52 protein-coding genes (2 of these 52 only partly in view) are annotated in these 57,671 nt (G+C 66.5%); 33 read left to right on the top strand and 19 right to left on the bottom strand.

Translation table 11 applies throughout. The features are described 5' to 3' along the window. From HV798_RS16075 to HV798_RS16060, 4 genes are all read left to right on the top strand, one after another. On the top strand, nt 1-445 hold the 3' portion of the coding sequence (locus tag HV798_RS16075) for a CbbQ/NirQ/NorQ/GpvN family protein (protein ID WP_175193655.1). 362 nt of this gene lie to the left of the window's left edge; 445 of the gene's 807 nt are visible here — the last part of the coding sequence; its start codon lies beyond the left edge, outside the window; it ends in the stop codon at nt 443-445. Between the two features lie 2 nt (nt 446-447). Further along, nucleotides 448-2,145, top strand: a complete 1,698-nt coding sequence (locus HV798_RS16070) for a nitric oxide reductase activation protein NorD (RefSeq protein WP_246288855.1) — start codon at nt 448-450, stop codon at nt 2,143-2,145. 93 nt (nt 2,146-2,238) lie between these two features. Then, nucleotides 2,239-3,393 carry a transporter substrate-binding domain-containing protein gene (locus HV798_RS16065; protein ID WP_025139758.1) on the top strand — a complete coding sequence of 385 codons (1,155 nt, stop codon included), beginning with the start codon at nt 2,239-2,241 and terminating at the stop codon, nt 3,391-3,393. 29 nt (nt 3,394-3,422) lie between these two features. Beyond that, a complete protein-coding gene (locus HV798_RS16060; protein WP_051593685.1) occupies nt 3,423-4,022 on the top strand; it encodes an ANTAR domain-containing response regulator in 600 nt (199 codons plus the stop codon). Nucleotides 4,023-4,025: 3 nt separating this feature from the next. Here HV798_RS16060 and HV798_RS16055 read toward each other — a convergent pair whose 3' ends face one another. Further along, nucleotides 4,026-4,787: a maleate cis-trans isomerase family protein gene (locus HV798_RS16055; protein WP_025139756.1), complete on the bottom strand. Its 762-nt coding sequence runs from the start codon at nt 4,785-4,787 to the stop codon at nt 4,026-4,028. Between the two features lie 122 nt (nt 4,788-4,909). Here HV798_RS16055 and HV798_RS16050 point away from each other — a divergent pair, with 122 nt between their 5' ends. From HV798_RS16050 to HV798_RS16030, 5 genes are all read left to right on the top strand, one after another. Beyond that, the gene (locus HV798_RS16050; RefSeq protein ID WP_175193653.1) at nt 4,910-5,800 is read left to right on the top strand and encodes a LysR substrate-binding domain-containing protein; all 891 of its coding nucleotides are present in this window, start codon (nt 4,910-4,912) and stop codon (nt 5,798-5,800) included. A gap of 216 nt (nt 5,801-6,016) precedes the next feature. Next, nucleotides 6,017-6,985 (top strand): Bug family tripartite tricarboxylate transporter substrate binding protein, encoded by a 969-nt coding sequence (locus HV798_RS16045; protein ID WP_175193652.1) that lies wholly within the window; start codon nt 6,017-6,019, stop codon nt 6,983-6,985. After that, nucleotides 6,986-7,651: a 3-oxoacid CoA-transferase subunit A gene (locus HV798_RS16040; protein WP_025139753.1), complete on the top strand. Its 666-nt coding sequence runs from the start codon at nt 6,986-6,988 to the stop codon at nt 7,649-7,651. A 1-nt stretch (nt 7,652) separates the two neighbouring features. Further along, nucleotides 7,653-8,345, top strand: coding sequence for a 3-oxoacid CoA-transferase subunit B (locus HV798_RS16035; RefSeq protein WP_175193651.1), 693 nt, complete (start codon nt 7,653-7,655; stop codon nt 8,343-8,345). A 103-nt stretch (nt 8,346-8,448) separates the two neighbouring features. Continuing rightward, the gene (locus HV798_RS16030) at nt 8,449-9,420 is read left to right on the top strand and encodes a tripartite tricarboxylate transporter substrate binding protein (protein ID WP_175193650.1); all 972 of its coding nucleotides are present in this window, start codon (nt 8,449-8,451) and stop codon (nt 9,418-9,420) included. A gap of 460 nt (nt 9,421-9,880) precedes the next feature. Here the strand turns inward: HV798_RS16030 and HV798_RS16025 are convergent, their stop codons facing one another. Beyond that, nucleotides 9,881-11,662 carry a M61 family metallopeptidase gene (locus tag HV798_RS16025; RefSeq protein ID WP_175193649.1) on the bottom strand — a complete coding sequence of 594 codons (1,782 nt, stop codon included), beginning with the start codon at nt 11,660-11,662 and terminating at the stop codon, nt 9,881-9,883. 32 nt (nt 11,663-11,694) lie between these two features. Here HV798_RS16025 and HV798_RS16020 point away from each other — a divergent pair, with 32 nt between their 5' ends. The 16 genes from HV798_RS16020 (at nt 11,695) to HV798_RS15945 (ending at nt 29,856) form a co-directional block, all read left to right on the top strand. Next, complete coding sequence (locus tag HV798_RS16020; protein WP_025139749.1) at nt 11,695-12,471, top strand: enoyl-CoA hydratase; 777 nt, start codon at nt 11,695-11,697, stop codon at nt 12,469-12,471. A 257-nt stretch (nt 12,472-12,728) separates the two neighbouring features. Further along, nucleotides 12,729-14,279 (top strand): DUF1254 domain-containing protein, encoded by a 1,551-nt coding sequence (locus HV798_RS16015; protein WP_175193648.1) that lies wholly within the window; start codon nt 12,729-12,731, stop codon nt 14,277-14,279. Between the two features lie 616 nt (nt 14,280-14,895). Further along, nucleotides 14,896-15,309, top strand: coding sequence for an ATP synthase subunit I (locus HV798_RS16010; protein ID WP_175193693.1), 414 nt, complete (start codon nt 14,896-14,898; stop codon nt 15,307-15,309). Between the two features lie 85 nt (nt 15,310-15,394). Continuing rightward, nucleotides 15,395-16,276: a F0F1 ATP synthase subunit A gene (gene atpB / locus HV798_RS16005; RefSeq protein WP_025139746.1), complete on the top strand. Its 882-nt coding sequence runs from the start codon at nt 15,395-15,397 to the stop codon at nt 16,274-16,276. A gap of 117 nt (nt 16,277-16,393) precedes the next feature. After that, on the top strand, nt 16,394-16,636 hold the full coding sequence (gene atpE / locus HV798_RS16000; protein ID WP_003815363.1) for a F0F1 ATP synthase subunit C: 243 nt from the start codon (nt 16,394-16,396) through the stop codon (nt 16,634-16,636). A 142-nt stretch (nt 16,637-16,778) separates the two neighbouring features. Beyond that, a complete protein-coding gene (locus tag HV798_RS15995; protein WP_006227275.1) occupies nt 16,779-17,249 on the top strand; it encodes a F0F1 ATP synthase subunit B in 471 nt (156 codons plus the stop codon). Between the two features lie 12 nt (nt 17,250-17,261). After that, nucleotides 17,262-17,801 (top strand): F0F1 ATP synthase subunit delta, encoded by a 540-nt coding sequence (locus tag HV798_RS15990; protein ID WP_025139745.1) that lies wholly within the window; start codon nt 17,262-17,264, stop codon nt 17,799-17,801. 28 nt (nt 17,802-17,829) lie between these two features. After that, entirely contained in the window at nt 17,830-19,371 is a 1,542-nt protein-coding gene (gene atpA / locus HV798_RS15985; RefSeq protein WP_175193647.1) for a F0F1 ATP synthase subunit alpha, read from the top strand. 98 nt (nt 19,372-19,469) lie between these two features. Further along, nucleotides 19,470-20,375: a F0F1 ATP synthase subunit gamma gene (gene atpG / locus HV798_RS15980; protein WP_175193646.1), complete on the top strand. Its 906-nt coding sequence runs from the start codon at nt 19,470-19,472 to the stop codon at nt 20,373-20,375. Between the two features lie 42 nt (nt 20,376-20,417). Next, nucleotides 20,418-21,821 carry a F0F1 ATP synthase subunit beta gene (atpD, locus tag HV798_RS15975; protein WP_175193645.1) on the top strand — a complete coding sequence of 468 codons (1,404 nt, stop codon included), beginning with the start codon at nt 20,418-20,420 and terminating at the stop codon, nt 21,819-21,821. A gap of 9 nt (nt 21,822-21,830) precedes the next feature. Continuing rightward, nucleotides 21,831-22,256, top strand: a complete 426-nt coding sequence (locus HV798_RS15970; protein ID WP_006392535.1) for a F0F1 ATP synthase subunit epsilon — start codon at nt 21,831-21,833, stop codon at nt 22,254-22,256. A 186-nt stretch (nt 22,257-22,442) separates the two neighbouring features. Beyond that, nucleotides 22,443-23,234, top strand: a complete 792-nt coding sequence (locus tag HV798_RS15965; protein ID WP_246288850.1) for a hypothetical protein — start codon at nt 22,443-22,445, stop codon at nt 23,232-23,234. A 120-nt stretch (nt 23,235-23,354) separates the two neighbouring features. Further along, entirely contained in the window at nt 23,355-24,428 is a 1,074-nt protein-coding gene (gene hemE / locus HV798_RS15960; protein WP_175193644.1) for a uroporphyrinogen decarboxylase, read from the top strand. A 294-nt stretch (nt 24,429-24,722) separates the two neighbouring features. Next, entirely contained in the window at nt 24,723-26,828 is a 2,106-nt protein-coding gene (locus HV798_RS15955; RefSeq protein WP_175193643.1) for a primosomal protein N', read from the top strand. A 64-nt stretch (nt 26,829-26,892) separates the two neighbouring features. Further along, nucleotides 26,893-28,956, top strand: a complete 2,064-nt coding sequence (locus HV798_RS15950; RefSeq protein WP_175193642.1) for a UvrD-helicase domain-containing protein — start codon at nt 26,893-26,895, stop codon at nt 28,954-28,956. A gap of 72 nt (nt 28,957-29,028) precedes the next feature. Then, complete coding sequence (locus HV798_RS15945) at nt 29,029-29,856, top strand: AraC family transcriptional regulator (RefSeq protein ID WP_175193641.1); 828 nt, start codon at nt 29,029-29,031, stop codon at nt 29,854-29,856. Between the two features lie 15 nt (nt 29,857-29,871). Here the strand turns inward: HV798_RS15945 and HV798_RS15940 are convergent, their stop codons facing one another. Next, the gene (locus HV798_RS15940) at nt 29,872-30,930 is read right to left on the bottom strand and encodes a threonine aldolase family protein (protein ID WP_175193640.1); all 1,059 of its coding nucleotides are present in this window, start codon (nt 30,928-30,930) and stop codon (nt 29,872-29,874) included. A 138-nt stretch (nt 30,931-31,068) separates the two neighbouring features. Here HV798_RS15940 and HV798_RS15935 point away from each other — a divergent pair, with 138 nt between their 5' ends. Continuing rightward, entirely contained in the window at nt 31,069-31,968 is a 900-nt protein-coding gene (locus tag HV798_RS15935; RefSeq protein WP_025139735.1) for a class II glutamine amidotransferase, read from the top strand. Here the strand turns inward: HV798_RS15935 and HV798_RS15930 are convergent. Further along, nucleotides 31,935-32,771, bottom strand: a complete 837-nt coding sequence (locus HV798_RS15930) for an SDR family NAD(P)-dependent oxidoreductase (RefSeq protein ID WP_175193639.1) — start codon at nt 32,769-32,771, stop codon at nt 31,935-31,937. The two genes, HV798_RS15935 and HV798_RS15930, sit on opposite strands and share 34 nt — an antisense overlap. A gap of 162 nt (nt 32,772-32,933) precedes the next feature. Here HV798_RS15930 and HV798_RS15925 point away from each other — a divergent pair, with 162 nt between their 5' ends. Continuing rightward, the gene (locus HV798_RS15925) at nt 32,934-33,866 is read left to right on the top strand and encodes a GlxA family transcriptional regulator (protein WP_175193638.1); all 933 of its coding nucleotides are present in this window, start codon (nt 32,934-32,936) and stop codon (nt 33,864-33,866) included. Nucleotides 33,867-34,001: 135 nt separating this feature from the next. After that, a complete protein-coding gene (locus tag HV798_RS15920; protein ID WP_175193637.1) occupies nt 34,002-34,628 on the top strand; it encodes a hypothetical protein in 627 nt (208 codons plus the stop codon). Nucleotides 34,629-34,739: 111 nt separating this feature from the next. Here the strand turns inward: HV798_RS15920 and dapD are convergent, their stop codons facing one another. From dapD to HV798_RS15870, 10 genes are all read right to left on the bottom strand, one after another. Further along, nucleotides 34,740-35,720, bottom strand: coding sequence for a 2,3,4,5-tetrahydropyridine-2,6-dicarboxylate N-succinyltransferase (gene dapD / locus HV798_RS15915; protein WP_175193636.1), 981 nt, complete (start codon nt 35,718-35,720; stop codon nt 34,740-34,742). A gap of 989 nt (nt 35,721-36,709) precedes the next feature. Then, on the bottom strand, nt 36,710-37,837 hold the full coding sequence (locus HV798_RS15910) for a M20 family metallopeptidase (RefSeq protein ID WP_025139730.1): 1,128 nt from the start codon (nt 37,835-37,837) through the stop codon (nt 36,710-36,712). Nucleotides 37,838-37,879: 42 nt separating this feature from the next. Further along, entirely contained in the window at nt 37,880-38,785 is a 906-nt protein-coding gene (locus HV798_RS15905) for an alpha/beta hydrolase family protein (RefSeq protein WP_175193635.1), read from the bottom strand. Between the two features lie 5 nt (nt 38,786-38,790). Further along, nucleotides 38,791-39,801, bottom strand: coding sequence for an ABC transporter ATP-binding protein (locus tag HV798_RS15900; protein ID WP_175193634.1), 1,011 nt, complete (start codon nt 39,799-39,801; stop codon nt 38,791-38,793). Continuing rightward, a complete protein-coding gene (locus HV798_RS15895) occupies nt 39,798-40,781 on the bottom strand; it encodes an ABC transporter ATP-binding protein (RefSeq protein ID WP_175193633.1) in 984 nt (327 codons plus the stop codon). The genes HV798_RS15900 and HV798_RS15895 overlap by 4 nt, the downstream gene beginning before the upstream one ends. After that, the gene (locus HV798_RS15890; RefSeq protein WP_025139726.1) at nt 40,778-41,695 is read right to left on the bottom strand and encodes an ABC transporter permease; all 918 of its coding nucleotides are present in this window, start codon (nt 41,693-41,695) and stop codon (nt 40,778-40,780) included. Before HV798_RS15890 ends, HV798_RS15895 begins: the two co-directional genes overlap by 4 nt. Nucleotides 41,696-41,700: 5 nt before the next feature. Next, a complete protein-coding gene (locus HV798_RS15885) occupies nt 41,701-42,678 on the bottom strand; it encodes an ABC transporter permease (RefSeq protein ID WP_025139725.1) in 978 nt (325 codons plus the stop codon). 48 nt (nt 42,679-42,726) lie between these two features. Continuing rightward, entirely contained in the window at nt 42,727-44,370 is a 1,644-nt protein-coding gene (locus HV798_RS15880) for an ABC transporter substrate-binding protein (protein WP_175193632.1), read from the bottom strand. Nucleotides 44,371-44,433: 63 nt separating this feature from the next. Further along, nucleotides 44,434-45,405, bottom strand: a complete 972-nt coding sequence (locus HV798_RS15875; RefSeq protein WP_175193631.1) for a M14 family metallopeptidase — start codon at nt 45,403-45,405, stop codon at nt 44,434-44,436. A gap of 64 nt (nt 45,406-45,469) precedes the next feature. Next, nucleotides 45,470-46,906: a M20 family metallopeptidase gene (locus tag HV798_RS15870; protein WP_175193630.1), complete on the bottom strand. Its 1,437-nt coding sequence runs from the start codon at nt 46,904-46,906 to the stop codon at nt 45,470-45,472. A 162-nt stretch (nt 46,907-47,068) separates the two neighbouring features. Between HV798_RS15870 and HV798_RS15865 the strand changes: the two genes are divergently transcribed. After that, nucleotides 47,069-47,983 carry a LysR family transcriptional regulator gene (locus HV798_RS15865; protein WP_175193629.1) on the top strand — a complete coding sequence of 305 codons (915 nt, stop codon included), beginning with the start codon at nt 47,069-47,071 and terminating at the stop codon, nt 47,981-47,983. 66 nt (nt 47,984-48,049) lie between these two features. Here the strand turns inward: HV798_RS15865 and HV798_RS15860 are convergent, their stop codons facing one another. From HV798_RS15860 to HV798_RS15850, 3 genes are all read right to left on the bottom strand, one after another. Beyond that, nucleotides 48,050-49,663 (bottom strand): ABC transporter substrate-binding protein, encoded by a 1,614-nt coding sequence (locus HV798_RS15860; protein WP_025139720.1) that lies wholly within the window; start codon nt 49,661-49,663, stop codon nt 48,050-48,052. Between the two features lie 504 nt (nt 49,664-50,167). Next, nucleotides 50,168-50,401: a hypothetical protein gene (locus HV798_RS15855; RefSeq protein ID WP_006392557.1), complete on the bottom strand. Its 234-nt coding sequence runs from the start codon at nt 50,399-50,401 to the stop codon at nt 50,168-50,170. A 142-nt stretch (nt 50,402-50,543) separates the two neighbouring features. After that, nucleotides 50,544-51,404 carry an NAD(P)H-hydrate dehydratase gene (locus HV798_RS15850; RefSeq protein ID WP_175216472.1) on the bottom strand — a complete coding sequence of 287 codons (861 nt, stop codon included), beginning with the start codon at nt 51,402-51,404 and terminating at the stop codon, nt 50,544-50,546. Nucleotides 51,405-51,504: 100 nt separating this feature from the next. Between HV798_RS15850 and HV798_RS15845 the strand changes: the two genes are divergently transcribed. After that, nucleotides 51,505-52,338, top strand: coding sequence for an enoyl-CoA hydratase/isomerase family protein (locus tag HV798_RS15845; RefSeq protein WP_025139718.1), 834 nt, complete (start codon nt 51,505-51,507; stop codon nt 52,336-52,338). A 3-nt stretch (nt 52,339-52,341) separates the two neighbouring features. On the opposite strand, the gene HV798_RS15840 is transcribed toward HV798_RS15845, so the two are convergent. Then, on the bottom strand, nt 52,342-53,082 hold the full coding sequence (locus tag HV798_RS15840) for an enoyl-CoA hydratase-related protein (protein ID WP_175193626.1): 741 nt from the start codon (nt 53,080-53,082) through the stop codon (nt 52,342-52,344). Beyond that, nucleotides 53,079-54,050, bottom strand: coding sequence for an NAD(P)H-dependent flavin oxidoreductase (locus HV798_RS15835; RefSeq protein ID WP_175193625.1), 972 nt, complete (start codon nt 54,048-54,050; stop codon nt 53,079-53,081). Before HV798_RS15835 ends, HV798_RS15840 begins: the two co-directional genes overlap by 4 nt. Nucleotides 54,051-54,248: 198 nt before the next feature. Between HV798_RS15835 and HV798_RS15830 the strand changes: the two genes are divergently transcribed. From HV798_RS15830 to HV798_RS15820, 3 genes are all read left to right on the top strand, one after another. Then, nucleotides 54,249-54,872, top strand: coding sequence for a TetR/AcrR family transcriptional regulator (locus tag HV798_RS15830; protein ID WP_175193624.1), 624 nt, complete (start codon nt 54,249-54,251; stop codon nt 54,870-54,872). Nucleotides 54,873-54,906: 34 nt separating this feature from the next. Beyond that, nucleotides 54,907-56,055: an acyl-CoA dehydrogenase family protein gene (locus HV798_RS15825; RefSeq protein WP_175193623.1), complete on the top strand. Its 1,149-nt coding sequence runs from the start codon at nt 54,907-54,909 to the stop codon at nt 56,053-56,055. A 1,076-nt stretch (nt 56,056-57,131) separates the two neighbouring features. Next, nucleotides 57,132-57,671 carry the start of a CaiB/BaiF CoA transferase family protein gene (locus HV798_RS15820; protein ID WP_175193622.1) on the top strand. 690 nt of this gene lie beyond the right edge of the window, so 540 of the gene's 1,230 nt are visible here — the first part of the coding sequence; the start codon lies at nt 57,132-57,134; its stop codon lies off the right edge, out of view.

Raw genomic sequence — 57,671 nt, 5'->3', positions numbered from 1 at the left:
GTTGACCGACGCACGCCGCATCCTGCCGCTGGACAAGAAGGGCGAGGTGGTCCACGCGCATCCAGACTTCCAGCTGGTGGTGTCGTACAACCCTGGCTACCAGAGCAGCGCCAAGGATCTGAAGCCATCGACGCGCCAGCGTTTCGTGGCGCTGGATTTCGACTATCCCGACGCCGACCATGAAGCGGCGATCGTTGCGCACGAGGCCGGCATCGACGCCAGCCTGGCGCGCCGGCTGGTGCGCATCGCGCAGGGTTCGCGCGAGCTCAAGCACCATGGCCTGGACGAAGGCGTGTCGACGCGCATGCTGATCTATGCCGGCGTGCTGATCCGCGACGGCGTCAGCCCGGCCGAGAGCTGCGACATGACCATGATGCGCGCCCTGACCGACGATCCCGACATGGCGGCGGCGTTACGGGCGCTGATCGACGCCAACCTGGAATGACGATGCGCGCGCTTGCGGCGTTCGGAACCGGGGAGGGCGCTGCCGCGCGCGTGCGCACGGCGACGCCGGACAAGGTCCGGCCGGGCCTCTCGTGGTTGTTGTGCGGCCTGTCCGGGCGTGCCATGACGGTGGAGCCGACGGATTCCGAGGCGGCCGACAGCCCGACGCGGCCGGTGCTGACGTCGACGCATCTGCTGGTGCCGGACAACGCCGAGCCCGTGGGCGCCGCGTCCAGCGTCGCCGCAAGGGATCACGCCGCCGTCGCACATGCGGCGGCCCACCTGCTGTATTCACCCGCCGCCCAGCCCGTCGCCAGTCTCAAGCCGATGGGCCTGGCGGTGGTGTCCGCCATCGAGGACGCGCGGGTGGAACGGGTGCTGGTGGCCCGTTACCCCGGCGTGCGCCGCTGGTTTCATTCATTCGTGCCGTCGCTGCCCGATCCGGCCGACCTCAGTTTTTCCGCGTTGATGCAACGCCTGTGCCGCCTGTTGATGGATGCCACGCTGCGCGATGACAACCACTGGGTCAACAAAGGGCGCGATCTATTCGAAGCGCAGGCCGCCATCGACCTGGCCGATATTGCCGCGTTCCGCCGGCTGGGTTCGTTGCTGGCCAATGACCTGGGCCAGATGCGGGTGCGCTTCAATCCGCTGCAGTACGTGGTGCCGGTGGCCTATCGCGACGACAACAGCTATCTGTGGGATTATGGCGATGCCGCCGAGCCGCCGCCCGCGCTGGCCCTGGGAAGCCAGGGCGCGGCGCCGCAGCCGCGCGAGGCCGCGCCGGGCGATGCCCAGGCGGCGTCGGACGAAGACACCGAACTGGGGCGTTACCTCTATCCCGAATGGGACTACCGGCTGGCGCGCAGCCGGCCGGATTGGTGCACCGTGATCGAACGCCTGCCGGGCTGGCGTGCCGAGGCACCGCTGTTGGCGGGGCTGCGCCAGCCCCGGCTGGCACTGCCGCGTTCGCGTCGTCTGGACCGGGCGCGGCGGCTGCGGCGCCAATGGGAGGGGGATGACATCGACCTGAATGCCGCCATCGAAGTCATGATCGACCGCCGCCTGGATCTGGCGCCGGACGCGCGCTTTTTCCAGCGGCCGGGCAGCCAGCCCGGCGTTTGCAGCACGCTGGTGCTGCTGGACCTGTCCGCCTCGGCCAATGACCCCGCACAGGACGGCGCCACCGTGCTTGACCTGGAAAAGCGCGCCGCGGCGCTGCTGGTGGGCGCGGTGGCTGGAAGCGGTGACCGCATCGCGGTGCACGGCTTTTGTTCCGACACGCGTGCCGCGGTGCACTATTACCGCCTGTTGGACGCGGGCGTGGCGCCGGTGGACGCAGCGCTGGGCCGCATCGCAGCGGCACGCGCCCGCTATTCGACGCGCCTGGGCGCGGCGCTGCGCCATGCCGGCGAGCTGGCGCTGCGGATGCCCGGCGAGCGGCGTGCCCTCATCGTCGTCACCGATGGGGCGCCTTCAGACATCGACGTGCACGATCCGCGCTACCTGGTGGACGATGCGCACGAAGCGGTTCTGGCGCTGCGCCGCGGCGGCCTGCGGGTGCAATGCGTGGCGCTGGATGGCCGCGCGGAACCCCAGCTGCGGGCGATGTTCGGATTCCGCGGGTATCGGATCGTGCTGAACGCGGCGGCGTTGCCTGCCGCGCTGGCCCATGGCTACGGCCGCGCCACGCTCGGCTGAGCCCCCCAGGAATCCACGTGTTGACGCGGCCCGTGCCTATGTTGAAACTGATCACCTGGACCGATTGACCTCTGTGCTTCGACTCCTCAGACCATGGCAAACAAAGATCCTATCCGTGTGGGCGTGTTGTTCTCTGAAACGGGGGCCACATCTACGATCGGCCGCTCGCAGCTGCAAGGCACGCTGCTGGCCATCGATGAGATCAACGAGGCCGGCGGCGTCGATGGACGCGAGGTCGTGCCGGTGCGCTATGACCCGCGCTCGGATCCCGCTATCTACAGCGTGTTGGCTGAAAAGCTGATCACCGAAGATCGCGTCAACGTCATCTTCGGCTGCTATATGTCCAGCAGCCGCAAGGCCGTGCTGCCGGTGGTCGAGAAATGGAACCGGCTGCTGTTCTACCCGACGCTGTACGAAGGTTTCGAGTTCTCCAACAACATCATCTACACGGGGGCCGCGCCCAACCAGAACAGCGTGCAGCTGGCCGAATTCATGACCGCCAACTTCGGCGCCCGCGTCTACCTGATCGGTTCGGACTACATCTATCCGTACGAGTCCAATCGCATCATGCGCGAGCTGGTACTGCAACGCCAGGACAGCGCCAAGCTGGGAGAGCGCTACGTGCCGCTGACGGCGACCGAACGCGACTACCGCGAAATTCTCGACGACATCCGCAACAAGCGCCCGGACTTCATCTTCTCGACGGTGGTGGGAAATTCCACGGCCTGCCTTTACCGCGCCTATGCCGATGCCGGCTTCGATCCCAAGACCATGCCGATCGCCAGCCTGACCACGTCAGAGGCCGAGATCTCGCAGATGGAACCCGAGGTGGCCGCAGGGCATTTCACCTCGGCGCCGTATTTCCAGTCGATCGATTCCGAGGTCAATCATCGCTGCCTGGAACGGTTGCGGCGGCGCTTCGGCGCGGACTGCGTGCCCAATCTGTGCTGGGAAGCGGCCTACTTCCAGATGCACATCTTTGCCAATGCCTACCGCGACACCGGCACCGACGAGATCGCGCAGATCCTGCCGCGGGTGCTGCAAAGCGAATTCGATGCGCCGCAGGGCCGCGTGCGCATCGACCCCGCCAATCACCACACCTGCCTGTATCCGCGGGTGGGGCGGGTCAACGGCAAGGGGCAGTTCACCATCGTGCGCGAGGCCACCCGGCCGGTGCATCCCGATCCGTACCTCGTCACCCACTCGCTGGGCGACTGGACGGCGACCTTGAGTTCGCTGGAGATCTGACGGTGGAGCCGGCAAGCCGCCTGCGCGTGATGCGCGCGACGCCATCGCTGCTGAAAGACCTGCGCACCCTGCGCGTCGTCGTCTACCATCCGGACGACGCCGACGGCAGGCAGCTGACGCAACAGCTGCAACGCATCGGCTGTCAGGTACAGACCTTCTGGCCGCCGGCGCCGACCTTGCCGGAGGGGCTGGATGTGGTGTTTCTGGCTGTGCGGCCGGACGTCATCGACCTGGGCTTCGAGTGGGCCAAGAGCGACGAGGCGCCGATGGTCATCGCCATCGTCACCTACGAGAATCCCACCATTGTCGAAGCGGTGCTGCGCATCGGGGCCAAGGCGGTGCTGCCGTCGCCGGTGCGTTCGTTCGGCCTGCTGTCGACGCTGGTGGTGGCACGGCAGGTCTGCGACGACATCAAGTCGCACGCGCGCCGCCTGCGCAAGCTCGAAGGCAAGCTGCTGGGCGCGCGCCGCATCTCGGAAGCCAAGAGCATCCTGATGCGTACCCGCAACGTGACGGAAGGGCAGGCCTACGACCTGATTCGCGAACAGGCCATGAACAAGCGCGTCACGACCGAGGACATCGCTGCCGCCATCGTCAACGCCAACGAGGTCCTGTCGTTCGGCAAATAGCGTTCAATACTTGCCGGTCAGCAGCGCGCCGGCATCGGGCACGCGGGTTTCCAGGCCCAGCACCTTGAGCATGCGGTACACGGTGGCCGCGGCCGCGGTCACCACCGGCAGACCCAGGCGGTCCTGCACCGGCTGGATCGAGGCCAGCGACGGCATCTGCACGCAGGCCGACAGCACCACGGCATCCACGCCGCGCGTGTCCAGGCGGTTGACGTGGCTGGCCGGCGCCAGCGGGTCCTGCGCGCCCACCTTCAGGTTGTCGGCGATCTCCAGCGACAGGCTGTCGTGCACTTCGATGCCTTCGTTTTCGATGTAGTCCACCACCATCTTGGTCAGCGGCTTCATGTAGGGCGTCAGGATGGCGACCTTGCGCGCGCCGATGGCGTGCAGGCCTTCCACCAGCGCGCCCGCGCTGGAAATGACGGGTGCCGGCGCGCCGTTGTCGACGGTCGCCTGGTGCAGCCGCTCCTGCGATACGCGGTGGTAGCCCAGGCCTTGCGCCATGATGGCCACCAGGCAGGCGTAGCCCAGCACGTCCACGCGGGCGTCGGACAGCTCTTGCGCGCAGCGGTCGGACTCGCGGTCCATCGAGGCCAGCTCGGCCGCGGTGACCTGCTTCATGCGCATGCGGCTGGAATGGAAGGTGAAACGCTCGGGTGCGATGGTCTCGCGCAGCCGCAGCATGGCCGGGATCTCCGTTTCCATGGTGGTGTTGGAACTGGGAACGATCTGGCCGATGCGCAGAGCGCGGGGCGGCGTGGTCATGGCGGGGCCTCCGGGAGAAATGGCTGCGCCCGATCGGCGCCAAACAATTCTGCTCGCCGCGAACGATAGTTTCCAATATAGTTTTTGTCTGGTTTCATATCTTTCGCAAATCACTGGCCACCATGGAACTCCGCCAACTTCGCTATTTCGCCGTGCTGGCCGAAGAACTGAACTTCACTCGTGCGGCTGCCCGGCTGCATATTTCGCAGCCGCCGCTCAGCCTGCAGATCGCGCAGCTTGAACGCGAGCTCGACGTCAAGCTGTTCGACCGCAACAATCGCCGGGTGGCGCTGACCGAGGCCGGCGCGGCCTTCCTGAACGACGTGCGCGCCACGCTGGCCGGCCTGAAGGACGCCACCGTGCGAGCCCGCGAAGTCGACCAGGGCAGGGCGGGGCGTATCGAGATCGGCCTGTCCGGATCGCACTTCCTGGGCCCGGTGCCGGCGCTGATCGCGCGCCACGCCGCTACCCATCCGCAGGTGTCCGTGCTGCTCAACGAGATGAACCCGGCCGCGCAGCTGGACGCGCTGCGCGGGCAACGCATCGACGTCAGCATCTCGCGCACCGCGGTCGATGACGACGAGTTGCAATCGCTGGCGCTGTGGCCCGATCCCGTAGTTGCCGCCTTGCCCGCCGGCCACCGGCTGGCCGCCAGGAAACGTCTGGCGCTGGCCGACCTGGCGCAGGATGCCTTCGTGATGCTGCGCCCGGACACCTCGGGCTTTGCCCGCGGCCTGGCCGACGCCTGCGCCCGCGCCGGCATCGCGCACACCGTGGCCCAGCGCGTGGCCGAAGTGCCCGCCCAATTGGCGTTGGTGGCGGCCGGGTTGGGCGTCGCACTGGTGCCCCAATCCGCCTGCGGCCATTTCGGCGATCGCATTGCGGTCTGCGCGTTGCCGGCCGAACTGTCGCGTGGCACCGTCTACGCCGTCACCCGGCGCCTGGGCCGCAACCGCGCCCTGCAGGCCTTTCTGCAGACGGCCGGCAAGATGGCGATGCGGCCTGGGCGCTGACCGGGCGCCGACCGGGCGTCATGCGGCGGCGCGGTTTTGACGCCGTCTTGAATCCGCGCGGATATCCGCGCCGACGCCTTCGTGACGCGCCGCAACGGCGGCTCTTCGGCACAGGCGAAGCCGCTCCTCCACATTCCGGAATAGGCATTTCCGCCTGCCGCGCACACACTCTCCCGCACAAGTTGATCCGTTCGATGATCACGTAGGGAGACAAGCATGTTGCACCCGCAACGCTGGCTGGCCGCCAGCGCGCTGGCGATCGCCCTGGCAGGCCCCGCGCAGGCGGCCTGGCCCGAGCGACCCATCACCCTCATCATCCCGGCCTCGCCCGGCGGCACCACCGACATCGCCGCACGCCTCATCGCGGACAAACTGGCCGCCAGGCTGGGCCAGCAGGTCATCGTGGAAAATCGCGCCGGCGCAGCCGGCATCATCGGCGCCCAGGCCCTGGCGCGCGCCAAGCCCGACGGCTACACGCTGCTGATGGGCAACATCGGCCCCAACGCCATCAACTACGCGCTCTACAGGACGCTGCCCTACCAGGCCGCCGACTTCGCACCCGTCACCCGCGTCATCTCGGTGCCCAACGTGCTGGTCGTCAACGCCGCGTCGCCCGTGCGCAACGTCGCTGACCTGCTGGCCGACGCGCGGCGCGAGCCGGGCAAGATCTCGTTCGGCAGTTCCGGGTCCGGCCAGTCGCCGCACCTGTCCGCCGAACTCTTCAAGCAGCGCGCCGGCATCCAGGGCACCCACGTGCCCTACAAGGGCGCCGGCCCCGCCGTGGCTGCACTGCTGGGCCAGCAGTTCACCTTCATGATCGACAACCTGCCCAGCTCCATGCCGTACATCCAGTCAGGCAAGCTGCGCGCGCTGGCCGTCACCAGCGACCAGCGCCTGGCCGAACTGCCCGACGTGCCCACCATGGCCGAGGCCGGCGTCAAGAACATGGTCGTCACTGCCTGGTTCGGCCTGGTCGCGCCCGCCGGCACCCCGCGCCCGATCATCGACACCCTCTATGCCGCCACCCGCGACGTGGTCCGCAGCCCGGACATCAGCGCGCGGTTCCGCGCCATGGGCGGGCAGGCCGGCGGCGACACGCCGGCCGAGTTCGCCGCTTTCATCGACCAGGAACGCGCGCGCTGGCAACAGATCGTGGCCGCCGCGGGCATCGCGCAGGAGCAATAAGTGATCGACAAGATTCAGGCGTCCATGGCCGAGGCCGTGGCCATCATTCCCGACGGCGCCTCCGTGCTGGTCGGCGGCTTCGGCGAAGCCGGCGTGCCCTTCGAACTGCTGCACTGTCTGGCCGAACTGGGTCGCCGCGACCTCACCGTGATTGCCAACAACGCCGGCACCTGGGACCGCGGCATTGCTGCGCTGCTCAACCGCAAGCAGGTCAGGAAAATCATCTGCTCGCACCCGCGGCCCCCCAACTCCGAAGCCTTTGCGCGCGCCTTCCGAGCCGGTGAAGTCGAACTGGAATGCGTGCCCCAAGGCACCCTGGCCGAACGCCTGCGCGCGGCCGGTGCCGGCCTGGGGCCGTTCTACACCCCCACCGGCTATGGCACCGAACTGGCGCAGGGCCGCCACCAGGAAGTCATCGACGGCGTCGGCTACGTGCTCGAACAGCCGTTGCGCGGCGACTACGCCCTGATCCGCGCCCACCAGGGCGATCGCTGGGGCAACCTCATGTACCGCCACGCCGCCCGCAACTTCAACCCCGTCATGTGCATGGCCGCCGGCCACGCCATCGCCCAGGTCGACGACGTCGTGCCGCTGGGCACCTTCGTGCCGGAGCAGATCATGACCCAAGGCCTTTTCGTCAAAGCCGTCGTCCGGGTGGAGACCTGACATGCAGACCCCCCTGACCCGCCAACAAGTCGCCCAACTGCTCGCCAACGATATCCCCGACGGCGCCATCGTCAACCTCGGCATTGGCATGCCCACCCTGGTCGGCGACTACCTGCCGCCCGACAAGGACATCCTGCTGCAAAGCGAAAACGGCATCCTCGGCATGGGCCCCGCCGCCGTGGGCGACGCCATCGACCCCGACCTCATCAACGCCAGCCGCCTGCCCATCACGCTCTTGCCCGGCGCGTCCGTCACCGAGCACACCATCTCGTTCGCCATGATGCGCGGCGGCCACCTCGACTACGCCGTGCTCGGCGCCTTCCAGGTCTCCGAAAGCGGCGACCTCGCCAACTGGAAAACCGACGCCGCCGATGCCATCCCCGCGGTCGGTGGCGCCATGGATCTGGCCGTCGGCGCCAAGCAGGTCCTGGCCATCATGGAACATCGCGGCCGCGACGGCGCACCCAAGATCCTGCGCCGATGCCGCTATCCGCTCACCGGCGCCGGCGTCGTCACCCGTATCTACACCGACCTGGCCGTCATCGACGTCACCCCCGACGGCCTGCGCGTCCATGCCGTGCTGCAAGGCATCAGCCCCGACTTCCTGCAGTCCGTCACCGAAGCCCCGCTGCAGTTCCCCGACCCGCTGCGCACCATCCAGCTCGACCCCGCCGGCACCCCGCGCTACGTGTGACCTTGCGCGCTGGTGCGCTGGCTGGCGCAGCAGCAGGGCGCAAAAGCAGGACACGCCAGCCGCATCCGCGCAGACCTCTCGTCCGAAACCCAGGAGCCTCGCCATGCCCCGTTCCTTCCTCGCTGCCCTGGCCGCCGCCACGGTGACTCTGCTTGCGGCCTTCCCGGCACAGGCCGCCGGCCCGTATCCCGACAAACCCATCACCCTGCTGATCCCTTACCCGCCGGGCGGCAGCGCCGACATCCTCGCCCGCCCGCTGGGCGCGGCCCTGCAAAAGAAGTGGGGCCAGCCCGTCGTCCTGGAATACAAACCCGGCGCAGGCGGCGCCATCGCGTCCTCGCAACTGGCCCGCGCCAAACCCGACGGCTACACCCTGCTCATGGTCCTGGCCGCCCACGCCATCAACCCCAGCCTTTACCCCTCGCTACCCTACGACACCCGCCGCGACTTCGCCCCGGTCTCCCTCGTCGCCACCTTGCCCATGCTCGTCTCGGCCCCGCTCGCCACCCCCGCCGACAACATCCCCGACCTCATCGCCTACGCCAAGTCCCACCCCGGCAAACTCAGCTTCGCCTCCGCCGGCAACGGCAACACCAGCCACCTCGCCGCCGAAATGTTCAAGGCCCGCACTGGCACCGACATGATGCACGTCCCCTACAAAGGCAGCGGCCCCGCCGTCGTCGCCCTGCTGGGCGGCGAAGTCTCCCTGATGTTCGACAGCATCTCCACCTCGCTCCCCCAAGTCCAATCCGGCAAACTCAAAGCCCTGGCCGTCACCGGCGACCACCGCTCCCCCTTGCTCCCCAACGTCCCCACCGTCGCCGAATCCGTCCCAGGCTTCGTCGTCAACGGCTGGTACGGCATCCTGGCCCCCGCCAACACCCCACCCCCCATCCTGGACACCCTGAGCACCGCCATCGCCACCGCCATCCAGACCCCCGACCTGAAGGCCCAACTGAACAGCTACGGCTACGAAACCGTAGGCTCCACCCCCCAAGCCTTCGCCGACCACATAGAAAAAGAACTCGCCACCTGGAAAAACGCGGTAGAAGTCTCAGGCGCAAAACTGAACTGAGCAACGCAACGACAAGTCGCCAACACCCCCCCGCCGAAATCACAGCACCCCCGCCGCAAGCGCGCAGCGTCATCACGCGACGCAAGACACCGCGTAAGCCTCGTAAGGCCGCCCGCGCGGCCGCCACGAGGCGGGCACCGACCCACCCCGCCAACCCCCTCCGATGTTGGCTAGCATGCCAAGCACACTGACCGCCCCAACGGCCGGCAGTAAGGCACATCAAGAGCGCGTGACGGGGCAGGCGGGTGAGGGCGGGGCGTGTAGATGCGCCCGAGGGAATCCGTAGGGAGCCGAAGGCGGACGAGGATGACAACGGGGCAGTCCGGAGCGAAGGCTCCGGACCGCAATCGTAGCCCCGCCCTCACCCGCCTGCCCCGTCACGCGCGGCTAAAGAACCCCACCCCAAAAAGCAAAGGGCCCTTCCAAAGAAGAGCCCTTAACCAAAACCATAAAAAAAACTTCACCCAACAGTCAACACACAATCCAACGCCTCAGGCCCACTCAACCGAACCGTAAACACCCTCAACTCATCCCGCCGAAACACATGCACATCCACCCGATCCCCCACCCGATACTGCCCGAGCAACACCTCAACCCCCGCAGCCCCCTCAACCTTCAACCCATCAATAGCCACCAACAGATCCCCCGCCGACAACCCCCCCTTATGCCCAGCCCCGCCTTCCAACACGGTAGCCAGCACCAGTGAGTCCCCCTGCTTGCGCGTACGCACATCCAGCGAAGGAATATTCGCCGACACCTTCCACTGCACCTTGATTCCATGCGGCGCCAGCAGTTCGGCCAGCGGCACATCCGCCACGCCATAGGCATAGCGGGCGATGAAGCGCCGCGCATCCACCCCGGTCGCTTCCTTGATCACCCCAGGCAGCCCATCTTCCGGCAACCCTTGCGGCTTGCCTTGATAGAAATCCCGCCCATAACGCTGCCACAGCAGCCGCATCACATCATCCAGCGAATACGCCCCGGCGGATTCCTGTCGGATCAGCAGATCCAGCCCCAGCGCCACCAGCGCACCCTTCGTGTAATAGCTGACCAGCGCGTTCGGCGAATTCTCATCCTGCTTGTAATAGCGCGTCCAGGCATCGAACGAGCTTTCCGCCACCGACTGCTTGTGCCGTCCCGGCGTACGCGCCACGCTCGTGATCGTCTTGGCCAGCAGCCGCAGATAATCGCTCTGCGTGATCGCAGTCGAACGCAGCAGCAGCAGATCGTCGTAGTAAGACGTGAACCCCTCGAACACCCATAGCAGCCGCGACAGATCCGGCTGCGACAGGTCATACGGCACGAACGCCTGCGGCTTGATCCGCTTCACGTTCCAGGTGTGAAAGTACTCGTGGCTGACCAGCCCCAGAAAGCCGCGGTAGCCGTCGCCCTGGCCTTGCTGGCCCAGCACCGGCAGATCCTTGCGCGCCGTCATCAGCGCCGTGCTCGCGCGATGCTCCAGGCCGCCGTAGCCGTCGCCCGTCACCATCGTCATGAACACATAACGATCGGCGCTGTCCAGGAACGGCGCGCGCTTCGTGCGCGGTTCGAAAAACGCGATCTGGGTTTCGCAGATCTTGCGAACGTCGTCCGTGATGCGGGCCAGGTCCAGGTTGGGCGCCACGCCCGTGAACACCAGTTCGTGCTCGGCGCCATGCGCCGTGAAGCTCGCCACCTGCGGCGTGCCCATTTCCACCGGATGGTCGATCAGCGCGTCGTAGTCTGGCGCCAGATAACGCCCGAACCCGTGCCGGCGTGCCGCGCCCTGGTGGCCGCGGGCTTCCGGCAGGCTGGTGTAGACCTTCCAGCCGTCGATGCCGCGCGGCGGCGCCAGGTCCACCAGGCAGGGCAGGTGGTCTTGCCCGTGCACCCGCAGGAACACGCTGGTGCCGTTGAAAAAGCCGTGCGTTTCGTCCAGGTGGGCGCCACGCACCGACAGATCCCAGGCGTACACCGCATATTCCACCCGCAGCGGTCCGTCGCAAGGCGCGGCCTGCCAGGTGTGATTGTCTATTTTGTCGACAACCACGCGCCGATTGCCCGAATACGCCGTCAACGACTCGATCTGGCGCGAGAAATCACGGATCAGGTAGCTGCCCGGAATCCAGGCCGGCAACGACAGCCGCTGGCCGTCCGGCGAGGGGGCCTGGACGGTTAGGGTTATCCGGTAGCGGTGTCCGGCGGGGTCATGGGGCGCGAGGCGGTAAAGTACGGGGAAAGCATCGGTTTTATCCATGCGCATATCTTATTTCATCCTTCCCCTGGAGACATTCAATGAGCGAGTCGTTTGTGCTGGTCGAAACCCGCGGCCGCGTCGGTCTGCTGACGCTGAACCGCCCCAAGGCGCTCAACGCGCTCAACGATCAACTGATGGACGAGCTCGGGGCGGCGCTGCTGGCCTTTGAAGCCGACGCCGGCATCGGCGCCGTGGTCATCACCGGCAGCGAAAAAGCCTTCGCCGCCGGGGCCGACATCGGCGCCATGAAAGACTGGTCGTACATGGATGTCTACGGCAGCGAATACATCACCCGCAACTGGGAAACCCTCAAGCGCATCAAGAAGCCCGTGATCGCGGCGGTGGCGGGCTACGCGCTGGGCGGCGGCTGCGAGCTGGCCATGATGTGCGACATCATCATCGCCGCCGACAGCGCCAAGTTCGGCCAGCCCGAAATCAAGCTGGGCGTCATCCCCGGCGCCGGCGGCACCCAGCGCCTGCCGCGCGCGGTGGGCAAGGCCAAGGCCATGGACATGGCACTGACCGCCCGCATGATGGGCGCCGAAGAAGCCGAGCGCGCCGGCCTGGTGTCGCGCGTCGTACCGGCCGACAAGCTCATGGAAGAAGCCATGGACGCCGCCACCGTCATCGCCTCGATGTCGCTGCCGTCGGTCATGATGGCCAAGGAATGCGTCAACCGCGCCTTCGAGGGTTCGCTCAACGAAGGCCTGCTGTTCGAACGCCGCGTGTTCCATTCGCTATTCGCCACCGAAGACCAGAAGGAAGGCATGGCCGCCTTCACTGAAAAGCGCAAACCGGACTTTAAACACCGTTAAACCTTGTTACGTCCGCGCCGGCAGGCCGGATGCGCCAGGCAAGACCCACGCGCCCCGCGAGGGCGCGTTTTCATGTGCGGCGTCGGCGTCGCGGGAACGTTGCGCCTTGAAACCTTTGGGCAGCACCTTGTTGCAGTGATCGGTCATATCCTGAATGGGCGTCATCACTAAGAGGTGCCGCGCCAGAGAGGCTTGCCCGAACTGGTAAGCCCACGCGCGGCGGCTCGCCTGCAAACAATAGCAACAAGGAGCCTTGCATGCGTACTTCCCCTTTTAATCGCCGGTGGTCCGCCGCCGTGCTCGCGGGCGCCTTGGGCGTCTGCTTCGTGACCGCTACGCAAGCCCAATCGCCGCGGCCGTCGATGCGGCTGGTGTCCGAGACACCGTATCCCGCCGCCGCCGCGCCCGCGCCGCAGATGAGCGCGCAGGAACTGCGCGAGACGGCCATCGACGCCTATGTCTACGCGTACCCGATGGTGCTGATGGAATTGGCGCGCCGCAAGGCCACCGCCGTGCAGTCGCCGCTGGACGGCAAGGCGCCGGTGAACCAGTTCGGCCACAAGGCCGCGTTCCCCGATCCGCGCGCGGCCGATACGCCGTGGCCCAGCGCCGACGCGCTGTATTCCAGCCTGTGGTTCGACGTGTCGCGCGCGCCCTTGATCGTGCGCCTGCCCGATACCGGCAACCGCTATAACGTGCTGTCCGCGCTGGACATGTGGAGCGACGTGTTCGCCTCGCGCGGCACCCGCACCAACGGTCCTGGCGCGCAGTCCTTCGCCATCGTCGGCCCCAATTGGCAAGGCACGCTGCCGCCCGGCGTGGACGTGATCCACAGCCCCACGTCCACCGGCTGGCTGATCGGCTGGACCCAGACCGGCGGTCCGCAGGACTACGCCAACGTGAATCAGATCCAGGCCAACATGTCGGCCAGCCCGTTGATTGCACCGGCCGTGCCGGTACCGGGCCGTGCCCGCGGCGCGGCATCGCCGTATCCGCAGACCGGTCCTGGCGTCGGCACCGCACCGATCGGCAGCGACGTGCCCATGCCGATGCCCGTCACCGTGGTCGAAGGCACGCCGGCCGAACAGGCGGCCGCGATGGACGCCGCCTCGTTCTTCACGCTGTTCTTCGACGTGCTGCGCAACAACCCGCCGCACGCTAACGACACGCCCATCCTGGACCGCATGCGCCGCATCGGGCTCGATGCCCGCCAGCCGTTCTCGTATGGCCGCTTGAGCCCCACCGTGCAACAGGCCCTGGCTGACGCGCAGCCGCTGGCCGGCCGCCGCATCGCGGATGGCGTCTCGCGCCTGGCCACGCCGATCAACGGCTGGAACACCGTGCTGACCGGCATCGGTACGTATGGCACCGACTACACGCGCCGCGCCGCCATTGCCTATGCGGGCCTGGGCGCGCCCACGCCGGAAGACGTGCTGTATCCGGTCACGGTGTCCGATTCCAAGGGTCGCGTGCTGTCGTCGAACGAAGACTACGTGCTGCACTTCGACAAGGGCCAGTTGCCGCCGGCCAACGCGTTCTGGTCGCTGCATGTCTATAACGACAAGCACGGCTTTGCCGACAACCCGGCCAACCGTTATGCCCTGCGCAGTACCGACGGCCTGAAGTACAACGCCGACGGTTCGCTGGACATCTACATCCAGCGCCGCGACCCGGGCGAACGCAAGCGCTCGAACTGGCTGGCCACGCCGGCCAACGAAGGCCAGTTCCTGCTGAGCATGCGTCTGTACTGGCCGCAGGATACGGCGCTGGACGGCCTGTGGGCGCCGCCGCCGGTCAAGCGCGACTGACCTGTCGCGGAAAGCGGCGCCGCCATGGTGGCGGCGTCCTCCAACGACAAAGCGGCCCCGGTGGGGCCGCTTTCTTTTTGCGCAATCGTGTTGTGTCGACCGGATGGATACCGCCCGGCGGCGAGGGGCATTCGCGTCCCCAATTTCTCTCGGAAGCCGCGGGGCTTCAGGCCCTTGTTGTCACCTTACAAACCCCCGAAAGTTCATTTGCTCGGGTAAAAAGAATCACGCTATACTCTGCGGGTTTGACGCTTGCGGGATAAGGACAAAGGTGCCGACAGCACTGGTCTTCGTAGCGAAACAAGAGAGCAGTACCGGATAGGGTAGTACCGGGAGCAGTACCGAGGGGCAGGGCTATGCGGCCAGGCTGAAAAGCCGGGCCGGAAGGCTGAGCCAAGCAATCTTGGCTTAGCAAGGTCAGGAACTACGTGGGGCTACTTGAGCAGATTTCAAGAGCGCTTTCGGGGTTCCAGCCAAGCAGGTAGCCAGGCCGGAATTTACGCGGGGAAGTTTGATGCAGCAGAACACAGTGCGGCACGAACCTGCGCGGCAGATGCAACCACAGCAACTGTCGCAACAGGGCGAAGTGCGCCAGGTTCTGGCGAATCAGGACTCGGTGGACCGGGTGCTGGTGCTTAGCGACGCGGACCGCGCGGCGCTGAATGCTCAAGCGGGCCGCGGACTCTTGTTGGCGCTGGTGGCGCAAGGCGCCATGGGGCTCGCAGCAGCAGTAATAGCGGGGGTTGTAGGAGGGGCGGCGGCAGGTTGGTCGGCGCTGGCGGGGGCAGGAGCGTATTTCATACCCAATGCGTTGTTCGCATTGCGCCTGGCTGTCAGTGTTCGGGCCGGTAAAGCCAGTCCCTTTACCTTTCTCTCTGGTGAGTTGATCAAGTTGTTCGCAACGGCATTGCTGTTGTGGCTGCTTTCGCATGTGGCGCAGGACACGCTGGTCTGGCCTGCCGCACTGCTCGGTCTGATTCTCACCTTGAAGGGATATCTCCTGCTTTTGATGTTCCGCAAGTTGTCATAGCGCGCCGGGAAATTTACGGCAAACCGAATCGTGGAATCGTCCAGCTCGCAAGGGCTGGGCATACAGCAAATAGGGTAGGATTCAAATGGCTGCTGCCAGCGACGTGTCGCCTCAGTCCGCGTATATTCAGCATCACCTGGTGCATCTGAACAATACGGGCGAGAAACAGAGCGCAATTGCTCAGTTCGACATCATCAATTACGACTCGTTGTTCTGGTCCGGCCTGACGGGTCTGATCGTCATCTTCTTCCTGTGGCGCGCCGCCAGCCGTGCGACCGCCGGCGTTCCGGGCCGCTTCCAGGCCTTCGTGGAAATGATCGTCGACATGGTCGACGATCAGGCCAAGGGCATCGTCCACAACGCCAAGAGCCGTCTCTTCATCGCTCCGCTCGCGCTCACCGTGTTCCTCTGGATCATCCTGATGAACGCGCTGGACTTGCTGCCCGTCGACCTGCTGCCCTCGATCTGGCGCTGGACCGGCCTGGGCGCGCACCACGGCGACCCCCTCTACTACCACCGCGTGCTGCCCACCGCTGACTTGAACGTGCCCATGGGCATGTCGCTGGGTGTGCTGCTGCTGATGTTCTATTACGGCATCAAGATCAAGCACCCGGGCGGCTTCATCAAAGAACTCTTCACCGCGCCGTTCCACGCGCACGGCATCGGCGCCGTCGTGCTGGCACCGTTCAACCTGCTGCTGAACCTGATCGAATACGCCGCCAAGTCCGTATCGCTGGGCATGCGGTTGTTCGGCAACATGTTCGCCGGCGAACTGATTTTCATGCTGATCGCCCTCTTGGGCGGCGCCTGGACCGGCTTCAACGGTTCGAGCATCGGCTTGGGAATCGGCCACGTGCTGGCCGGCTCGATCTGGGCAATCTTCCACATCCTGATCGTGCTGCTCCAGGCCTTCATCTTCATGATGCTGACCCTGGTGTATCTCGGCCAGGCCCACGAAGGCCACTGATCCCCCGAATTTCCGGCGTCGGCCACCCGGCCGGCGCTGGATAGCAAGATCCTCTTGCATTGAGCAGTACCCTCATTTTTTTATTTTTGACTTCAGATTTCTAACCAAGGAGTTGTCATGACCAACGTCGCTTTCGTTGCTCTCGCTTGCGGTCTTATCATCGGTCTGGGCGCTATCGGCGCTTGCATCGGCATCGCACTGATGGGCGGCAAATATCTGGAAGCCTCGGCTCGTCAGCCTGAACTGATGAACGCTCTGCAAACGAAGATGTTCCTGCTGGCTGGCCTGATCGACGCGGCATTCCTGATCGGCGTGGGTATCGCCATGCTGTTCGCCTTCGCCAACCCGTTCGTCGGCTAAGGCACGCCCGCCGGCGAAAAGGCGGGTCATGACGCTGGCGGCGATGTGGGCATAAGCCCCGTCGCCGGTCAGCAAAGTATCGAGTGCTCCGCGTTGCCCCTCCCGGGTGCCGTCGGAGCCGCAAGGTGTTAAAGGAACGACCGTGAATCTGAACGCGACGATCATTTTCCAGATGCTCGTGTTCTTCGTTCTGGGCTGGTTCACGATGAAATTCGTGTGGCCTCCTCTGACGAAGGCGATGGACGAGCGCCGCCAAAAAATCGCCGACGGCCTAGCCGCCGCCGAGAAGGGCAAGGCCGATCTGGCCCAGGCCCAGGCGCGCGTCAGTCTGATCGAGGCTTCTGCCAAGTCCGAAAACCACGCCCGCATCATCGAGGCCGAGAAGCAAGCCGCCTCCCTGATCGAGCAGGCCCGCCGTGAAGCGGAAGCCGAGCGTGCCCGCATCGTGGCGCAAGCTGCACAGGATGCCGCGCAGGAAGTCCAGCGCGCCCGTGATTCGCTGCGCGACGACGTTGCCGCGCTGGCTGTCAAGGGTGCTGAACAGATCCTCAAGCGCGAGGTTGACGCCCGCGCGCACGCCGAGCTGCTGAACCAGCTTCGCGCGCAGCTTTAATCCGGGACCGTCATGGCTGAACTTTCCACTGTTGCCAGGCCCTACGCCGAAGCCTTGTTCGCCGCCGCGCGCGACGACAAGGCCGGTCTGCAGGTCTGGGCCGACCTGGTCAGCGAGCTGGCCCAGGTCGCATCCAACCCCGACGTGCGCGAGGCCATGGCCGACCCGCGTCTGGGTGACAAGCAGCGCGTCGACCTGTTTACCGGCCTGATCAAGGCCGATTTGCCGCAAGCCGCCCGCAATTTCATCGAGCTGCTGGTTGAAAACGACCGGCTGCTGCTGCTGCCCGACATCGCCACGCAATTCGTGGTGCTGCGGAATCGTCACGATGGCACGGCGCAGGCGGAAATCACCAGCGCGTTCGAGCTGAGCGATGCCCAAGTCAAAGAACTGGTCACCGCCCTTGAACACAAATTCGGCCTCAAGCTCAAGCCCAGCGTCACCGTCGACCCGTCGTTGATTGGCGGCGTGCGCGTGGCCGTCGGGGACCAGGTGCTCGATACGTCCGTACAAGCCCAATTGGCCCGCATGCGCGATACGCTCGCCGCTTAAGGCAACTAACAGGATTCCAGGAGTCAATATGCAACTCAATCCCTCCGAGATCAGCGAACTGCTCAAGAGCCGCATCGAGGGCCTGGGCGCTTCGGCTGATGTCCGTACTCAGGGCACCGTCGTGTCCGTGACCGACGGTATTACCCGCATCCACGGCTTGTCCGATGTGATGCAGGGCGAAATGCTCGAATTCCCCAACAACGTTTTCGGTCTGGCGCTCAACCTCGAGCGCGATTCCGTCGGCGCCGTTATTCTCGGTGACTACACCGGCATCTCCGAAGGCGACCAGGTCAAGACGACCGGCCGCATTCTGGAAGTTCCGGTTGGTCCCGAACTGAAAGGCCGCGTGGTCAACACGCTGGGCGAACCGATCGACGGCAAGGGCCCGGTCAATGCCAAGGCCACCGACATCATCGAAAAAGTGGCGCCTGGCGTTATCGCCCGCCGCTCGGTGTCGCAGCCGCTGCAAACCGGCGTCAAGGCTATCGACTCGATGGTTCCCATCGGCCGTGGCCAGCGCGAACTGATCATTGGCGACCGCCAGACCGGCAAGACCGCCGTGGCCGTCGACACCATCATCAGCCAGAAGGGCAAGGGCGTCACCTGCGTGTACGTCGCTATCGGCCAGAAGGCTTCCACGATCAACAACGTGGTGCGCAAGCTGGAAGAGCACGGCGCGATGGACTACACCATCGTCGTGGCCGCTTCGGCTTCGGACTCGGCCGCCATGCAGTACCTGGCTGCCTACGCCGGCTGCACGATGGGCGAATACTTCCGCGATCGCGGCGAAGACGCCCTGATCGTCTATGACGACCTGACCAAGCAAGCCTGGGCCTACCGCCAGGTGTCGCTGCTCCTGCGCCGTCCGCCGGGCCGCGAAGCCTACCCGGGCGACGTGTTCTACCTGCACTCGCGCCTGCTGGAACGCGCTGCCCGCGTGAACGAAGACTACGTCGAGAAGTTCACCGATGGCGCCGTCAAGGGCAAGACCGGCTCGCTGACCGCACTGCCGATCATCGAAACCCAGGCTGGCGACGTGTCCGCTTTCGTTCCGACCAACGTGATCTCGATCACGGACGGCCAGATCTTCCTGGAAACCGACCTGTTCAACGCCGGTGTCCGCCCCGCTATCAACGCCGGTATCTCGGTGTCGCGTGTGGGTGGCGCTGCGCAGACCAAGGTCGTCAAGAAGCTGTCCGGCGGTATCCGTACCGACCTGGCGCAGTACCGTGAACTGGCCGCCTTCGCGCAGTTCGCTTCCGACCTGGACGACGCCACCCGTCGCCAGCTGGAACGCGGCAAGCGCGTGGTCGAACTGCTCAAGCAGCCGCAATACCAGCCGCTGCAAGTGTGGGAACTGGCCGTCACGCTGTACACGGTCAACAACGGCTACCTGGATGACGTGGACGTGGCCCAAGTGCTGTCGTTCGAGAAGTCGCTGAAGGATCAACTCAAGGCCAAGCATGCGGCCCTGATCCAGCGCATCGAAGACACCAAGGAACTGTCCAAGGACGACGAGGCCGAACTGGCCACCGCCGTTCAGGAATTCAAGAAGCACGGTGCTTTTTAAGAAAGTGATGGGTTAGGCGTCTGCAACGCCTCACCCATCCTTACCGGATGGTTGAGGCGTGAGCGGAACCCATCGGCCAGTCTTCACAGGAAAGCGCAATGCCCGGAATTAAGGAAATCCGAACCAAGATCAAGAGCGTGCAAAACACGCGCAAGATCACCAAGGCGATGGAAATGGTCGCCGCATCCAAGATGCGCAAGGCGCAGGAACGGATGCGTGCTGGTCGTCCGTACGCCACCAAGGTGCGCGAGATTGCTGCGCACCTGATGCAGGCCAACCCCGAGTACAGCCACCCGTACCTGGTCGAACGCGAAATCAAGGCGGTCGGCGTGGTCATGGTGACGACCGACAAGGGTTTGTGCGGCGGCTTGAACACCAACATCACTCGCGTGACGTTGGGCAAGCTGAAAGAGTTCGAGAAAAACGGCATCGCCGTGCAAGCGACCGCTTTCGGCAACAAGGGCGTGGGTGTGTTGACCCGTATCGGCGCCAAGCTGGTGTCCCAGGAAGTGCAACTGGGCGACAAGCCGCAACTGGACCGCCTGCTGGGCGCGATCAAGGTGCAGCTGGACGCCTACCTGGAAGGTCGCATCGACGCGCTGTACGTGGCTTCGACCCGCTTCGTCAACACGATGAAGCAGGAGCCGCTGTTCTTGCGCCTGCTGCCGTTGGCCAGCGGTTTGGAAGATCCGTACCAGACGGGTGCCGAAAGCCTGGCGAAGACGTCGGAAGTGAAGTCGGACTACAGCTGGGATTACATCTACGAACCCGACGCCCGTAGCGTGATCGACGACCTGCTGCAGCGTTACGTTGAAGGCCTGCTGTACCAAGCCGTGGCCGAGAACATGGCTTCGGAGCAGTCGGCCCGGATGGTCGCCATGAAGGCGGCGTCGGACAACGCCAAGAAGGTCATCGGAGAGCTGCAACTGGTCTACAACAAGACCCGTCAGGCCGCGATCACCAAAGAAATTTCGGAAATCGTAGGGGGCGCTGCCGCCGTTTAAGGCAGGCAGCTCCCATCTAAAGCTATCAAGCAAGGAATCGACATGAGCAACGGAACCATCGTTCAGTGCATCGGCGCCGTGGTGGATATTCAGTTCCCCCGCGATCACATGCCCAAGATCTATGAAGCGCTTACCCTGGCCGACGACGAGTCCTCCTCGTTCGCCGAAAAGGGCCTGACGCTGGAAGTGCAGCAACAGCTGGGCGACGGCGTGGTGCGTACCATTGCGCTGGGCTCCAGCGACGGCCTGCGCCGCGGCATGAAGGTCAACGGCACGGGCGCCCCGATCTCGGTGCCGGTCGGCACCGGTACGCTGGGCCGCATCATGGACGTGCTGGGTCGTCCCATCGACGAAGCCGGCCCGATCCAGCACGAAGAAAAGCGTGGCATCCACCAGGCCGCTCCCCGTTTCGACGAACTGTCGCCGTCGGTGGAACTGCTGGAAACCGGCATCAAGGTTATTGACCTGGTGTGCCCGTTCGCCAAGGGCGGCAAGGTCGGCCTGTTCGGCGGCGCCGGCGTGGGCAAGACCGTCAACATGATGGAACTGATCAACAACATCGCCAAGCAGCACAGCGGTTTGTCGGTGTTTGCCGGCGTGGGTGAGCGTACCCGCGAAGGCAACGACTTCTACCACGAAATGGAAGAGTCGAACGTTCTGGACAAGGTCGCCATGGTGTTCGGTCAGATGAACGAACCCCCGGGCAACCGTCTGCGCGTGGCGCTGACCGGCCTGACGATGGCCGAGAAGTTCCGCGACGAAGGCCGCGACATCCTGTTCTTCGTCGACAACATCTACCGCTACACGCTGGCCGGTACCGAAGTGTCGGCACTGCTGGGCCGTATGCCGTCGGCCGTGGGCTACCAGCCCACGCTGGCCGAAGAAATGGGCAAGCTGCAAGAGCGCATCACGTCGACCAAGACCGGCTCGATCACCTCGATCCAGGCCGTGTACGTCCCTGCGGACGACTTGACCGACCCGTCGCCTGCCACGACCTTCCAGCATTTGGACTCGACCGTGGTGCTGTCGCGTGACATCGCCTCGCTGGGTATCTACCCCGCCGTGGACCCGCTGGATTCGTCCAGCCGCCAGCTCGACCCGCAAGTCGTCGGCGAAGAGCACTACGCCGTGGCCCGTGGCGTGCAGCAGACGCTGCAGCGCTACAAGGAACTGCGCGACATCATCGCGATTCTGGGCATGGACGAACTGTCGCCGGAAGACAAGCAGGCCGTGGCCCGCGCGCGCAAGATCCAGCGCTTCCTGTCGCAGCCGTTCCACGTGGCTGAAGTGTTCACCGGCTCGCCCGGCAAGTACGTTCCGCTGGCTGAAACCATCCGTGGTTTCAAGATGATCGTGAACGGCGAGTGCGATACCCTGCCGGAACAGGCCTTCTACATGGTCGGTTCGATCGACGAGGCCTTCGAGAAGGCCAAGAAACTGCAATAAGGAACCGATATGGCTACCCTGCATGTGGATGTCGTCAGCGCAGAGGAAGCGATCTTCTCCGGTGAGGCGAAGTTCGTGGTGCTGCCTGGCGAGGCGGGTGAGCTGGGCATCTTGCCCGGTCACACCCCGCTGATTTCGCGCATACGCCCCGGGACGGTCAAGATCGTTCGTGCCGACCAAGGCGAGGAAAACATCTTCGTCGCCGGGGGCATTCTGGAAGTGCAGCCGGGCAGCGTGACGGTCCTGGCCGACACCGCCATCCGTGCCGCGGACCTGGACGAAGCCCGTGCCCTGGAAGCGCGCAAGCGCGCCGAAGAGGCCCTGGCCAACGCCAAGGACAAGGCCGACATCGCGGTTGTCGAAGCTGAACTCGCCATGCTGGCTGCGCAAGCCATCGCGGCGCGCAAGCTGCGCCAAGGCGGCCGTTCGCACTAAGCGACAGCTGTCCGCCGGGGTTCGCCCCGGACTCGAAAGAAGCGGCCCTCGGGCCGCTTTTTTCATGCCTGTCGCGGGCGCCACGGCCTCGGCAAGCCGGGCGGCTTTTTGCGTTCGCTACGAATGGCGAGCGGGATGGCCCACCCGTAGCCTTCAACTTTAGGCAAGCTGCCTGAGGAAGAAAGCGTGCGAGACACCACGGATTGCGGGGTATTGCTGACCCCAGGCCACGAAGTCGCCATGCGCGCGTGGGTTGCGCGCGACCAGGCCCGGCTGGCGCGGGTGCGGCTGCACCTGGTGCCGCTGCGAAGCGCGGCGGTGGCCGCCGGTGATGACGGGCCGGACATTCATGCGCTGGCCCGGCTGGCGGTAGGCCTGCGGCGCTACGATCATTGCATCCTGCCCGTCGCGCCCGCGTCGCTGGCCTGGACCCGCATGGCGTTGCAGCAGGCGGGCGACGCCATGGTAACGCCGGTGCTGCTGTTCGTGCACGACATGACCGCACCGGCCATCGAAGACCTGCTGCAGCTGGGGGCGGCCGATTTCATGACCGCGCCGTACTGCCTGGAAAGCCTGCGGGTGCGGCTGGGGAGGCTGGCGCGGCGGACGGCGGGAATCCCGCCCAGTCAGCTGGAGCAAGTCGAGCTCGTCTACCCCGCGTCAAGGCTGGGCGGGGTTCCCCGGCCGGATGTCAGCGTCAGGCCAACGCTCTCCAGGCAGGTGTTGCAGCAAGGCCTGGCGGGGCTGCATCACCAGGCGAACCCTGGCGCGCACGAGCCCTTTCGCCAGGCCAAGGCGCGGGTGGTGGATGGCTTTGAATCCGATTACATCCGCCTGGCGTTGTCGCGCCACCAGGGCAATGTGGCGCGGGCGGCCCGGGCATCGAGCAAGCACCGGCGGGCTTTCTGGGCGCTGATGCGCAAGCACGGCATCGATGCCGCGCCGTACCGCCGCCGGGCCGAGCGCGGCGACGCCTGACGGGTATCGCCCCGGCGAAAAACGTCCGGCTTTGCGCGCCGGCAAGGCGGCGGCAGGCGGCGGTCATGCCCTGTCAGCTTGGGGCAGTAAAATCACGGCTTCCGATCATCGAGGATAGTCGTGTCCACTGCCGTCTTGAAGAACGATGTGTTCTTGCGCTCGCTCTTGCGCGAGCCCGTGCCCTACACCCCCATCTGGCTCATGCGCCAGGCGGGTCGCTACCTGCCCGAATACCGCCAGACGCGGGCCCGGGCCGGTTCCTTCATGGGCCTGGCTCAGAACCCGGACTACGCCTCGGAAGTCACGTTGCAGCCGCTCGAGCGTTTCGACCTGGACGCGGCCATCCTGTTTTCCGACATCCTGACCGTGCCGCACGCCATGGGCCTGGGCCTGGACTTCGCCGAAGGCGAGGGCCCGCGCTTTGCTCGTCCGGTGCGTTCCGAGGACGACGTGGCACGCCTGGCCGTGCCCGACATGGACAAGCTGCGCTACGTGTTCGACGCGGTGTCCACCATTCGCCGCGACCTGGACGGCAAGGTGCCGCTGATCGGCTTTGCCGGCAGCCCGTGGACGATTGCCTGCTACATGGTCGAAGGGCAGGGCAGCGATGACTACCGCCTGATCAAGACCATGCTGTATTCGCGTCCTGATCTGCTGCATCGCATCCTGGAAATCAACGCCGAAGCCACGCTGCAGTACCTGAACGCGCAGATCGCGGCGGGCGCGCAGGCCGTGATGCTGTTCGACAGCTGGGGCGGTGTGCTGGCCGACGGCCTGTTCCAGCAGTTCTCGCTGGCCTATACCCGCAAGGTCGTGGCCGGCCTGACCCGCGAACACGAAGGGCGCCGCGTGCCGGCCATCGTCTTCACCAAGGGTGGGGGCCAGTGGCTGGAATCCATCGCCGCTTGCGGTTGCGATGCCGTGGGCCTGGACTGGACGGTGGATCTGGCTGCGGCGCGCCGCCGCACCGGCGATTCGGTCGCCTTCCAGGGCAACCTGGACCCCATGGCCCTGTTTGGCGGCGGCCCCGCCATCCGCGCCGAGGCGCGTCGGGTGCTGGATGCCTTCGGGCCGGTGGGCAAGGGCGGCCATGTGTTCAACTTGGGCCATGGTATTTCGCGCTTCACCCCGCCTGAAGCGGTAGCCGAATTGGTCGACGAAGTCCACCAACACAGCCGTTCGCTCAGAGGGTAAGTGAGTGAACGCTTCGGCCCGCAGGGCCGAACTTGGAGGCCCCCGGCGGATACTTGTGCACAGCAAGATTACGCCTGGGGAAAACCCTCTAGAAGCTTGTTTACAATCTTGGAAGTCTGCATAAGCTATTGTTTTTGTTGGAATAAAATAGGTTTTCAACAGATTTGCAAGACTTGATGCAATCTTGCCTTATTCCAATTTCTAACGTTGCTCCAGCCTTTTCCCCAAAGTTATCCACAGGTAGGGATCGGAGCCGTTTCGGGTCCGCCCAGTCCATGTTCCGTTTCGTAGCCCATGTCTGAAGTCTTCGCGCTGGTCGAATCCACGCCGGCCGCCGAGCCGGCGGCGACCTGCTGGGTGCGCGTCGCGCTGGACGTGCCGCTGCCCGGCCCGTTCGACTATCGCCACACTGCCCCCATTACGGCGGGCCTGCGGGTGATCGTGCCGTTCGGCCGGCGCAAGCTGATCGGGGTGGTGGTGGACAACCCGGCCGAGCCGTCATTCGAACCCAAGCAGATCAAGCCCATCGAAGAGGTGCTGGATGACCTGCCGCCGTTTGACGACGGCTGGCTGCGCCTGGCCCGGTTTGCCGCCGAATACTACCAACGGCCCCTGGGCGAGGTGATGCTGCCCACGCTGCCGCCGCCGCTGCGCAAGCCCACCGCGTACCAGGGCAAGCGGTCGGCGGGCGGCCCGGTGGCTCGTTTGGACGCGCGCAAGCGCAAGACGGCGCGCGCCGCCGCCACGGCCGACCAGCCGCCCGACTTGAACGACGCGCAGCAGACCGCGGTGGATACCATTGCCGGGCTGACGCGTTTCAAGCCGGTGCTGCTGTACGGCGTGACCGGCAGCGGCAAGACCGAGGTGTACCTGCGTGCCGCCGAAAAGGTGCTGGCGGCCGGTCGCCAGGTGCTGCTGATGGTGCCGGAAATCAACCTGACGCCGCAGCTGGAAGGCGCGCTGCGGGCCCGGCTGGAAAGCCTGGTGGGGCCGGACGGCCTGGCGGTGATGCATAGCGGCTTGTCCGACGGCGAACGCCTGCAGGCGTGGTCGCGGGCGCAACGCGGCCAGGCGCGGATGCTGCTGGGCACGCGCATGTCGATCTTCGCGCCCATGAGCGAGCTGGGCCTGATCGTGGTCGACGAAGAGCACGATGCGTCCTACAAGCAGCAGGACGGCCTGCGCTATTCCGCACGCGACCTGGCGGTGTGGCGCGCGCACGACCTGGATATTCCGGTGGTGCTGGGGTCGGCCACGCCGTCGCTGGAAACCTGGCAGCACGCCGAGCGCGGGCGCTACCTGCGGCTGGCCTTGCCGGCCCGCGCGCGGTCCAGCACCTTGCCATCGATGAAGCTGGTGGACACCCGCCGCTTGCAGATGAAGCATGGGATGTCGCCGCAGTTGCTCGAAGCCATCGGCGAACGCCTGGCCAACAAAGAGCAGTCGCTGATCTTCCTGAACCGGCGCGGCTTTGCCCCGGTGCTGCATTGCCAGTCTTGCGGCTGGGTCAGCAACTGCCCGCGCTGCACCGCCTTTACCGTGCTGCACCGCGCCGGCCGCGGTCACCGCCTGCAATGCCATCATTGCGGCTACCAGGCGCCGGTGCCGCATGCCTGCCCCGAATGCGGCGACCAGGACCTGGCGCCGATGGGGCGCGGCACCCAGCGCGTGGAAGAACACCTGGCCGAGCTGTTTCCCGAAGCCCGCATCCTGCGCATCGATGCCGACAGCACGCGCAAGAAGGGCAGTGCCGAGGCCCTGTTCGCGTCGGTGCATGCGGGCGAGGTCGACATCCTGGTGGGCACCCAGATGGTGGCCAAGGGCCACGATTTCGCGCGGCTGGGGCTGGTGGGGGTGTTGAATCCGGATTCGGCCCTGTTCGCGCATGATTTCCGCGCGCCCGAACGCCTGTTCGCCCAGTTGATGCAGGTGGCCGGGCGGGCCGGACGCCACCAGGGCAACGGCCAGGTCATCATCCAGACCGGCTACCCCGAGCAGCCCGTGTACCAGGCCCTGCTGCGCCACGACTACGCGGGCTTTGCCCGCCATGCGCTGCACGAGCGCGAGAGCACCGGCCTGCCGCCATTCGCCTACCAGGCGCTGCTGACGGCCGAGGCGCGTGAATTGGCGGTGGCACAGGCTTTCCTGCAACAGGCGCGCGCCTTGCCCGAGGGCGAGTGGGCGGCCGATTTCCCGGGGCTGGACGCCATCATGCTGTACGACCCGGTGCCGCTGCGGGTGGTGCGGGTGGCTAATGTCGAGCGCGCGCAATTGCTGGTCGAAAGCACCAGCCGCCCGGCGTTGCAGGCGTTCCTGGCGTCGTGGTCGCACCATCTGCCCTATCTGGCCAACGAGGCCCGCGTGCGCTGGCAACTGGAGGTCGATCCGCTGGAAATCTGACGGCGGCGGCCTCGGCGCCGTCACCCTGATTGCTCTATGATCGTTCTCCCTTCCCCGAGTCACCATGTCCGCAAGCGAACCCATTGGCCACGGCCTGAACCCCGCGCAGAAAGAAGCGGTGCTGTACCTGGACGGCCCCTGCCTGGTGCTGGCCGGCGCCGGCAGCGGCAAGACGCGCGTGATCACCCAGAAGATCGCCTACCTGCTGCGTGAATGCGGTTACATGGGCCGCAACGTGGTGGCGCTGACCTTCACCAACAAGGCCGCGCGCGAGATGGACGAGCGCGTCAAGACGCTGGTCGACCGCAAGCTGGGCAAAGGCCTGACCATCAGCACCTTCCACTCGCTGGGCGTGAAGATGCTGCGCGAAGAGGCCCGCAATGCCGGCCTGAAACCCACGTTTTCCATCCTGGATGCCGATGACGCGATGGCGATCATCCAGGAACTGCTGGCCACTACCGACAAGGGCCGTCTGCGCCACGTGCAGGGCATCATCTCGCTGTGGAAGAACGCGCTGATGGAACCGGACGATGCCGCGCGCGAAGCCATCACGCCGGGCGACGTCGAGGCCGCCAATGTCTACCGCAGCTATGCCGCCACGCTGGCCGCCTACCAGGCGGTGGACTTCGACGACCTGATCCGCATCCCGGCGATGCTGCTGGCCAACAACGAAGAAGTGCGCACCCGCTGGCAGAACCGCGTGCGCTATCTGCTGGTGGACGAATACCAGGACACCAACGTGTGCCAGTACCGCCTGGTGCAGCTGCTGACCGGCTCGCGCGCCATGTTCACGGCGGTGGGCGACGACGACCAGGCCATCTACGCCTGGCGCGGCGCCACCATCGAGAACCTGGCCAAGCTCACGACCGACTACCCGAACCTCAAGCTCATCAAGCTGGAGCAGAACTACCGGTCGGTGCAGCGCATCCTGGCAGCGGCCAACCAGGTGATCGAAAAGAACCCCAAGCTGTTCGACAAGAAGCTCTGGTCGGACCTGGGCGTGGGCGAGCCGATCCTGGTGTCGCCGATGGACGGCGAAGAGCAGGAAGCCGAGTCCATCGCCATGAAGATCTCGGCCTCGCGCTTCGAGCGCCAGGCCCAGTGGAAGGACTTCGCCATCCTGTATCGCGGCAACCACCAGTCGCGCATCCTGGAGCAGGCGCTGCGCAACCTGAAGATTCCGTACACGATCTCGGGCGGGCAGAGCTTTTTCGACAAGGCCGAAGTGCGCGACGTGCTGTCGTACCTGCGCCTGCTGGCCAACGACGATGACGACCCGGCCTTCATCCGCGCCGCCACCACGCCCAAGCGCGGCATCGGCCAGGCCACGTTGCAGACGCTGGGCCAGTACGCCGCCAGCCGCGAGCTCTCGATGCTGGCGGCGGTGGAAGAAACCGGCCTGGAAAGCCAGCTGGCCCCGCGTCAGCTGGAACCGCTGCGCACCTTTACGGAATTCATTCGCCGCATGCAGTGGCGCGCCGGCCGCGGCGCCACGTCGGGCAAGGACGCCGCGCCGGCCGAACCGGCCGGCGTCATCCTGGACGACCTGGTGCAGGCGATCCAGTACGAACGCCACCTGTTCGAACTGTTCGACGAGCGGCCCGCGCAGACGCGCTGGCAGAACGTGCTGGAACTGACCGGCTGGCTCAAGCGCAAGGCCGAAGAAGACAACATGTCGCTGTTCGACCTGGTGCAGCACGTGGCGCTGGTCACCATGCTGGAACGCGGCGAAGAAGAAGAGCCGGACGCGGTCAAGATGTCGACCCTGCACGCGTCCAAGGGGCTGGAGTATCCGCACGTGTACCTGGCCGGCGTCGAGGAAGGCCTGCTGCCGCACCTGGGCAAGGACGACGAAGACGGCGACCCGGCACGCGCTGCCGAGAACCTGGCCACCCGCATCCAGGAAGAACGCCGCCTGATGTACGTGGGCATCACGCGGGCGCAGCGCAGCCTGAACCTCAGCTGGTGCAAGCGCCGCCGCCGGGCGCGCGAAGACGTCGTGCGCGAGCCGTCGCGCTTCATCGAGGAAATGGGGCTGGATGACCCGACCGTGCAGGAAGACGAAACCACGGCCGCCATGAATCCCAAAGAGCGCATGGCCATGCTCAAGGCGTTGCTCAAGAAGTAGCGCCGCAATAAATTACATGACGGAGGGCGGCTTGCGGGCGTATACCTGCCGCTTTGCACCATGGCGCTATCCATGAAGGACGACGTTCGATATCAAGCGGTGGCGGGCACGCCGGGCCTGGTGCTGGGCGTGGCGCGCCTGTGCGAATTCCAGTTCGACCGGCATTACCACGTCGATTACCACATCGGCCTGGTGACCCAGGGCGTGCAGCGCCAGACCTTCGGCGGCCAGAGCATCCTGCTGGGCCCGGGCGCGGTGGCGTTGATGCCGCCGGGCGAGATCCATGACGGCACTGGCGTGGATGACTATGGCAACCGCTACACGCTCAAGACCTTCCGCATCGCGCCGGACCTGATGCGCGGTTTCATCGCCGAAGTCTCGGGGGCGGGGCCGCACGAGCGCTTCACGGGCACGCTGCTCGAAGATGCGCGGCTGGCGGCCCGCTTCGTGGCATTGCACGCGTCGTGGATGGACGGCGCGCCTTCCGGTCCGCTGGCGCACGAATCTGTGTCGCTGGCGCTGATGGGCGCCTTGTTCGCCCGTACCGGCGCCGTGGCGCCGCAGGACATTCGCGGCGGGCTGTCGGCGACGCACACGCGCCGGGTGCTGGATTACTGCCAGGCCCATATGGCCGACAAGATCAGCCTGCAAGACCTGGCGCGGCTGTGCGGGCTGAGCCGCTACCAGTTCTTGCGGCGTTTCGCGCTATCGGTCGGCCTGACCCCGCATGCCTGGCTGACGCGGCTGCGCCTGGAGCGGGCCTGCGCGGTGCTGGCGCGCGCGCAGGCGTCGATCGCGCAGGTCGCGGCCGACGTGGGCTTCTACGATCAAAGCCACTTCAACCGCGCGTTTCGCACGGCCTACGGCGTGGCGCCGTCGGCGTTTCGGCGCGCAGCGTAGCCCCGATATGAATCCCTACCGGCACTGTTCGCGCAGGGCCGCCAGGAAATGGTCCACGTCCTGCTCACGCGTGGCGAACGAGGTGACCAGGCGCACCACGCCAGGGCCCCAGCGATCGTGATAGAAGCGAAAGCCCTGTGCCAGCAGCCCATCGATGGCCGCAGCGGGCAGGCGGCAGAACAGGATATTGGCCTGTACCGGCCCTTGCGTTTGCACGCCCGGCAGGTCGGCCATGCCGGCGGCCAGGCGGGCCGCCATGGCGTTGGCCTGGCGCGCGTTGCGCAGCCACAGGCCGTCGTCCAGATAGGCTTCCATCTGGGCCGACAGCAGGCGCATCTTCGAGAACAGGTGACCGCCGCGCTTGCGCCGGTAGGCCAGTTCGGTGGCCAGGCCCGGCTCGAACAGCACGATGGCTTCCGCGCCCAGCACGCCGTTCTTGGTGGCGCCGAACGACAGCGCCTTGACGCCCGCCTTCCAGGTCATCTCGGCGGGGGTGCAGCCCAGGCTGACCAGCGCGTTGGCAAAGCGTGCGCCGTCCATGTGCAGGGGCAAGCCGGCGCCCTGGCAGATCTCGCTGATCGCGGCGATTTCAGCCAGCGTGTAGACGCTGCCGGTTTCAGTCCCCTGAGTGATGCTGACGCAGGCGGGCTGCATGGAATGCACGTCGCCGACTTTGCGGTGCACTTCGACGGCGAGCTGCGCCGGGTCGATCTTGGCGGCGTCGCCATCGAGCAGCGTCAGGCGGGCGCCGCTGGTGTAGAACTGCGGCGCGCCGCATTCGTCGTTGGCGATATGGCTTTGCGCGTGGCACAGCACGCTGCCCCACGGCGGCGTCAGCACGGACAGCGCCAGCGAATTGGCCGCGGTGCCGGTGGGCACCAGCAACACCTCGACCTCGCGTTCGAAAATCTCGGCCAGTTGTCGGGTCACGCGCTGGCTGGCGTCGTCGGCGCCATAGGGTTGGGCCTGTCCCTCATTGGCGCGCAGCAGCGCATCCAGGACTTGCGGGCTGGCGCCGGCGATGTTGTCGCTGGAAAAGCCCAGCTGCGGGGAAAACGGGGGGGAAGTGTCCAAGGCAAGGCTCTCTGGCGGATAAGGCGAATGCCCACTATGCCGACCCGGCGGCAGGCGGGCTTGTAGAAAATTGCACGCCGCTTACACTGGGACGTATCGCCAAGGCCCCGCGCCGGGCCTGTCTTGAAGGAGCGCATCATGTGCCGCTGGCTCGCTTACACCGGTAGTCCCCTGCAAATGGAGAGCGTGCTGTTCAAGGCCAAGCACTCTCTGATCGACCAGAGCCTGCACGCACGCATGAGCGTCACCACCACCAATGGCGACGGTTTCGGCCTGGGCTGGTACAGCCCGCCGCGGGGCGGCCGCCACCCGAATGGCCAAGCACCGAATGGTGCACCTCAGGCAAGCCCGCCCCAAGAGCCGCCATTCCGCTACCGCAGCGTGCACCCTGCCTGGAACGACCGCAACCTGCGCGAAGCGGCGCGCGCCATCCACGCGCCGCTGTTCGTGGCGCACATCCGCGCCGCCACCGACACCCCGGCCCAGGAAACCAACTGCCACCCGTTTCGCCACGGCAACTGGCTGTTCGTGCACAACGGCGTCATCCGCGACTATCCGCTGCTTCGGCGCGACCTGATGCTGATGATCGCGCCGAGCTATTTCGGGTCACTGGAAGGGTCGACCGATTCCGAGGTGATGTTTCTGCTGGCGCTGACGTTCGGCCTGGAAGAAGACGCGCTGCCGGCGCTGGCGCGCATGGTCGGCGCGGTCGAAGAGACCGGCCGGCGCCATGGCGTGGCGCAGCCTATCAACATGACGGTCTGCGCCCTGGACGGCGAACGGCTGATCGCGGTGCGCTATTCCAGCGAACGCGAATCGCGCACGCTGTTTCACAACACCTGCGTGCAGCACCTGCGCCAGCTGTATCCGGATGATCCGCAGATCGCGTCGCTGGACGACAACGCCTTCCTGCTGCTGTCCGAGCCGTTGACCGAGATGCCGGGGGCCTGGGAAGAAGTGCCCGAGGCCACCGCCATCATCGCGGCGCACGGCCGGGTGGAGCATTACCCGTTCGTGCCGGTAGCGCCGGGCGCCTGAACGCCGTAGCGGGCCGCGGGCGCGTTGCGAGACAGTTCCGGGCCCAGCGCCTGGCGCGCGTCTTCCAGGCGCTGCCACAAGGCCGCGTCGCCCAAGGCGGGAATGGTCACGAATTCGCCCTGGTCCAGGCCGGCCAGCGCGGCCTGCACCATGTCGTCGGCGCTCATCACGATGGCGGCCGGCAATTCGCGGGCCGGCTTGCCCGCCAGGTCCCAGAAGTCGGTGCCGGTGGCGCCCGGCAGCACGGCCTGGATGCGCACGCCCTTGTCGGCCAGTTCGTGGCGCAGCGATTGCGAATACGCCAGCACATAGGCCTTGCTGGCGCCATAGACACCGTTGAGCAGTTCCGGATGCAGCGCCACGACCGACGCAATGTTGATCAGCGTGCCATTGCCGCGCGCGACGAACCCCGGCACCGCGGCCATGGTCAGGCGCGTCAACGCACTGACGTTCAGGTCGATCATGGCCTGCATCTGGTCGGGGTCCGATTGCAGCAGCGGCGCCACCGCGCCGATACCGGCGTTGTTCACCAGCACGGTCAGCGATTCGTCTTCACGCAGCTCACGCGCCACCCGGACCAGGCCATCGGCATCGGCCAGATCGGCCGGCAATACGCGTACGTCGCGGCCGGTTTCGGCGCGCAGGCGCGCGGCCAATGCTTCCAGCCGGGCGGCGTTGCGCGCCACCAGCGTCAGGTCGTGGCCGCGGCGGGCCAGGTGATGCGCGTAGCGTGCGCCGATACCGGTCGAGGCGCCGGTGACCAGGGCGCGGCCGGGGGTGTGATTCAGGGGGGTATTGCTCATGTTGGCTCCGAGAGAAAGGCGGTGGATGCCGCCGGTACCCATGCAGAGTAGAATTGGCAGGAAATATCCTCAATGACATAGAAACGTCTTTTTAGGACATCCGACTGAATCAGTCGAATCCGGGCCTGAACCAGGCCTTTGCTTCTGTTGGCGGGCCTCTTCATGAAAACGATCGCGATCGTGCTGCACCCCGGTTTCCAGGTTCTGAGCCTGGCCGCCAGTTCCGTCTTCGAAACGGTCAACATGCACCTGGGGTCAGTGCAGTACCGGGTGACGCTGGTGTCCGAGCACGGCGGCCCGGTGCCCAGCTCACAGGGCTTTTCGGTGGATTCCACCAAGCTGGGCCGACGCACGTTCGACACGCTGATCGTGGCCGGCGACAACAATGGCGCGGGGGCGTCCGAGGGTTTGCTGCGCGCCTTGCAGGCCGCCAGCAAGCGCGTGCACCGCTGCGCCGCGATGTGCACCGGCGCCTTCATCCTGGCGCAGGCCGGCCTGCTGCAAGGGCGCCGCGTCACCACGCACTGGCACTTCGCGCGACGCTTGCAGCGCGAATATCCCGGCGTGCAGGTGGACGAAGACCGTATCTATGTCGCCGACGGCCCGATCTGGACATCGGCGGGCATGAGCGCGGGCGTGGACATGGCACTGGCCATGGTGGAAGCCGATCTGGGCGCGGACGTGGCCCGCATGGTGGCGCGCAAGCTGGTGCTGACGCAGCGCCGCGCGGGCGGCCAGTCGCAGTATTCCGCGTTGCTGGAACTGGACCCCAAGTCCGACCGGGTGCAGACGGCGCTGGCTTACGCCAAGGCCAATCTGAAGGCCGAACTGTCGGTCGACGAACTGGCCCGCGCCGCGCACTTGAGCCCGCGCCAGTTCAGCCGGGTCTTTCGCCTGGAAACCGGCCAATCGCCCGCCAAGGCGGTGGAACACCTGCGGCTGGAGGCCGCGCAGGGCATGATGCAGTCCGGCCGCCATCCGGCCGAGGTGGTCGCGCGCGAAACGGGCTTCGGCGACCGCGATCGCATGCGCAAGGCCTTCCTGCGCGCATTCGGCCAATCGCCGCAGGCGATGCAACGATTGATGCGCGCCTGACCCCGTTATTGCCGCATCTGGCCGCTAAAACGGGGTCATCAAGCACGCTTTGCCGATATGGGGGAGAATGCGTATCGCATGACTTTGCGACGTTCCTGGGCCGCGAAAGCACCCTGATTCCAATAAGGAAGTTGCATGACTGATGACAAAACCCCGCAGGCTCCTGATGCATTGGCGGTGTTTGTAGACACGGGGAGCACCCCGGATTGCTTTGAATTGCACGAGCGCGGCATCGTCCGCCAGCAAGACGGCGAACGCTACTACACCGCCTTCGCCGACATCTCCGACCTGTACTTGTCTGCCCCCGGCCCGCAAACCGGCCCCGACGGCATCGACCGCTTCGCCTACCGCAGCCGCGCCGAACCCGACTGGACCCTGGTGCCGGGCGACATCGCCGAATTCCCCCGCTTCATGGATGCCTTCCGCTCGCGCCTGGTCGACCAGCGCCTGCCGGTGCTCGAAGCCCGCCTGGCCGACGGCGCGAAGGTGGCGTTCCGCACGCTGGATGGCGGCGATTTCCCCGACCTGACCACGCGCGAACTGGCCCTGTCGGCCGAAGGCCTGCACATCGGCGCCGACACCTGGCCCTACGAATCGCTGCAACGCATCGACCTGAACGACTGGACCGAAACGGTCAGCCTGCGCACCGACGACGGCGCCACGGTGTTCTCGTGCCCCGCCGCGCGCATCCTCAGTTCGGACCTGTTCGTGAACCTGGTCTACGACCGCCTGGGTGAAACGGCGCAAGCGGCATCGGCCTGACGGCCTGGACGCCTCTGGCGTCACACGCCAGGCGCATGGCGCAATCCCCGAAGCATCAAGGGCCGCGAAAGCGGCCCTTGTGTCGTGGGGGCGCGGCGTTCGCCGCGCGGATCAATGGCCCGTATGCAGGGCCGGGTTGAGCGTGCCCCAAGCCGCGGTGCGCACCAGTGTTTCGACGGCTCCGGTCTGCGAGTTGCGACGGAACAGCAGCCCATGCTGGCCGGCCAGTTCGACGGCCTTGACCACGGCCCCTTCGGGCGTGAGCACGCGCGTGCCGGCGGTGACATAGCACCCCGCTTCGACGACGCAGTCATCGCCCAACGAGATGCCGATGCCCGAGTTGGCGCCGAGCAGGCAGCGCTTGCCGATGGCAACGACCTGTTTGCCGCCACCAGACATGGTGCCCATGATGGAAGCGCCGCCGCCGACGTCGGTGCCATCATCGACGATGACGCCCGCACTGATGCGGCCTTCGACCATGGAAGCCCCCAGGGTGCCGGCATTGAAGTTGCAGAAGCCTTCGTGCAGCACGGTGGTGCCCGCGGCCAGATGCGCACCGAGCCGCACGCGCGCGGTATCGGCAATGCGCACGCCCGCCGGCACGACGTAATCGGTCATGCGCGGAATCTTGTCGACGCCGCGAATCTCCAGCACCTGTCCGGTGGCGCGCAGTTGCCAACGCAGGGCGTCGACCTGATCGACGGCGCAAGGCCCGACCGACGTCCAGGCGACATTGGCCAACACATTGAACAAGCCATCCAGGTTGGCGCCGTGCGGCCGGATGAGCCGATGACTGAGCAGATGCAGGCGCAGATAAGCATCATGCGCATCGGCGGGCGGCGCATCGAGCGAAGCGATGGCAGTACGCACGGCCACGATATCGACTTTCCGGCGGGTGTCGCGGCCAAGTGAAGTCGGCACGTGTTCACCGAGGGCGGCGCGGGCTTCTTCAGGCGTCAGGTGACGAGTGCCGCCGGCGGGCGAGTTGTCGGCCAGGGAGGGGCGCGGATACCAAGTATCAAGAACGGTGCCGTCGGCGGCAATAGTGGCTAGGCCGTAGGCGATGGCGCTGGTTTGAATGGCTTGGGACATGGTTCTTGCTGAGTTCTGTTGTGGTTCTTTTTGGGGGTGCTCTGGGGGAATATTCTAGGCCAGGTTGTTTGTGTTTGTATCTTGCGGGGCTGCGTACTTCGTAGGTCGTCCCTGGCGGCGGTGGCATGCGGGGCGGGCGCCCACGATTGCGGTCCGGAGCGTTCGCTCCGGACTGCCCCGTCGTCATCTTCGTCCGCCTTCGGCTCCCTTCAGATTCCCTCGGGCGCATCGAGGTTGCCCGCCCCGCATGCCACCGCCGCCAGGGACTACGTGCGTCTGGGGGCGTTGCGCTGCTGGACCTGTGGTCAGGGTATGGGATCTACAGGGTCGCCAAGCCGTGGCCGCGCGGGCGGCCACGTTTGGCATTGCGTTGCTGGAAAGTGTTGCGGGGGCGCTTCGCGCTGTTGGAGATTGGTTTTCTAATGGTTCGCAGTCAGGGGGGAGGGGGCGGTGATGGGCGGCGCGAGCAGGCACTGGCTTGCGCATGCTGACTGTCTCGCGCGCCGCCCATCGGGCGTTGCACATGGGTGTGGAACGCCACGGCATCCGCGCCGCTAGAAGACCGGTGGCCGGTGGAGGGCAATTCAACAGATGATCAAAACGCGCGCGATCCCCGCAAGCGCGAGAGCGGCATCGGTGCACGCAAGACGACGCGTAAGCCTCGTAAGGCCGCCCGCGCGGCCGGCACGAGGCGGGCACCGTCCCACCCCGCCAACCCCCCCTGATGGTGGCTAGCATGCCAAGCACACCGCTCGCCCCAGAGGCCGTGACTAATCAGCAGCAAGAGCGCGTGGCGGGGCAGGCAGGGGGTGGGCGGGGCGTTAGATGCGCCCGACGGAATCCGTAGGGAGCCGAAGGCGTACGAGGATGAGGACGGGGTAGTCCGGAGCGAAGGCTCCGGACCGCAATCGTAGCCCCGCCCACCCCCTGCCTGCCCCGTCACGCGCGGCTTAAGAACCCAACCGCACGCACTAAACCGACCAGATTTTTTAAGCCAAATCCTTCAACAACAACTCCCAAAACTTCAACCGCTGCTCCAACGTAGAAACCAAGATGTACTCATTCAAAGTATGAGCACCATCTCCGTCCGCACCCAAACCATCGAGTGTCGGGATTCCCATGGCCGAGGTGAAGTTGGCGTCGCTGCCGCCGCCCGTCATCGGGGCGTCTTCCAGCAGGAAGCCTGCGCGTTCTGCGTAGCCTTGTACCAGCGCCAGCAGGGCGGCGGCTTCTTCTGTCTTTACCATCGGCGGGCGGTTCAGTTCCACGTCGATGTCCAGTTCCACGTCCGGGCCCACTGCGCACAGCTCGCGCATGCGGCGCAGCACGTCTTCTGCCGCGCCCATGTCCGGCACGCGGAAATCCACCACGCAGCGGCACAGCGCCGGCACCGTGTTCGTTACCGTGCCGCCGGCGATCGTGCCCACGCTGACCGTGATGCCGCGCTCGTAGTCCGTCATCGCTTCCAGCGCCAGCACCTGGTGCGCCATCTCGCGGATCGCGCTGCGGCCCTTCTCGTGCTGCATCCCGGCGTGGGCCGGGCGGCCCTTCACGTTCAGGTTCAGCATGCCCGTGCCCTTGCGCGCCGTCACGCACTTGCCTCCGTTCGGGCGGGCCGGTTCGCACACCAGCGCGTACTTCGCGTTGGCCGCGAAACGTTCGATGTGCACGCGCGAGGCATGGCTGCCGGTTTCTTCGTCAGGCACCACCAGGAAATCCACCGGCAGTTGCGTCGCGCCCGGACGAGCCACGCCCGCCAGCGCCGTCAGCGCCAGGTAGATGCCGGCTTTCATGTCGTAGCTGCCCGGGCCGTACAGGCGGTCGCCGTCGATGCGCACCGGGTTTTCGAGCAGCGTGCCCACCGGGTGCACCGTGTCCATGTGCGCCAGGATCAGGATGCCGGGGCGCGTGTCGCCGGGGGCGCGGTTGGTGGCGTACAGCAGCGGGCCGGTCGTGGGGCCCAGCGACGACAGTTCCACCGTCAGGCCGGCCGCGGCCGCGTAGTCGGCGATGATGCGGGCCATGGCGGCGATGCCGTCGGGGAAGTTCGAGGGCGATTCGCATTGCAGCCAGCTTTGGATGCCGGCGACGAGCTGTTCAGTACGGGTAGAAGACATAGCGGTATCCGGGAATATCGGCGGGGAAAATGGGGGAAGCGTTCAGGCGACCTGCTGGCCGGCCAGGCGGGCCAGTTCGGCGTCGTCGGGCATGCGGCCGTCAAACCACAGGCTGGCGCAGACGGCGGACATCGCGCGGCCGTCGTGGCCGATGCCGGGAACCACTTGCAGCGTCCAGTTGAACGGCACGCCGCGGCGTTCGGCTTCCTTGCGGCCGGCTTCGAAGTAGTTGTGGGCGCGCGCGAAACGGTGCGGGCCCTGGCGCATCGCGGCTGGTTCCGACGGCAGGTTGGGGTCGTCCGTGGCGATGTCCTGGTCGCCCGCCATGATCATCATCGGGTACGCCAGCAGCTTGACCAGATGGTCTTCGGTCAGGCCCACGCCGTCCATGCCTTCGGGGAAGGGGTAGTCGAACGTCGGTAGTGTGTACCAGCCCGGGTTGCCTGCCGCCACCGCCTTGAACGGGGCGTGCGACTGGCTGCTCATCAGGCGGTGCACGAACTGGCCGCCGGCCGAGTGACCGAACAGGTAGATGTTCTGGCCGTCGGTGATTTCGCCGTCGATCATGTCGCGGATCACGTTGCCCACCAGCGCGTAGGTCCAGCCGTCGATGTGGCGCGGGTTGCCGCCGGCCGAGAACACGCGGCCGTTGTTGTAGCTTTCGACGCCGGGCCAGATCTCGTTGGAGAACGTCAGCGCCACGATCAGCAGCTTGTGCTTGTCGGCCGCCTCGACCCAGAAGTCGCGGTATTCGTCGCCGTTGCGCAGCACGCCGTGCTGCACGATTACCACCGGGCGGTCCGGCGTGTAGCCGTAGGGGCGGTAGGTCTGCAGCTTGAACGGACGGTCGGAATTGCGGTCTTCGTCGATGTAGGCGATGGTATTGCGGCCCGCATGGCCCATTTCGATGGCGATGCGGTCCTTGTTGGACATGTCAGAGGGTTTCATGGCGTTCAGGCGGTGGCTTCGTTCAGGTGGCAGGCCGACCAGTGGCCCGGCGATATTTCTTTCAGGGACGGCGCCTGCTCGCGGCAGCGCGGCATGGCGTGGGGACAGCGCGGGTTGAACGTGCAGCCCGGCGGCGGGTTCAGCGGCGACGGGATTTCACCCTTGATCGGCGTGAACTTGCGGCCCCGGCGGGCCACGTCCGGCACCTCGGCCATCAATGCCTGAGTGTACGGGTGGTTGGCGCGCGCGAAAATCTCGGCCGACGTCGAGATCTCGACGATCTTGCCCAGGTACATGATCGCGACGCGGTCCGAGATGTGCTTGACCACGCCCAGGTCGTGGCTGATGAACAGGTACGTGAAGCCGTGCTGTTCGCGCAGGTCCATGAACAGGTTGATCACCTGCGCCTGGATCGACACGTCCAGCGCGGCAACCGGTTCGTCGCACACCAGGAACTTGGGCGCCACCATCAGCGCACGGGCGATGCCGATGCGCTGGCGCTGGCCGCCCGAGATCTGGTGCGGGAAGCGGTCGCGGTACTCGGTGTCCAGGCCCACTTCCGTCAGCGCCTGGTCGATGCGCGAGGGAATCTCGGCCGGCGGCGCCAGCTTGTGCACCTTGAGCGATTCGCCCAGGATCTGGCGCAGGCGCTGGCGCGGATTCAGCGAGGCCTGCGGGTCCTGGAAAATCATCTGCACGCCCAGCGTGTAGGCGAGCTTGTCGGCGCCGCGCAGGCGGCGGGCGTCCTGGCCCTGGTAGAGCAGGTCGCCTTCGGTCTGGCGGTGCAGGCCGGCCACGACGCGGCCCAGGGTGGACTTGCCACAGCCGGACTCGCCGACCAGGCCGACGACTTCGCCGCGGCCGATGCGCAGGTCCACGCCGTTGACGGCATAGACGGTGCGGCGGTCGATGGGGCGGCCGCCCAGGGCCAGGATGCGCTGGGCCAGGTCGGGCCGCTGCTCGAAGCGCTTGTGGACGTTCTTGAGCTCGATGACGGGGGTATCGGCTTGGCTCATGCTTGCTCGGCCTCGCGGGCGATCGGGACGTAACAGCGATAGCTGCGCGGACCTTCGGTGGTGATGGTGGGGGCTTGTTCGGTGCAGCGCGTGACCGCGTGGGCGCAGCGCGGCCGGAAGGCACAGCCCGACGGGCGGCCGGCCAGGCTGGGCGCCATGCCGTTGATCTGGTGCAGGCGCGCGCCCGGCTGGGTCGAGCCGGGCATCGAGTCGAGCAGGCCCTTGGTGTAGGGGTGGCGGGGTGCGTCCAGCACCTGTTCGACCGGACCGCTTTCGACGATGCGGCCGGCGTACATGACCGCGACGCGGTCGGCCAGCTCGGCCACCACGCCCAGGTCATGGGTGATCCAGATCAGCGCCGTGTTGTGTTCGCGGCAGATCTCCTGCATGCGGTACAGGATCTGGCCCTGGATGGTGACGTCCAGCGCCGTGGTGGGTTCGTCGCAGATGATCAGGTCGGGCTTGTTGAGCATGGCGATCGCGATCGCCACGCGCTGGCGCATGCCGCCCGAGAACTCGTGCGGATAGCTTTTCAGGCGCTTTTCCGGCGACGGAATGCCGACCATGGCCAGCGCCTCGCGGCAGCGCTCCAGCGCCTGGGCGCGCGGCACGTCTTCGTGCGTCAGGATGGCTTCCATCATCTGCTCGCCGATGCGCAGCACCGGGTTGAGCGTCATCAGCGGGTCCTGGAAGATCATGGCGATGCGGTTGCCGCGCAACTGGCGCATCTGCTCTTCCGAGAGCTTGCGCAGGTCGTTGCCCTTGAACTTGACCTCGCCGTCGACGACTTCGCCCGGCGGGTCGATCAGACCCAGCAGCGAGAAGCCGGTGACCGACTTGCCCGAACCCGATTCGCCGACCAGGCCCACGATTTCGCCACGGCGCACGGTGAGGTCGACGCCGTCGACCGCCAGCCACGCGCCGGCTTCGGTATGGAATGCGGTGCGCAGGCCGCGCACCTCAAGAAGAACGTCGCTCATCGCTTGGGGTCCAGGCTCTCGCGCAGGCGGTCGCCTACGATGTTGATGGAGAGGATCAGCACCAGCAGGGCAATGCCCGGGAACAAACTGATCCAATAGTCGCCCGACAGCAGGTACTGGAAGCCGTTGGAAATCAACAGGCCCAGCGACGGCTCGGTGATGGGCACGCCCACCCCCAGGAACGACAGCGTCGCTTCCAGCGCAATGGCGGTGGCGATCTGGATGGTGGCGAACACCATCACGGGGCCCAGGCAGTTGGGCAGCAGGTGGAACACCATGATGCGCCACGCCGGAAAGCCCAGGTTGGCGGCGGCCTCGACGTATTCCTTGCGGCGTTCCTGCAGCGCGCGGCTGCGCATGATGCGGGCGTAGTGGCCCCACTGCACCAGCACCAGCGCCAGGATCACCTTGTCCACCCCGCGCCCCAGCACCACCAACAGCACCAGCGCTACCAGGATGGTCGGAAAGCCCAGGATGAAGTCGACGATGCGCATCAGCACGGTGTCGACCAGGCCGCCGATGTAGGCAGCCACCAGCCCGACCGCGCCGCCCACGGCGGTGGCCAGCACCACGGCGGACAAGCCCACCATCAGGCTGATCCGCAGGCCATACAGGATGGCGCTGAGCATGTCGCGGCCCTGGTCGTCGGTGCCGAGCCAGGCGATGCTGCCGTCCATCAGGGCCTGGCGCGGCGCCAGGCGGCCGTCCATCAGCGACAGGTTGGCCAGGTCATAGGGATTCTGCGGTGCGAAGTAGGGTGCGAACACCACCAGCACGATCAGGATGATCAGGGCGATGACCGAGCCACGCACGGTCGGACGGGCCCGCAGTTTCTTCAGGATCGAGGCGCGCTTGGGCGTATCGGCCAGGGGCTGGACGGTACGGGTGCGGCCGGTATTGGGAGGATTAGCCATGGCGGTTATTGAGCAGGGGTCACGAGCTGCACGCGCGGGTCGAGCGCGGCGTACAGGATGTCCACGACCAGGTTGATGACCACGAAGATCAGGGTGACCAGCATCACGTAGGCGACCACCACGGGGCGGTCAAGCTGGTAGACGCTGTCGATCAGCAGCTTGCCCATGCCGGGCCATGCGAACACGGTTTCGGTGATGGTGGAATAGGCGATCAGGCTGCCGAATTCCATGCCGATCACGGTGACCACCGGGATCAGGATGTTGCGCAGGATGTGGCGGCGCACGATGCGGCCGGGCTTGACGCCCTTGGCGCGGGCGAACTTCACGTAGTCCTGGCTGCGGGCCTCGACCACGCCCGAGGCCGTCAGGCGCAGTACCAGGGCGATGTTGGCCAGCGCCAGGTTGATCGCCGGCAGGATCAGGTGCGACCAGCCGTCGGCCGTCAGGATCGACAGGCGCACGCCCAGCACGGTGACCGTCTCGCCGCGGCCGGTGGCCGGCAGCCAGCCCAGCCAGACGGCGAACAGCAGGATCAGCATCATGCCCTGCCAGAAGTTGGGCAGCGAAAAGCCCAGCACGGAAGAACCCATGATGCCGCGGCCCAGGGGCTCGTCGCGGTACAGGCCGGCCACCAGGCCCAGCGGAATGCCGACCACACAGGTCAGGCCGATGGCCAGGATGACCAGCTCGAAGGTGGCGGGAATGCGCTGCACGATCAGTTCGATGGCGGGGATGCCGTGCACGAACGAGGTGCCCAGGTCGCCATGCAGCGCGCGCCACAGGAAGCCGGTGTATTGCTGCCACACCGGCAGGTCCAGGCCCAGGCGCGCGATCATTGCTTCGCGGGCGGCCTGGCTGGCTTCGGGGCTGACCAGCAGTTCGATCGGGTCGCCCACGGCGTACACCGCGAAGAAGACCACGACCGACACGGCCAGCAGCACGAACAGACTCTGTATCAGTCTGCGTAGGATGAAAAGGGCCACGTGATATTTCCTTGGTGGGCTCGGGTTGCAGGCGCCGGATTGGCGATCTTAATTAGCGGGTCTGGCCGACATGGCCAGGGTGTATTGGTCGGCGCGGCCTTCGTAGGTCAGCCCTTTCTTGAATGCCCAGATGCTGCTTTCGAAATGCAGCGGAATGCTGGGCAGGTCGGCCAGGGCCAGGGTCAGGGATTCCTGCAGCAGCTTTTCGCGGGCGGCCGGGTCGACGGTGACCAGGGCGCGCTTGAAGACGCGGTCGAATTCGGGGTTGTCGTAGCCGCCATAGTTGCTGGTGCCCAGGCCGCGTTCCTTGTCGAAGGCGCTGACCCAGTACTGCAGGAACGACGAGGCCTCGCCGGTTTCCGACGACCAGCCGCCCATGGCGAAGCTGAACTCGCGCTTGGCGCGCTTGGGGAAGTAGACCGAGCGCGTCATGGCGTCGACCGTGGTCTTGATGCCCACGCGCGACAGGTACTGGGCGACGGCCTGCGAAATCTGGGCGTCGTTGATGTAGCGGTCGTTGGTGGACGAGATGGTCAGCTCGAAGCCGTCCGGGTAGCCGGCCTCGGCCAGCAGCTTCTTGGCGGCGGCCGGGTCGTATTTGAGTTCGGGCGCGGGCTGCAGCGTGCCGGCCATGCCGTCGGGCAGGAACTGGTTGGCGGGCACGGCGGCGCCGTCCATGATTCGCTGGGTGATGGCCTTGCGGTCGATCGCCAGCGAGATCGCGCGGCGCACGCGCACGTCCCGCAGCGGGTTCTTGCCGTCGGCGGCGCGCACCGTGGGGCTGGGGCTGCGGGCCACGTCGAACTGGAAGTACACCACCCGCACCGACGGCGTGATGACGTAGCCGAAGCCCGGCGTTTCCGAGATGCGCTTGACGTCGCGCGCCGCGGGGTTTTCGATCAGGTCGAAATCACCGGCCAACAGGCCCGTCAGGCGCGGGCCGGCGGCGGGCACCGGCACCAGCTTCACGTTGGCCCAGGCGGGCTTGTCGCCCCAATAGGCGTCGTTGCGGGTCAGTTCGATGGCGTTGCCCTTGACGTACGACTTCAGCACATACGGGCCAGTGCCGATGGCGGATTTGCCGGTATTGAAGTCGGCCATCGTGGGCCAGGGGCCGGTCACGCCGCAACCCGTCTTGGGTTCGAAGCGGATCGGGCCGTGCTGGACGATGCCGCTCCAGAGGATGGCGTTGCGGGTCAGGTCGTTGGGCAGCAGCGGGTAGGGTTGATGCGTCTTGATGACCAGCACGTTGCCGTCGCGCACGTCGATGCTGGCCAGCTTCTGCACCACGGCGGCGTACGAGCCGGCGATGGATTGTTCGTTGTGCAGCGCGCGGCAGAGCGTGAAGATCACGTCGTCGGCGGTGAACGGCTGGCCGTTGGAGAACTTCACGCCGTCGCGCAACGTGAATTCCCAGGTGGTGTCGTCCACCGGCTTCCAGGCCGTGGCCAGCCGCGGGATCAGGTTCATCTTGGCGTCCTGGCCCACCAGCGTCTCGAAGATGTGCGAGGTCATCGAGTCGTTCGGCGTGGCCTGGTGGTAGTGCGGGTCCATCGCGGTGGGTTCGGACGACAGGCCGATTCGCAGCGTCTGGGGGGCGGCCTGGGCCAGCGCCGCGGGGGCGCCGATGGCCGTGGCGGCCGCCAGCGTACAGGCGGATAAGGCGCTGCGGATGAAAACGTTTGCGGACATTGTGTTCCCTTGGTGTGTTTTTATAGATGGCGGCGCGCCGTCGAGGGCGCGCCGCTCGGTCGATCAGGCGATGGGCTGGGCCAGCCGTACGACGGTGACGCCGGCCCGCAGATTGGCGGTGGACGGCATGATCAGCACGCAGTTGTCATAGGGCGTGGTCACGGCTTCGCCTTCGGACCAGCCGATGACGGTGCCGGCGCGCGGCAGCGTTTCCAGGCCCTTCCAGCGCTCGGCGAAGCGGAAGTCGGCGCTTTTCGCGGCCACGGCGTGGGTCACGCGCAGGGCGCGCTGGGCGCTGGCCTGGGGCGCGATCCAGTCTTTGGGCAGATCGGCTTCGTCCACGGTGCCGGCCGCGACCAGAAAGCGCGCCATCTGGTCGATCGCGACGCCGCGGGCCTCGGGGGCGCCATGAAAGCCGCATTCGATCAGCAGCGAACGGGTGCCGTTGTCGCCGGCTTCGCCGAAGCGGCCGTAGTCGCGCATGCGCACGCCAGCGGCGTGGCCGGCGTCGGCAATGATGGTGGCGGGGTTGCCCAGCGCCAGGGCCAGGTCGATGTTGCGCTGTTCCATGCCGGTCAATTGCAGCGGCACGTCGGAATTGCTCATCGAGTGGAAATCCAGCAGCCAGTCGGCCTGGGCCACCCAGGGGCGGATCTCGGCGGCGCGGCGGCGTTCCTGGCTGATGGGCTGGGCCAGCTTGTCGTCGCTCCAGACGCGGTTCATGTCTTCGTCGACAAAGCGCGCCGGGGCGTAGTGGGCGGGGTCGAAGCGGTCGAACGCGGCCAGGTTGCAGAACGCCAGCGTCAGCGAACCGCGGCGCGGGCGCAGGCCCGTGGCCAGGGCTTCTTTCAGGGCCCAGGCGCCGCACAGCTCGTTGCCGTGGATCAGGGCGCTGAGCATGACGCGCTTGCCAGGCACGCCGGAGTCGAAATGCCAGACGCCCGGCGTATCCGTATTGCCCAGGCGTTCGGTCGACAGATCCGGACAGGCAAGCAGAAAGGGGCGCGGCTGGGGCGCGGACGAAGACAAGGACATGGGAACTCCGATCAAGCGAAGGGGATTGTATAGGGGATGACGACAGAGGGCGGTCAGGCGGCGGTCAGGCGCCGCTTGAGCGTGCCCGTTGGGCGACGATATCCGCGCCTTGTTCGCCCAGGTCCCAGAACAGGCCCGCCATGACGGCGGCGGCTTCACGCGCCACGGACGCCAGCAGGTGCTCGTCCGGGCCGTGCTGGCAACAGGCGGGGTAGGAATGGGGCACCCACACCGTGGGCAGGCCCAGCACTTCGGAAAACGCGTCGTTGGGCACCGTGCCGCCCAGGTTGGGCAAGAGCGCCGGCGTCTTGCCGGTGGTGGCGGCCAGCGAGGCCACGGCCCAGCGGGCCCAGGGATCATCGGGGTCCAGCCGGGTGGCGGGCGTGCCGCGGCGCATGCGGATGGCCACTTGCGACAGGCCGTGCGCGTCCAGATGGCGGCGCAGGATGGATTCGGTCTGGCGCCAGTCGGTGCCGACCACGAAGCGCAGGTTGCAGGTGGCGCTGGCGCGCGGCGGAATCGCGCCCACCGGGTTTTCCGGGTTGCCGGTCTTGTAGGCCAGTACTTCCAGCGTGTTCCAGCCGAACAGGCGTTCGGCCAGCGACAGCCCCGGTTCGCCCCAGTCGGGATCGATGTCGGGGGCGTCGTCGTCCTGGCCGACCTGGATGCTGGCCAGCGCCTGGCGCACGGCGGGCGGGATGGCCGGGGGCCGCAGGCCATCGACCAGCAGGCGGCCGCGCGCATCGACCAGGCTGGCCAGCGCGTTCGCCAGGATGATGCCGGGGTTGGGCAGCACGCCGCCCCAGTTGCCGGAATGGTGGGCGTGGCCGCGCAGGTCCACCGCCAGGTCGAACAGCAGCGTGCCGCGCGACCCCAGAAACAGGGTCGGCAGGTCAGCGGCCAGCCGCGGGCCGTCGGAGGCGATGAAGACGTCGGCGGCAAGCAGGTCGCGCCATTGGTCGCAGGCCTGGTGCAGGCCGGGCGAGCCGACCTCTTCGCCGCATTCCACCAGCATGCGCAGGTTGAAGCCCAGGCGCTGGCTGCGTTCGGCCAGCACCTGTTCCAGCGCGGCCATGTTGATGCAGTACTGGCCTTTGTTGTCGGCCGTGCCGCGGCCGTACCAGCGGTCGCCTTCGGCGGTCAGTTGCCAGGGGGCCAGGCCATCGCGCCATTGTTCGTCGTAGCCTCGCACCACGTCGCCGTGGGCGTACATCAGCACGGTGGGCAGGGCCGGGTCTTCCTGGCGTTCGCCGATCAGGAAGGGCGGGCCGCCGTCCACCGGGTTGTCTTTGATCTGGCAGGAAAAGCCCAGGCCTTGCAGCCGCGGCGCCACCGCGGTGCGCAGGTAGTCGTACAGCGCGTCACGCTGGTCGGGGTTCTGGCTTTCGGTGCGGTACGCGACCAGGCTGGCCAGGTCGCGCTGCAAGGCGCCGCTTTCGGCATAGGCGGCCGCGCGGCCGACAGCGGCGGCGCGGCTGGCGTTCGGAACTGCTGCTGACACGGACTTCCCCTTTTGTGGGCGGACGCGTCGTGCGCGCCAGCCTAGATCGTTGCGCAAATTCTAGGATCAGGGAAGCTTTCTCTACAATTAGAATATTTATCGATAGCTTTGCATAAAAGGCAAAGCTTCATCCCGGCGCTTCACCACCTACAAGGGTTGAACATGCACGGCATTGCCTTGCGCTACTTTGTCGAGGTCGCCCAGGCGGGCAGCTTGAGCGGGGCGTCCGAGCGCCTGCATGTGGCCGTGTCGGCCATCAGCCGCCAGATCTCCAAGCTGGAAGAAGAGGCGGGCGCGCCGCTGTTCGAGCGCGCCGCGCGCGGCATGGTCCTGAGCGAAGCCGGCCAGTTGCTGCTGGCGCACGCCCGCCGCACGCTGCTGGAGTCCGAATCCGTGCTGCAGGAAATCGCCGGCCTCAAGGGCATGGCGCGCAACGAAATCCGCATGGCCGCGGTCGAGGGCGTGGCCCGCGTCTTCCTGCCTTCGTCCATGGTGCGCTTTCGCCGCGATTGGCCCGGCGTGCGCTTCGATCTGTACGTGGGCCCGTCGCACGACGTGGCCCGGCGGGTGGCCGAGGGCAGTGTCGAACTGGGCATGACCTTCAACGTAGAGCGGGTCAGCGGCGTCAGCGTGCGCTATTCCCGCCGCGCCCCGGTGCACGCGGTGATGGCCGCCGGCCACCCGCTGGCCGGGCGCCGCAGCGTCAGCCTGCAGGACCTGGGCCAATATCCACTGGCGCTGACCGGGCTGGGCACCTCGTCCCGGCACCTGTTCGAGATGGGCTGCCTGCTGGAATCGGTGCAGCTCGAACCCACCCTGACCTGCAACGACTCGTCGCCGCTGCACGGCTTCGTGCTGGAATCCGACGCCATCATGCTCAGCGGCTACATTTCGGTCGCCTGGAGCCTGAAGCGCGAAGAATTGGTGGCGGTGCCGATCTCGAACGCGGAATTGCAGTCGCGCACGCTGCAGATCTACGTCATGGAAGGGCGGGTGCTGCCGCCCAAGGCCGAGGCGTTCATCGCGCTGCTGTCGCGCGAGCTGGATCTGGTGCTGGACCAGGGTCCCGGGGTCTGACGGCTGCCGGCCTCAATGAAAAACGGCTGCCCCGCGGGGCAGCCGTTTGCATTGCGCGAGGCCGGATTACTTGGCGTCGGGCTTGGCCGAGGTGGCCAGCGTGAACTGGTCGCGGCGGCCTTCGTAGGTGATGCCCTTGCGGAAGGCCCAGATGCTGCTTTCGAAGTGCAGCGGGATCAGCGGCACGTTGTCCAGCGCGATCTGGGTGGCTTCCTGCAGCAGCTTTTCACGCTTGGGCGCGTCGACGGTCACGATGGCCTGCTTGTAGACCTTGTCGAAGTCGGCGTTGGTGAAGCCGCCGTAGTTGCTGGTGCCCAGGCTGTTGGGCGAATCGAGCGAGGCGACCCACAGCTGGAACAGCGCCGAGGCTTCGCCCGTTTCCGCCGGCCAGCCGCCCATCGAGAAGCTGAACTCGCGCTTGGCGCGCTTGGGGAAGTAGATCGAGGCGGTCATGGCGTCGACGTTGGTCTTGATGCCGACGCGGGCCAGGTACTGGGCCACGGCCTGGGCCACCTGGCCGTCGTTGACGTAGCGGTCGTTGGTGGACGACAGCGTCAGCTCGAAGCCGTTGGGGTAGCCGGCTTCGGCCAGCAGCTTCTTGGCGCCTTCGGGGTCGTACTTGATTTCGGGGGCCTTGGGCAGCGCACCGAACATGCCGTCGGGCATGTACTGGTAGGCCGGGGTGGCCATGCCGTCCATGATGCGGGCGGTGATGGTCTTGCGGTCGATGGCCATCGAAATGGCCTTGCGCACGCGCAGGTCCTGCAGCGGGTTCTTGCCGTCGGCGGACTTCACGAACGGGCTCGGGTTGCGCGCCACGTCAGGCTGGAAGAACACCAGACGGGTCGAGGGCGTGGCCACGAAACCGAACTTGGGGTTGTCCTTCAGGCGTTGCAGATCGCGCGCGGCCGGGTTTTCGATCATGTCGAAGTCACCCGACAACAGGCCGGTCAGGCGCGGGCCGGCGGCCGGCACCGGCACGAACTTCACTTCCTTCCAGTAGGGCTTGGGGCCCCAGTAATTCTCGTTGCGCACCAGCTCGATGCCGGTGCCCTTCACGTAGGACTTGAGGGTGTACGGGCCGGTGCCGATGGCATCCTTGCCGTTGTTGAAGTCGGCCACCGTCGGCCACGGGCCCGTCACGCCGCAACCCTTCTTGGGGTCGAACGTCAGCTTGCCGTGCTCGACGATGCCGTTCCAGACGATCGGCAGCGAGCGCGCCAGTTCGGCGGGCATCAGCGGGAAGGGGGCGCCCGTCTTGATGATGACGGTGTGCGCGTCCGGCGTCTGCACGTCGGTGATCAGCTTGGTCGTGTCCATGTAGGACTGCGACACGTTGGTCTCGTTGTTCAGCGTGCGGCAGATCGTGAACAGCACGTCTTCGGACGTGAACGGCTTGCCGTTCGAGAATTTGACGTCGTCGCGCAGCTTGAATTCCCAGGTCAGGTCATCCAGGTTCTTCCAGGACGTGGCCAGCGCAGGCACCAGCTTCATGTCGGCGCTGCGGCCCACCAGAGAGCTGTAGACGTGCGCCGAGAAGGCGTCGTTCTGCGTCATCTTGTGGTAGTGGGGGTCGGCCGAGGTGGGTTCGGCGGACAGGCCGATCTTCAGCGTCTGGGCCTGGGCAGCAGCCAAGGGAATGGCGGCGGCCACAAGGGCCAGGGTGGTGCGCAACTTCATGGTGACAACTCCGGATGGGGAACGAACCGGATCGTGCGGGCGGGGGAACAGCGGGGAAGCCAACCGGGGAACAGAGACGTCGGCCGGGGGGGGCTTGCGGTGTTTTTGGCGCCAGCACGACGGCAAGGGGCCGATTATCGGTAGGGGCTTCGCGCGCTGTCAATGCGCGCCGGGCCGACGCTAGGGTAAACGCCGAGAGGGCCATTGCGCCTGTTGCGGCTTCGCAAATGCCAATCGCCCCAGTGCGAGGCAGTCCCGCTTCGGGACGGCTTCGCGCTGAGGCGACAGGGATTCTTGCTGCGATATTGCTTGGCAGAGGGCGTCGCGGGGGCCCCGCAAGTGGGGCCGGCGCGGCGCGATGGCGCCCGGTGAGGGGAAGGGCTTGGGAGCCCCGGGCGCCGGGATCGACACAACGGGCGCCGCGTGGGCGGCGGGCGTTGCGTCTACAGCACGCTGGGTGAAATCGCGGGAGATCGGTCGCGATTCAGCCCGGCGCGGCTGTTCTTACCACTGCGAGCCGGAGAAGCGCGAGCTGGCGGCGCGGGCCTTGTTCATCGATTCGTTGACTTCGTCGATGAAGGCGAACACGCCAGCGACGGCGGCGGCGATCGCCTGGCCAGCCTTCTTCAGGTTGGTCAGCGGGTGGGAATTCGGTTGGTTCTCGAGGGCGCCGCGGAGCAGATCGCGCTCCAGCGCATCGGTCAGGCGGGCAGTGTGGTTCAGGGTCAGTTCGCTCATGGTTTGCTCCAGTCCGTTTCGTCTTGGTGTAAACCATTATAGGGAAAACCCTAAAACCAGCGCAATGGGTTTTTAGGGGAAAACCCTAGTATGTTGTAAAAATGTTTTTTGCCCCGGGGACTTAGCGGCGCCGGCACGGGCGTCAGCCGCCGTTTCGCAGGCGCCGGGCGGCGTCCGCCAGCTCGCCCGCGGTCAGCCCGATCGGCCCGATGCCCTGGGAAACCAGGGCGTCCGCGGCGGCCCCATGCAGCCAGACGGCCCCGGCCACGGCCTGGTCCAGGGGCAGGCGCTGCGCCAGCAGCGAACCGAGCATGCCGGCCAATACGTCCCCGGTTCCCGCCGTGGCCAGTCCCGGATTGCCGCTGGTATTGCGGCGCCAGGCGCCGTCCGGGGCGCAGACCACGCTGCCGGCGCCTTTCAGGACCACCCAGGCGCCGTAGCGCTGTGCCAGGGCCTGGGCGGCGGCCGGCCGGTCGGCCTGGATATGGGTGGTGTCCGTGCCAAGCAGGCGGGCGGCCTCGGCCGGGTGTGGGGTCAGCACGACGGGACCAACGCCCCAATTGGGCTGCACGGCGCCCTGGGCCAGCAGGTTCAGGCCGTCGGCGTCCAGCACCAGCGGGGCGCCTTGGCGCAGCACGAACAATTCGGACAGGGCGTTGGCCGCCTCGGTGCCCGTGCCGATGCCGCAGCCGGCGACCCAGGCGGTGACGCCCCAGCCGCCTTCCAGCAGCGAGCGCGCGTCGCGCAGCATCAGTTCGGGTTGCAGGGGGTCGCAGGCCAGCGGTGCGGCGTCCTGGGCAAAGCCCACCAGCACCTTGCCGGCGCCGGTCTTCAGGGCCGCGCGGGCCGCCAGCAGCGCCGCGCCTTCCATGCCGCGCCCACCGCCCACCACGCCGACGGTGCCGAAACTGCCCTTGTGGCTGTCCTGCCCGCGCGGGGCGAACAGGGCGGGCAGGTCGTCGCGTCGGATCTCGCCGGCAGGGGCGATGGTGGGGGTGTTCATGGGCTGAGGTTCCTGGTCAGGGTGGCCGCGGTGGCGCATGCCGTATCCACTATAGTGCCCAAAAACGCGCGGCCTTTCGCCCGCGCCACCGGAGAAGACAATGACCGACATCACGCTGGAACACTATTCCGCCTATGAATCCCTGAAGCTGCGCCGGCATCCCAACGGCGTGCTGGAACTGATCATGGGGTCCAAGGACGGCAAGCCGGGCAAGCTGTCCACGGCCGATGACCGCATGCACCGCGAACTGGCCGACATCTGGCGCGACATCGATACGGACCCGGACACCCGGGTGGTGGTGATCCGCGGCGAGGGCAAGGGCTTTTCCGGCGGCGGCGACCTGGACCTGGTGCAGCAGATGGCCGACGACTTCGACGTGCGCACCCGCGTCTGGCGCGAAGCGCGCGACCTGGTCTACAACATCATCAATTGCAGCAAGCCGATCGTGTCGGCCATGCACGGGGCGGCGGTGGGCGCGGGTCTGGTGGCCGGGCTGCTGGCCGACATCTCCATCGCCGCGCGCGATGCCCGCATCATCGACGGCCATACTCGCCTGGGCGTCACGGCCGGCGACCACGCCGCCATCGTCTGGCCGCTGTTGTGCGGCATGGCGCGCGCCAAGTACTACCTGATGCTGTGCGAAACCGTCACCGGCGAAGAAGCCGAACGCATCGGCCTGGTGTCCCTGTGCGTGGACGAGGCCGACCTGATCGGCCGCGCCTTCGAAGTGGCCAACCGCCTGGCGGCCGGCTCGCAGACCGCCATTCGCTGGACCAAGTATTCGCTGAACAACTGGCTGCGCATGGCCGGCCCCACGTTCGACACGTCGCTGGCGCTGGAATTCATGGGCTTTGGCGGCCCGGACGTGCGCGAAGGCGTGCAGTCGCTGCGCGAACGGCGGGCGCCGAACTTCCGGCCCGATTCGCCGTTCTGAATCTTATTTTTTGAAGAAGGCTGCGAAGGCGGCCTGCGCCTCTTCCGTCTGGAGCCGGGCGCGGAACTGCTGCGCCTCGTAGTCGAGCGTTTCCTGGATGGCTTGTCGGTCGGGGCGCTTGAGCATGGCCTTGGTCAGGCGCAGCGCCGCGGGCGGCTGTTTGGCCAGGCTGGCCGCGGTGGCCTGCGCGGCCGCCAGCGCCTGGCCCTTGGCCGTGACCGCGGTGGCCAACCCGGCGTCGCAGGCTTCCTGGGCCGAGAAGGCCTTGCCCTGCAGCAGCCACTCGGCGGCGCGGCGGGCGCCGGCCAGGCGCGGCATCACCAGGCTGGACGCGCCCTCGGGGCACAGGCCCAGCGCCACGAAGGGCATGCGCAGCGTCGCGCCTTCGCCGATATAGACGAAATCGCAATGCTGCAGCAGCGTCACGCCGATGCCGATGGCGTAGCCCTCGACGGCGGCGATGATGGGCACGTCGGCCTGGGTCAGCGCGCGCAGGAAGGTCAGGCCGGCGCTGTCGCCGGCGCCGCGTTCCGCCTGGAAATCGCGCAGGTCGTTGCCGGCCGTGAAGTGTTCGCCCGCGCCGGCCAGGATCACGGCGGACACCGCGGTGTCCGCCGCGGCCAGCGAGATCTGCGCCGTCAGCGCGGCATAGGTGGCGGTGTCCAGCGCATTGCGACGGTCCTGGCGGTCGATCACCAGCGTCAGCACCGCGCCTTCGCGGGAAACCTTCAGGCCGGCGCTCATGCGTAGGTCCTGCCGGCCAGTTGGTCCTTGGCCTTGGCGTATTCCTGGCGCAGCGTGTCGACGATCTGCCGCGTGGGTTGCACGCTGGCAATGCCGCCCACGCCCTGGCCGGCGCCCCAGATGTCTTTCCAGGGCTTGACGCGGCTGGAGCCGAAATTGGACGCGCCGCTGTCCGGCTGGGGCAGGTTGGCGGGGTCGAGCCCGGCGGCCGTGATGCTGGCCTTCAGGTAGTTGCCCGGGATGCCGGTAAAGAACGGGGTATAGAGAATGTCGGACGCGCTGGCCTCTACGATGGCCGACTTGTAGCCGTCGCTGGCGTTGGCTTCGTCGCTGGCGATGAAGCGCGTGCCCATGTAGGCGAAGTCGCAGCCCATGGCCAGCGCGGCCAGCACGTGTTCGCCCGACGTGATGGCGCCCGACAGGATCAGCGGGCCGTCGTAGAAGCGGCGCACTTCGGACACCAGCGCGAACGGGCTGAGCGTGCCAGCATGGCCGCCCGCGCCCGCGCACACCAGGATCAGGCCGTCGACGCCCGCTTCCAGCGCCTTTTCGGCGTGGCGGATGGTGGTGACGTCGTGGAACACCTTGCCGCCCCAGTCGTGCACGCCTTTGACCAGGTCGCCGGGCGCGCGCAGGCTGGTGATGATGAGCGGCACGCGGTGGCTGGCGCATACGGCCAGGTCTTGCTCGAGCCGGTCGTTGGACTGGTGGATGATCTGGTTGACGGCGTACGGGGCCACGGCGGCGCCGGGGTGGGCCTCGCGGTACGAAGCCAGGCCGGCTTCGATTTCGTCCAGCCAGTCGGTCAGGAGGCTCTGGGGCCGCGCGTTCAACGCCGGAAACGAACCGACGATGCCGCTCGTGCATTGCGCAACGACCAGTTTCGGGTTGGACACGATGAACATGGGGGCGCTGATGACCGGCAGGGACATCTGGCCATACAAATCAGTCACTAGAGAGTGGGGCATAGCGTCGTCGCGTGAAGTTTCGGGGAATCGCGCAAGGGTGGCTTGAGCGGCGGGAACGGATGTGCCTATAATTACCTACCGACCGTCCGGTAATTAATTAATCTTTATTTAACGGCAAGCGCCGAACTGCTGTCAATGGAAGGGGCCTACCAATGGTCCGCTATTGAAAAAGCCGGCGCTGCCTCACCTGGCCCCGTCATGCCGACCTCTGCTGCCCCCGCCTCAAAACGCGCCCGCGCCGGCCGCCCGCCCACCATGGCGGCGCCGCGCGAACGCATCCTGGCCGAAGCCGCGAAGCTGTTCGCGCGCAGCGGCTACGACGGCAGTTCGGTGTCGGACCTGGCCGCCGCGATCGGCGTGTCGAAGGCGGCGATCTACCACTACTTCACGACCAAGCAGGACATCTACGACGCGATCATCCTGGCGGTGCTGAACGGCCTGACCCAAAGCGTGGGCCAGGATGTGGCGCGGGCCGAGGGCGCGGCCGACCGGCTGCGGGCGTTCATGGTGGGCCATGCGCGCTATTTCGAGCAGCACCACGCGGAGTTCGTGACGATGCTGATCGGCTATTCGGGCATGGCGCTGCCCGAACGCGAGGACGCGGCGCGCCTGCGCGATGGCTACGAGAAGCGGCTGCGCGAGGTGATCGCGCAAGGCGTGGCGGACGGCGCATTCCGCGCGCTGGACGTGCCGGCCACGGGCCGCGCGGTGCTGTCGATGCTGAACTGGATGGTGCGCTGGTACAAGCCCGGCCAGGGCGACAGCGCCGAGACGATCGCCGCCGGCTATTTCGATTTACTGGTTGGCGGACTGCGCGCCTGAGCGTGGCCGCCCCACACCCTGAGAGACCCTGATCATGGCCCTGGATAACGAAACCCTGACCCTGTTGCTGGACGCCGTGCGCCGCTTTACGCACGAACGCCTGATCCCCGCCGAAGACGAGCTGGCCGCCAGCGGCCAGGTGCCGCCGGACATCGTGGCCGAGATGCGCGAGCTGGGCCTGTTCGGCTTGTCGATTTCGCCGGACTACGGCGGCCTGGGCCTGACGATGGAAGAAGAGGTGCGGGTGGTGTTCGAGCTGGGCCAGACGTCGCCGGCATTCCGCTCGCTGGCGGGCACGAACATCGGCATCGGGTCACAAGCGATCGTGCTGGCCGGCACGGACGAGCAGCGCGCTCGCTATCTGCCGCGCCTGGCCAGCGGCGAGCTGATCGGTTCGTTCGCGCTGACGGAGCCGGACGCGGGCTCGGACGCGATGGCGCTGCGCCTGTCGGCCGAGCGCGACGGCGATCACTATGTGCTGAACGGCACGAAGCGCTACATCACGAACGCGCCGATCGCAGGCCTGTTCTCGGTGATGGCGCGCACGGCCCCGGAACGCCGCGCGGCGTCGATCTCATGCTTCCTGGTGGAAGCCGGCACGCCGGGCCTGATCATCGGCAAGCCTGACAAGAAGATGGGCCAGGCAGGCGCGCTGACCAGCGATGTGGTGTTCGACAACTGCCGGGTGCCGGCATCGGCGCTGCTGGGCGGCGAGGAAGGCAACGGCTTCAAGACGTCGATGCGCGTGCTGGACAAGGGCCGCCTGCACATCTCGGCGCTATGCGTGGGCATCGCAGACCGCCTGCTGCGCGACGCGGTGCAATACGCGATGGACCGCAAGCAGTTCGGGCAGCCGATCTCTGAATTCCAACTGATCCAGGCAATGATTGCCGACAGCCAGGCCGAGCTGTACGCGGCACGCTGCATGGTGCTGGATGCCGCAAAGATGCGGGATCGCGGCGAGAACACGACGATGCAGGCGGCATGCTGCAAGTTGTATGCGACGGAGATGGTGGGGCGCGTGGCGGATCGGGCTGTGCAGATTCACGGGGGGGCTGGGTATATGTCGGAATATGCGGTGGAGCGGTTTTATCGGGATGTGAGGTTGTTCCGGATTTTTGAAGGGACTACGCAGATTCAGCAGTTGGTGATTGCTCGGGAAGTGATCAAGGCGCAGGGGTAGTTTTTTTTTTGTTGCTTTGAGGTTTGTGTGACGAGTTGATCTTCGTAGGTCGTTCGGTACTTCGTAGGTCGTCCCTGGCGGCGGTGGCATGCGGGGCGGGCGCCCACGATTGCGGTCCGGAGCGTTCGCTCCGGACTGCCCCGTCGTCATCTTCGTCCGCCTTCGGCTCCCTTCAGATTCCCTCGGGCGCATCGAGGTTGCCCGCCCCGCATGCCACCGCCGCCAGGGACTACGAGTGTCTCGGGTCGTTGCGCTGCTGGACCTGTGTTCAGGGAATGGAATCTACGGGGTCGCCAAGCCGCGGCCGCGCGGGCGGCCACGTTTGGCATTCGTGTTGCTGACAGTGTTGCGGTTGCGCTTCGCGCTTATGGAGATGGGTTTTCTAATGGTTTCCCCGTCAGGGGGGAGGGGCGGTGATGGGCGGCGCGGCAGGTACTGGTTTGCGCGGGGTGACTGTCTCGCGCGCCGCCCATCGGGCGGTGGGGCGGTGGTGCTCTATGGATTGCATCCGCGCCGATAGAGGGACGGTGTGGAGCGGGTGTTCTCTCTAAGTTGAAGCAGGACTGATGGATTATCAGAGCACCATGTCTCAGGCATTCCTCATTAGAAATCAGCAATTCCACCCACACGCGATAGCGGCAACGCGGCCCGCAAGACGCCGCGTAAGCCTCGTAAGGCCGCCCGCGCGGCCGGCACGAGGCGAGCACCGTCCCACCCCGCCCACCCCCCTAGTTCGACATAAAAATGCCAAGCACACCGCCCGCCCCAGCCGACGTCAAATTGCAACTGATGCAGCTCTGTGGCGTGTGGCCGGGGGGACGCGGGGCGTGTAGATGCGCCCGACGGAATCCGTAGGGAGCCGAAGGCGTACGAGGATGAGGACGGGGCAGTCCGGAGCGAAGGCTCCGGACCGCAATCGTAGCCCCGCGTCCCCCCGGCCACACGCCGCAGAGCGTCTCAAGAACCTAAACTCAAGCAATCAACCGTCCGCCACTCGACCACCCAAAAAGCCACACAAAGCCCCCACCGGCTAATATCCCCCCTAACCTATCACTCTTGCCGCGAATAGATAAAAAATGTCGCAACGTCCTGCTCCTCTTACTGGTGTGCGTGTGTTGGATTTGACTCGTGTGTTGGCGGGTCCTTGGTGCACGCAGAACTTGGCCGATCTTGGGGCCGAGGTCATCAAGATCGAACGGCCCGGCGCGGGCGATGACACGCGCGCCTGGGGGCCTCCGTATCTCAAGGATGCGGCGGGCAATGACACCAGCGAGGCGGCTTACTACCTGTCTGCCAATCGCAACAAGTTTTCGGTCGCGCTCGACATCGCGTCGCCGCGTGGGGCCGAGCTGGTGCGCGAATTGGCGTTGCAGAGCGACATCCTGGTTGAAAACTTCAAGGTTGGCGGGCTTTCCAAATATGGGCTCGATTACGACAGCCTCAAGGAAATCAATCCGCGCCTCATCTATTGCTCCATCACCGGCTTTGGCCAGACCGGGCCTTATGCCAGCCGTCCGGGCTATGACTTCATGATCCAGGGCATGGGCGGGCTGATGAGCATCACCGGCGAACGCGATGATTTGCCGGGCGGCGGGCCGCAGAAGGCGGGCGTGGCC

The sequence above is a fragment of the Achromobacter deleyi genome (assembly GCF_902859705.1).
In the GTDB taxonomy this organism is placed as follows: Bacteria; Pseudomonadota; Gammaproteobacteria; order Burkholderiales; family Burkholderiaceae_B; genus Achromobacter; species Achromobacter deleyi.
Note: the sequence above shows the minus strand (reverse complement) of the source record. Positions and strands in the feature narration are given on the sequence as shown.

Coding starts and splice junctions, on each gene's coding strand:
- HV798_RS16050 (WP_175193653.1), top strand. CDS start 4,910: ATGGAACTCCGCCAACTTCGCTATTTCGCCGTGCTGGCCGAAGAACTG.
- HV798_RS15830 (WP_175193624.1), top strand. CDS start 54,249: ATGCCGACCTCTGCTGCCCCCGCCTCAAAACGCGCCCGCGCCGGCCGC.
- HV798_RS16035 (WP_175193651.1), top strand. CDS start 7,653: ATGCAGACCCCCCTGACCCGCCAACAAGTCGCCCAACTGCTCGCCAAC.
- HV798_RS15990 (WP_025139745.1), top strand. CDS start 17,262: ATGGCTGAACTTTCCACTGTTGCCAGGCCCTACGCCGAAGCCTTGTTC.
- HV798_RS16045 (WP_175193652.1), top strand. CDS start 6,017: ATGTTGCACCCGCAACGCTGGCTGGCCGCCAGCGCGCTGGCGATCGCC.
- HV798_RS15900 (WP_175193634.1), bottom strand. CDS start 39,801: ATGAGCCAAGCCGATACCCCCGTCATCGAGCTCAAGAACGTCCACAAG.
- HV798_RS15955 (WP_175193643.1), top strand. CDS start 24,723: ATGTCTGAAGTCTTCGCGCTGGTCGAATCCACGCCGGCCGCCGAGCCG.
- HV798_RS15845 (WP_025139718.1), top strand. CDS start 51,505: ATGACCGACATCACGCTGGAACACTATTCCGCCTATGAATCCCTGAAG.
- HV798_RS15865 (WP_175193629.1), top strand. CDS start 47,069: ATGCACGGCATTGCCTTGCGCTACTTTGTCGAGGTCGCCCAGGCGGGC.
- HV798_RS15880 (WP_175193632.1), bottom strand. CDS start 44,370: ATGTCCGCAAACGTTTTCATCCGCAGCGCCTTATCCGCCTGTACGCTG.
- HV798_RS15930 (WP_175193639.1), bottom strand. CDS start 32,771: ATGAGCAATACCCCCCTGAATCACACCCCCGGCCGCGCCCTGGTCACC.
- HV798_RS15825 (WP_175193623.1), top strand. CDS start 54,907: ATGGCCCTGGATAACGAAACCCTGACCCTGTTGCTGGACGCCGTGCGC.
- HV798_RS15890 (WP_025139726.1), bottom strand. CDS start 41,695: ATGGCTAATCCTCCCAATACCGGCCGCACCCGTACCGTCCAGCCCCTG.
- HV798_RS15970 (WP_006392535.1), top strand. CDS start 21,831: ATGGCTACCCTGCATGTGGATGTCGTCAGCGCAGAGGAAGCGATCTTC.
- HV798_RS15950 (WP_175193642.1), top strand. CDS start 26,893: ATGTCCGCAAGCGAACCCATTGGCCACGGCCTGAACCCCGCGCAGAAA.
- HV798_RS15920 (WP_175193637.1), top strand. CDS start 34,002: ATGACTGATGACAAAACCCCGCAGGCTCCTGATGCATTGGCGGTGTTT.
- atpA (WP_175193647.1), top strand. CDS start 17,830: ATGCAACTCAATCCCTCCGAGATCAGCGAACTGCTCAAGAGCCGCATC.
- HV798_RS15935 (WP_025139735.1), top strand. CDS start 31,069: ATGTGCCGCTGGCTCGCTTACACCGGTAGTCCCCTGCAAATGGAGAGC.
- HV798_RS16020 (WP_025139749.1), top strand. CDS start 11,695: ATGAGCGAGTCGTTTGTGCTGGTCGAAACCCGCGGCCGCGTCGGTCTG.
- atpB (WP_025139746.1), top strand. CDS start 15,395: ATGGCTGCTGCCAGCGACGTGTCGCCTCAGTCCGCGTATATTCAGCAT.
- atpE (WP_003815363.1), top strand. CDS start 16,394: ATGACCAACGTCGCTTTCGTTGCTCTCGCTTGCGGTCTTATCATCGGT.
- HV798_RS16070 (WP_246288855.1), top strand. CDS start 448: ATGCGCGCGCTTGCGGCGTTCGGAACCGGGGAGGGCGCTGCCGCGCGC.
- HV798_RS16030 (WP_175193650.1), top strand. CDS start 8,449: ATGCCCCGTTCCTTCCTCGCTGCCCTGGCCGCCGCCACGGTGACTCTG.
- HV798_RS15835 (WP_175193625.1), bottom strand. CDS start 54,050: ATGCCCCACTCTCTAGTGACTGATTTGTATGGCCAGATGTCCCTGCCG.
- HV798_RS16060 (WP_051593685.1), top strand. CDS start 3,423: ATGCGCGCGACGCCATCGCTGCTGAAAGACCTGCGCACCCTGCGCGTC.
- HV798_RS16065 (WP_025139758.1), top strand. CDS start 2,239: ATGGCAAACAAAGATCCTATCCGTGTGGGCGTGTTGTTCTCTGAAACG.
- HV798_RS15925 (WP_175193638.1), top strand. CDS start 32,934: ATGAAAACGATCGCGATCGTGCTGCACCCCGGTTTCCAGGTTCTGAGC.
- HV798_RS15905 (WP_175193635.1), bottom strand. CDS start 38,785: ATGAAACCCTCTGACATGTCCAACAAGGACCGCATCGCCATCGAAATG.
- HV798_RS15895 (WP_175193633.1), bottom strand. CDS start 40,781: ATGAGCGACGTTCTTCTTGAGGTGCGCGGCCTGCGCACCGCATTCCAT.
- HV798_RS15860 (WP_025139720.1), bottom strand. CDS start 49,663: ATGAAGTTGCGCACCACCCTGGCCCTTGTGGCCGCCGCCATTCCCTTG.
- atpG (WP_175193646.1), top strand. CDS start 19,470: ATGCCCGGAATTAAGGAAATCCGAACCAAGATCAAGAGCGTGCAAAAC.
- HV798_RS16055 (WP_025139756.1), bottom strand. CDS start 4,787: ATGACCACGCCGCCCCGCGCTCTGCGCATCGGCCAGATCGTTCCCAGT.
- dapD (WP_175193636.1), bottom strand. CDS start 35,720: ATGTCCCAAGCCATTCAAACCAGCGCCATCGCCTACGGCCTAGCCACT.
- HV798_RS15945 (WP_175193641.1), top strand. CDS start 29,029: ATGAAGGACGACGTTCGATATCAAGCGGTGGCGGGCACGCCGGGCCTG.
- atpD (WP_175193645.1), top strand. CDS start 20,418: ATGAGCAACGGAACCATCGTTCAGTGCATCGGCGCCGTGGTGGATATT.
- HV798_RS15855 (WP_006392557.1), bottom strand. CDS start 50,401: ATGAGCGAACTGACCCTGAACCACACTGCCCGCCTGACCGATGCGCTG.
- HV798_RS15875 (WP_175193631.1), bottom strand. CDS start 45,405: ATGTCCTTGTCTTCGTCCGCGCCCCAGCCGCGCCCCTTTCTGCTTGCC.
- HV798_RS15850 (WP_175216472.1), bottom strand. CDS start 51,404: ATGAACACCCCCACCATCGCCCCTGCCGGCGAGATCCGACGCGACGAC.
- HV798_RS15910 (WP_025139730.1), bottom strand. CDS start 37,837: ATGTCTTCTACCCGTACTGAACAGCTCGTCGCCGGCATCCAAAGCTGG.
- HV798_RS16015 (WP_175193648.1), top strand. CDS start 12,729: ATGCGTACTTCCCCTTTTAATCGCCGGTGGTCCGCCGCCGTGCTCGCG.
- HV798_RS15840 (WP_175193626.1), bottom strand. CDS start 53,082: ATGAGCGCCGGCCTGAAGGTTTCCCGCGAAGGCGCGGTGCTGACGCTG.
- HV798_RS16025 (WP_175193649.1), bottom strand. CDS start 11,662: ATGCGCATGGATAAAACCGATGCTTTCCCCGTACTTTACCGCCTCGCG.